Annotated in this window: 48 protein-coding genes and 1 pseudogene (1 of these 49 running past the window's edge); 34 read left to right on the plus strand and 15 right to left on the minus strand. The window is 44.1% G+C overall.

Going from position 1 to position 57,671, the window contains the following annotated elements; all coding sequences use genetic code 11:
• The first annotated feature begins 235 nt into the window (after positions 1-235).
• Positions 236-466: a hypothetical protein gene (locus ACKTR2_RS03725; protein ID WP_407882676.1), complete on the plus strand. Its 231-nt coding sequence runs from the start codon at positions 236-238 to the stop codon at positions 464-466.
• Between the two features lie 504 nt (positions 467-970).
• Positions 971-2,008, plus strand: coding sequence for a lipoate--protein ligase (locus ACKTR2_RS03730; RefSeq protein ID WP_407882677.1), 1,038 nt, complete (start codon positions 971-973; stop codon positions 2,006-2,008).
• Here ACKTR2_RS03730 and ACKTR2_RS03735 read toward each other — a convergent pair.
• The 3 genes from ACKTR2_RS03735 to ACKTR2_RS03745 form a co-directional block, all read right to left on the minus strand.
• Entirely contained in the window at positions 2,005-2,661 is a 657-nt protein-coding gene (locus ACKTR2_RS03735; protein ID WP_407882678.1) for a hypothetical protein, read from the minus strand. The genes ACKTR2_RS03730 and ACKTR2_RS03735 overlap by 4 nt on opposite strands.
• A gap of 186 nt (positions 2,662-2,847) precedes the next feature.
• A complete protein-coding gene (locus tag ACKTR2_RS03740; protein ID WP_407882679.1) occupies positions 2,848-4,413 on the minus strand; it encodes an FGGY-family carbohydrate kinase in 1,566 nt (521 codons plus the stop codon).
• 88 nt (positions 4,414-4,501) lie between these two features.
• A complete protein-coding gene (locus tag ACKTR2_RS03745; protein ID WP_407882680.1) occupies positions 4,502-5,278 on the minus strand; it encodes an SDR family oxidoreductase in 777 nt (258 codons plus the stop codon).
• Between the two features lie 214 nt (positions 5,279-5,492).
• Here ACKTR2_RS03745 and ACKTR2_RS03750 point away from each other — a divergent pair, with 214 nt between their 5' ends.
• The 4 genes from ACKTR2_RS03750 to ACKTR2_RS03765 all read left to right on the plus strand — a co-directional run bounded on the left by ACKTR2_RS03750 (position 5,493) and on the right by ACKTR2_RS03765 (position 9,956).
• Positions 5,493-6,614 (plus strand): ROK family transcriptional regulator, encoded by a 1,122-nt coding sequence (locus ACKTR2_RS03750; protein ID WP_407882681.1) that lies wholly within the window; start codon positions 5,493-5,495, stop codon positions 6,612-6,614.
• 406 nt (positions 6,615-7,020) lie between these two features.
• Positions 7,021-8,499 carry a glycoside-pentoside-hexuronide (GPH):cation symporter gene (locus tag ACKTR2_RS03755; RefSeq protein ID WP_407882682.1) on the plus strand — a complete coding sequence of 493 codons (1,479 nt, stop codon included), beginning with the start codon at positions 7,021-7,023 and terminating at the stop codon, positions 8,497-8,499.
• Positions 8,489-8,725 carry a hypothetical protein gene (locus tag ACKTR2_RS03760; protein ID WP_407882683.1) on the plus strand — a complete coding sequence of 79 codons (237 nt, stop codon included), beginning with the start codon at positions 8,489-8,491 and terminating at the stop codon, positions 8,723-8,725. Before ACKTR2_RS03755 ends, ACKTR2_RS03760 begins: the two co-directional genes overlap by 11 nt.
• Positions 8,726-9,152: 427 nt before the next feature.
• Positions 9,153-9,956, plus strand: a complete 804-nt coding sequence (locus ACKTR2_RS03765) for a MetQ/NlpA family ABC transporter substrate-binding protein (RefSeq protein ID WP_407882684.1) — start codon at positions 9,153-9,155, stop codon at positions 9,954-9,956.
• A 220-nt stretch (positions 9,957-10,176) separates the two neighbouring features.
• Here the strand turns inward: ACKTR2_RS03765 and ACKTR2_RS03770 are convergent, their stop codons facing one another.
• Positions 10,177-11,163 carry a LacI family DNA-binding transcriptional regulator gene (locus ACKTR2_RS03770; protein WP_407882685.1) on the minus strand — a complete coding sequence of 329 codons (987 nt, stop codon included), beginning with the start codon at positions 11,161-11,163 and terminating at the stop codon, positions 10,177-10,179.
• A 350-nt stretch (positions 11,164-11,513) separates the two neighbouring features.
• Between ACKTR2_RS03770 and ACKTR2_RS03775 the strand changes: the two genes are divergently transcribed.
• The 5 genes from ACKTR2_RS03775 to hxlB are packed head-to-tail and all read left to right on the plus strand — an operon-like array spanning position 11,514 to position 15,710.
• Positions 11,514-12,266 carry a sugar phosphate isomerase/epimerase family protein gene (locus tag ACKTR2_RS03775; protein ID WP_407882686.1) on the plus strand — a complete coding sequence of 251 codons (753 nt, stop codon included), beginning with the start codon at positions 11,514-11,516 and terminating at the stop codon, positions 12,264-12,266.
• Positions 12,266-13,558, plus strand: a complete 1,293-nt coding sequence (locus ACKTR2_RS03780; RefSeq protein WP_407882687.1) for a gluconate:proton symporter — start codon at positions 12,266-12,268, stop codon at positions 13,556-13,558. Before ACKTR2_RS03775 ends, ACKTR2_RS03780 begins: the two co-directional genes overlap by 1 nt.
• Before the next feature lie 27 nt (positions 13,559-13,585).
• Complete coding sequence (locus ACKTR2_RS03785) at positions 13,586-14,551, plus strand: sugar kinase (RefSeq protein ID WP_407882688.1); 966 nt, start codon at positions 13,586-13,588, stop codon at positions 14,549-14,551.
• The gene (locus tag ACKTR2_RS03790) at positions 14,548-15,171 is read left to right on the plus strand and encodes an orotidine 5'-phosphate decarboxylase / HUMPS family protein (RefSeq protein ID WP_407882689.1); all 624 of its coding nucleotides are present in this window, start codon (positions 14,548-14,550) and stop codon (positions 15,169-15,171) included. The genes ACKTR2_RS03785 and ACKTR2_RS03790 overlap by 4 nt, the downstream gene beginning before the upstream one ends.
• A complete protein-coding gene (gene hxlB / locus ACKTR2_RS03795; RefSeq protein ID WP_407882690.1) occupies positions 15,168-15,710 on the plus strand; it encodes a 6-phospho-3-hexuloisomerase in 543 nt (180 codons plus the stop codon). The genes ACKTR2_RS03790 and hxlB overlap by 4 nt, the downstream gene beginning before the upstream one ends.
• A gap of 103 nt (positions 15,711-15,813) precedes the next feature.
• Here the strand turns inward: hxlB and ACKTR2_RS03800 are convergent, their stop codons facing one another.
• Positions 15,814-17,055, minus strand: a complete 1,242-nt coding sequence (locus ACKTR2_RS03800; RefSeq protein ID WP_407882691.1) for an MFS transporter — start codon at positions 17,053-17,055, stop codon at positions 15,814-15,816.
• 466 nt (positions 17,056-17,521) lie between these two features.
• Here ACKTR2_RS03800 and pyrF point away from each other — a divergent pair, with 466 nt between their 5' ends.
• From pyrF to carB, 9 genes are all read left to right on the plus strand, one after another.
• Positions 17,522-18,238, plus strand: a complete 717-nt coding sequence (pyrF, locus tag ACKTR2_RS03805; protein ID WP_407882692.1) for an orotidine-5'-phosphate decarboxylase — start codon at positions 17,522-17,524, stop codon at positions 18,236-18,238.
• Positions 18,231-18,896: an orotate phosphoribosyltransferase gene (pyrE, locus tag ACKTR2_RS03810; RefSeq protein WP_407882693.1), complete on the plus strand. Its 666-nt coding sequence runs from the start codon at positions 18,231-18,233 to the stop codon at positions 18,894-18,896. The genes pyrF and pyrE overlap by 8 nt, the downstream gene beginning before the upstream one ends.
• Before the next feature lie 3 nt (positions 18,897-18,899).
• Positions 18,900-19,796, plus strand: coding sequence for a dihydroorotate dehydrogenase (locus ACKTR2_RS03815; RefSeq protein WP_407882694.1), 897 nt, complete (start codon positions 18,900-18,902; stop codon positions 19,794-19,796).
• A 137-nt stretch (positions 19,797-19,933) separates the two neighbouring features.
• Complete coding sequence (locus ACKTR2_RS03820; protein WP_407882695.1) at positions 19,934-21,052, plus strand: exonuclease SbcCD subunit D; 1,119 nt, start codon at positions 19,934-19,936, stop codon at positions 21,050-21,052.
• 2 nt (positions 21,053-21,054) lie between these two features.
• Entirely contained in the window at positions 21,055-24,186 is a 3,132-nt protein-coding gene (locus ACKTR2_RS03825) for an AAA family ATPase (RefSeq protein WP_407882696.1), read from the plus strand.
• Between the two features lie 673 nt (positions 24,187-24,859).
• Positions 24,860-25,759 (plus strand): aspartate carbamoyltransferase catalytic subunit, encoded by a 900-nt coding sequence (locus tag ACKTR2_RS03830; RefSeq protein WP_407882697.1) that lies wholly within the window; start codon positions 24,860-24,862, stop codon positions 25,757-25,759.
• A 1-nt stretch (position 25,760) separates the two neighbouring features.
• Positions 25,761-27,035, plus strand: a complete 1,275-nt coding sequence (locus tag ACKTR2_RS03835; RefSeq protein WP_407882698.1) for a dihydroorotase — start codon at positions 25,761-25,763, stop codon at positions 27,033-27,035.
• Between the two features lie 6 nt (positions 27,036-27,041).
• Complete coding sequence (locus tag ACKTR2_RS03840; RefSeq protein ID WP_407882699.1) at positions 27,042-28,130, plus strand: carbamoyl phosphate synthase small subunit; 1,089 nt, start codon at positions 27,042-27,044, stop codon at positions 28,128-28,130.
• The gene (gene carB / locus ACKTR2_RS03845; protein ID WP_407882700.1) at positions 28,123-31,287 is read left to right on the plus strand and encodes a carbamoyl-phosphate synthase large subunit; all 3,165 of its coding nucleotides are present in this window, start codon (positions 28,123-28,125) and stop codon (positions 31,285-31,287) included. The genes ACKTR2_RS03840 and carB overlap by 8 nt, the downstream gene beginning before the upstream one ends.
• A gap of 118 nt (positions 31,288-31,405) precedes the next feature.
• Here carB and ACKTR2_RS03850 read toward each other — a convergent pair whose 3' ends face one another.
• From ACKTR2_RS03850 to ACKTR2_RS03860, 3 genes are all read right to left on the minus strand, one after another.
• Positions 31,406-31,933, minus strand: coding sequence for a PadR family transcriptional regulator (locus ACKTR2_RS03850; protein ID WP_407882701.1), 528 nt, complete (start codon positions 31,931-31,933; stop codon positions 31,406-31,408).
• A 46-nt stretch (positions 31,934-31,979) separates the two neighbouring features.
• Complete coding sequence (locus ACKTR2_RS03855; RefSeq protein WP_407882703.1) at positions 31,980-33,722, minus strand: MFS transporter; 1,743 nt, start codon at positions 33,720-33,722, stop codon at positions 31,980-31,982.
• Between the two features lie 486 nt (positions 33,723-34,208).
• Positions 34,209-34,370 (minus strand): hypothetical protein, encoded by a 162-nt coding sequence (locus ACKTR2_RS03860; protein ID WP_407882705.1) that lies wholly within the window; start codon positions 34,368-34,370, stop codon positions 34,209-34,211.
• Positions 34,371-34,578: 208 nt separating this feature from the next.
• Here ACKTR2_RS03860 and ACKTR2_RS03865 point away from each other — a divergent pair, with 208 nt between their 5' ends.
• The gene (locus tag ACKTR2_RS03865; protein WP_407882707.1) at positions 34,579-35,559 is read left to right on the plus strand and encodes an aldo/keto reductase; all 981 of its coding nucleotides are present in this window, start codon (positions 34,579-34,581) and stop codon (positions 35,557-35,559) included.
• Between the two features lie 246 nt (positions 35,560-35,805).
• On the opposite strand, the gene ACKTR2_RS03870 is transcribed toward ACKTR2_RS03865, so the two are convergent.
• Complete coding sequence (locus tag ACKTR2_RS03870; protein WP_407882709.1) at positions 35,806-36,978, minus strand: iron-containing alcohol dehydrogenase; 1,173 nt, start codon at positions 36,976-36,978, stop codon at positions 35,806-35,808.
• A 419-nt stretch (positions 36,979-37,397) separates the two neighbouring features.
• Between ACKTR2_RS03870 and ACKTR2_RS03875 the strand changes: the two genes are divergently transcribed.
• The 4 genes and pseudogenes from ACKTR2_RS03875 to ACKTR2_RS03890 all read left to right on the plus strand — a co-directional run bounded on the left by ACKTR2_RS03875 (position 37,398) and on the right by ACKTR2_RS03890 (position 41,968).
• Entirely contained in the window at positions 37,398-38,369 is a 972-nt protein-coding gene (locus ACKTR2_RS03875) for an AEC family transporter (RefSeq protein ID WP_407882711.1), read from the plus strand.
• Between the two features lie 379 nt (positions 38,370-38,748).
• Positions 38,749-40,400, plus strand: a pseudogene (locus ACKTR2_RS03880) (peptide ABC transporter substrate-binding protein).
• A 270-nt stretch (positions 40,401-40,670) separates the two neighbouring features.
• The gene (locus tag ACKTR2_RS03885; protein WP_407882713.1) at positions 40,671-41,156 is read left to right on the plus strand and encodes a MarR family winged helix-turn-helix transcriptional regulator; all 486 of its coding nucleotides are present in this window, start codon (positions 40,671-40,673) and stop codon (positions 41,154-41,156) included.
• A 170-nt stretch (positions 41,157-41,326) separates the two neighbouring features.
• Complete coding sequence (locus ACKTR2_RS03890; RefSeq protein ID WP_407882714.1) at positions 41,327-41,968, plus strand: hypothetical protein; 642 nt, start codon at positions 41,327-41,329, stop codon at positions 41,966-41,968.
• 51 nt (positions 41,969-42,019) lie between these two features.
• Here the strand turns inward: ACKTR2_RS03890 and ACKTR2_RS03895 are convergent, their stop codons facing one another.
• Positions 42,020-42,496 carry a glutathione peroxidase gene (locus ACKTR2_RS03895; RefSeq protein ID WP_407882716.1) on the minus strand — a complete coding sequence of 159 codons (477 nt, stop codon included), beginning with the start codon at positions 42,494-42,496 and terminating at the stop codon, positions 42,020-42,022.
• Between the two features lie 91 nt (positions 42,497-42,587).
• Entirely contained in the window at positions 42,588-43,097 is a 510-nt protein-coding gene (locus ACKTR2_RS03900; RefSeq protein ID WP_407882718.1) for a MarR family winged helix-turn-helix transcriptional regulator, read from the minus strand.
• A 241-nt stretch (positions 43,098-43,338) separates the two neighbouring features.
• Between ACKTR2_RS03900 and ACKTR2_RS03905 the strand changes: the two genes are divergently transcribed.
• The 3 genes from ACKTR2_RS03905 to ACKTR2_RS03915 all read left to right on the plus strand — a co-directional run bounded on the left by ACKTR2_RS03905 (position 43,339) and on the right by ACKTR2_RS03915 (position 46,793).
• Positions 43,339-44,364: a hypothetical protein gene (locus ACKTR2_RS03905; protein ID WP_407882720.1), complete on the plus strand. Its 1,026-nt coding sequence runs from the start codon at positions 43,339-43,341 to the stop codon at positions 44,362-44,364.
• A gap of 161 nt (positions 44,365-44,525) precedes the next feature.
• Positions 44,526-45,017: a hypothetical protein gene (locus ACKTR2_RS03910; protein WP_407882722.1), complete on the plus strand. Its 492-nt coding sequence runs from the start codon at positions 44,526-44,528 to the stop codon at positions 45,015-45,017.
• Positions 45,018-45,170: 153 nt separating this feature from the next.
• Entirely contained in the window at positions 45,171-46,793 is a 1,623-nt protein-coding gene (locus ACKTR2_RS03915) for an ABC-F family ATP-binding cassette domain-containing protein (protein WP_407882724.1), read from the plus strand.
• 206 nt (positions 46,794-46,999) lie between these two features.
• On the opposite strand, the gene ACKTR2_RS03920 is transcribed toward ACKTR2_RS03915, so the two are convergent.
• Positions 47,000-47,173, minus strand: a complete 174-nt coding sequence (locus ACKTR2_RS03920) for a hypothetical protein (RefSeq protein ID WP_407882726.1) — start codon at positions 47,171-47,173, stop codon at positions 47,000-47,002.
• Between the two features lie 149 nt (positions 47,174-47,322).
• On the opposite strand from ACKTR2_RS03920, the gene ACKTR2_RS03925 reads away from it, so the two are divergent.
• Together ACKTR2_RS03925 and ACKTR2_RS03930 are read left to right on the plus strand one after the other, a co-directional pair.
• Positions 47,323-47,787 (plus strand): universal stress protein, encoded by a 465-nt coding sequence (locus ACKTR2_RS03925; RefSeq protein ID WP_407882728.1) that lies wholly within the window; start codon positions 47,323-47,325, stop codon positions 47,785-47,787.
• Positions 47,788-47,957: 170 nt separating this feature from the next.
• Positions 47,958-49,358 carry a flavocytochrome c gene (locus ACKTR2_RS03930; protein WP_407882730.1) on the plus strand — a complete coding sequence of 467 codons (1,401 nt, stop codon included), beginning with the start codon at positions 47,958-47,960 and terminating at the stop codon, positions 49,356-49,358.
• A 217-nt stretch (positions 49,359-49,575) separates the two neighbouring features.
• On the opposite strand, the gene ACKTR2_RS03935 is transcribed toward ACKTR2_RS03930, so the two are convergent.
• Together ACKTR2_RS03935 and ACKTR2_RS03940 are read right to left on the minus strand one after the other, a co-directional pair.
• The gene (locus ACKTR2_RS03935; RefSeq protein WP_407882732.1) at positions 49,576-50,637 is read right to left on the minus strand and encodes an FAD:protein FMN transferase; all 1,062 of its coding nucleotides are present in this window, start codon (positions 50,635-50,637) and stop codon (positions 49,576-49,578) included.
• Positions 50,638-50,742: 105 nt separating this feature from the next.
• A complete protein-coding gene (locus ACKTR2_RS03940) occupies positions 50,743-52,803 on the minus strand; it encodes a BglG family transcription antiterminator (RefSeq protein ID WP_407882734.1) in 2,061 nt (686 codons plus the stop codon).
• A gap of 131 nt (positions 52,804-52,934) precedes the next feature.
• Between ACKTR2_RS03940 and ACKTR2_RS03945 the strand changes: the two genes are divergently transcribed.
• The 4 genes from ACKTR2_RS03945 (at position 52,935) to tkt (ending at position 57,134) form a co-directional block, all read left to right on the plus strand.
• Entirely contained in the window at positions 52,935-53,402 is a 468-nt protein-coding gene (locus ACKTR2_RS03945; RefSeq protein ID WP_407882736.1) for a PTS sugar transporter subunit IIA, read from the plus strand.
• Entirely contained in the window at positions 53,399-53,704 is a 306-nt protein-coding gene (locus ACKTR2_RS03950; RefSeq protein WP_407882738.1) for a PTS sugar transporter subunit IIB, read from the plus strand. The genes ACKTR2_RS03945 and ACKTR2_RS03950 overlap by 4 nt, the downstream gene beginning before the upstream one ends.
• Before the next feature lie 15 nt (positions 53,705-53,719).
• Entirely contained in the window at positions 53,720-55,081 is a 1,362-nt protein-coding gene (locus ACKTR2_RS03955; protein WP_407882740.1) for a PTS ascorbate transporter subunit IIC, read from the plus strand.
• A gap of 67 nt (positions 55,082-55,148) precedes the next feature.
• The gene (gene tkt, locus ACKTR2_RS03960; protein WP_407882741.1) at positions 55,149-57,134 is read left to right on the plus strand and encodes a transketolase; all 1,986 of its coding nucleotides are present in this window, start codon (positions 55,149-55,151) and stop codon (positions 57,132-57,134) included.
• Positions 57,135-57,271: 137 nt separating this feature from the next.
• Here the strand turns inward: tkt and ACKTR2_RS03965 are convergent, their stop codons facing one another.
• Positions 57,272-57,671: the 3' portion of an amino acid ABC transporter permease gene (locus ACKTR2_RS03965; protein ID WP_407882743.1), read on the minus strand. It continues 296 nt past the right edge of the window; 400 of the gene's 696 nt are visible here — the last part of the coding sequence; its start codon lies beyond the right edge, outside the window; it ends in the stop codon at positions 57,272-57,274.

Here is a 57,671-nt window from a genome sequence, read left to right on the forward strand (position 1 = left end):
TTGCTGCGGTTAAAATTTACTACTCATTAGTTGCCCTGAGTGTCGAGCTCCACCAGCCTGATCCTTGTGCCTAGCCTGTTGCCAGCAATTGGTAAAGCCCACCAATCACTGCCAACTTGCTAGTGCTCAGGCTCAAAACGGCTGACTGCGCTCTGAGTTCTTTTGTCATGACAAGGTAAACGATGTTAGTATATCTTCAAAGAGAATGATGTCATCAAACACACAGGGGGTTATCATGACGCTTTCAGATCAACAAAAAACAATCATTCGCGATGCGTTATTAAATATTGACGATCCATATTATCACAATACATTTCAGGATGCGGTCGATGAGGATGAATGGTTCCGGTTGAATGAAGGGTTTATTCAACAAGATTTACAACAGTATTTACCGGTAGGATTATCAACCGAAGATCCGGCAGTTTGGCGTGTGATTCGTGCCTTTTTGAAGCAATATCCGGCTTAGATCAAATTGATCGTTCAGATTTTTTCGTAGTTGATTTCGTTTAGTTGTCCGGCTAAAAAATTAGCGATGATAGCAAAGCATTGTTCAAGCTGTTGCCGCTCAGCTTGATGGATGGGTTGTCAGGATTGGACAGTAAAAACTGACTGCCATTTTGGTAACGGTTATTTGCCCATTTAGAGATGACATGACTATGGGGACATCAAGAGCCTGTTTTTAAACCACGCGATGGGCTGATAGGGTTCACCCAGCGAAGAGCAAGGTTAAATTTGACCATTCGCTGATCTTGCTCCTAGATGCCAATGTTTTACTGGGTAATGGTCATTGCAGTGGGGGACGCCGACGATAAACCGTGGTTTAAAAAATGCCAAAGCTGTAGTTCGTTTGCTAACATATTTTGTTCCTTATGATCATCGTGTGACATCAATTAAATGCGGGATGTTCACGGATTGGCTTACAATAAAGGTGATGGTTAGTGGAAATTGTCAACGAAGGTGAGGGTGGGCCATGAAGTTAATCGATTTGACGTATCAAGGTAAAGCTGTAACTAGTGCCGCAGATGTCGAGGCAATTACTTCTTATTTAGCACAGCAAAATCCTTTTAGTGAAGATACGTTGCTGTTAGCGACTAATCGCCCGGTGGTGGTCATTGGTCGCCTGCAGGACGCTTACACGGAAGTGAATTTAACCGCTTTGCGCGATGCCGGTGTCGAACTGATCCGACGTTCATCAGGTGGCGGGGCCGTCTATATGGACGAAGGTAGTTTTGTGTATACTTTTAATATTGTGGAGGTGGCTAGTATGGGCTTTAGATTGAATTTTGCCCATTATGCACAGCCACTCATTCAAACATTAACCGACCTTGGCTTACCAAATGTGGCGTTAACCGGCCGAAACGATGTGACGATCGCTGAACGAAAAGTGTCCGGGATGGCTGGTTTTCAAATCGGACAACGTTTCGGTGTTGGTGGCACGATTATTTTCAAAGCTAATCCGACAATGGCGAGTCAATTGTTGACGCCATTGCGTTCAAAGTTTGAATCAAAAGGTTTTCATTCAGTAGCGAGCCGGATCACCGACATTAAGTCGTTATTACCGGCTACTCAACAGGATTTAAGTGCGGATGGCTTTCGGCAACGGTTCCTCGCACAAGTGTTTCACGTGAAACTCGGCGATCCAATCCCAACTATTAGTTTTACTGATGAACAGTGGGCACAGATTATGGCGATTAAAGCTGAACGGTACGGCAACGATTTATGGAACTATGGGCGGCAACCGCACTTTAGCAATTATGTGCGCCATCATTATGATCAGGGAACCGTCGCCATTAATTTCGAGGTAGAACAGGAACGGCTTACACAGGCGATGATTTTTGGCGATTTTTTCACTGAAGTGGCAGATTTATCGACGGCCGAGGGTCAATTAGTGGGGACGAAGATGACGTTTAACGATTTAGCACAAACGTTTGATACAACTGCGATTAAGCAAGTCTTTCCGTGGATGAGTGGAGAACAGTTCGCTCATCTGGTGTTGGCAAAAGATTAACTAGCTAGTGCCATCAACGATTTAAGCCAACTTTTGCTCTCTGCATCGGCATCAACTGGGATGCTAAACGGCGTCCCAGCAAACAGCGCTGCCACTTGTGACCAATTCACCTGATCATCAGCTAGTAAGCTGGTGGTTAATTGTTCGATTTGTGCTTGAGTCACATTTGCCAGGCGGTGTTGGTCACCATTAAATAGCAATAATAAGTTATTAACGGCCAATTGTTGAGCTAATTGTTGGTGCCATTGAGGCTCCGTGAGTAATTGGGACACTCGACGGCGATCGCTTAGCGGTACAGCGGGGAGCTCCTTTTGGATGAATGATTGAAAATGCGACCATTGCTGATCTAACACCAAGTAGAATTGCCAAGGAACATCGCGGTTAAATTGGGCTAAGGTTGCTTTGGCTGCCACCGTTAGATTCCAAGGTAAGGTTGATTGTTGAGCAGCTTGTTCAAGCCAGGTGCGTAAGAAATGCAGCATCGTCTGTTCGATGACGTCTGGCTGGTGCTGAGTTAAGTGCCAACGCACCGTCAGAAAGTCACTCAGTTGGGTATCGGGAATTGTACGACTATTTTGTTTGGTAAGGCGCTGGTTTAAATGACGTAATCGCTTTTGCCGACTACTTTTTGCGTAGTGACCTTGTTTAACCACTGCTTGTCTGACCTCCTGAAAGAAGTGTAGTTATTAGCTTTATTAAACCACTAAAAGAACGAACACACCCGTTATCGGTGAAAGTTTACCGATAACGGGTGTGTTTTTAAGCTGGATTGATTAAAATTTATGTCTTAACTAGGTCAACTAGGAATGTGTGCGAAAGCTATTTGACCTAGACAACAACTAATTAACCGATTGTGGTTTCAGCAAAGCATCTGTTTCAGTCGTGATCTCAGTCAGCGTGTGCATGTCGCCTTCGAGATCTTGATACAGCTTGCGATACAATTCATAATATTTATTGTAAGCTTCGTGACGTTTAGGGTCTGGTTCAACCTTGGGGCCAAGAACTTGCCATTTTTGCACGTCATCGACGGTTAGGGTATCCGTGCCTAGACCAGCCAACATAACATCGCCTAAGTTGGCTTCAGCATCTTCAATGGGGGTGCGAACCGCGTAGCCAGTGATATCGGCAAACATCTGGACCCACCGTTTGGAATTAGTTACGCCACCTGCAATGACGATATAGTCACCTAGATCGCGACCGGTACTTTCAATACTGTGACGTAAGGCATAGCAAACGGCTTCTTGGAAAGCATGATATAAGTGAGCTTTGGTATGAACAAGTGAGAGACCAAAGATTAATCCCTTAGCATCCGAATTCCATACAGGTGCGCGTTCACCCATGAAGTAAGGGAGAACGATTAAACCATCGCTACCGACGGAAATGTCTTTTGAAAGCTCATCCAATGCGACATAGGCGTTTACACCACCGGCTGCTTGATCTTGGACTTCTTTTTCACCTAAATTGTCGCGGAACCACTTCGTAATAGCACCAGCGGTTGCTGAACCGGAGAAGTTATAGACGAGATGCTTGGAATCATAAGGATACGGCCAAACGATCAGTCCTTGACCTTTAATCGGTGTTTCACTCACTAGCGCAGCGTTCATTGAAGAACCAATCGCGGCCACGTAACGACCAGGTTCGAAGACGCCCATGCCAATGTTAGCGGCCCCAACATCAACACCACCGGGAACGATTGGTGTGCCAGGTTTTAAGCCCAGATCAGCAGCTGCTTCAGCAGTGAGACCACCGACGATGGTGGTTGAGTCAACGATTGAATCAGGCATCATGCTGGCGGGAATTCCCATGGCATCCAACATTTCTTGTGACCAAGTGTTGGTATTAATGTCATACAACCCACCTAGATTACCGGCGGCCGAATGGTCGATTGAAATTTGACCGGTTAATTCATAAATTGCGTAGTTATTCGGCGGCAAGAATAAACGAATTTTTTGCCAATTTTCTGGTTCGTGATTCTTAATCCAGAGAATTTTTGTGTAGCCGTAGTAAGGGTCGGCAACATCATTACCGGTGATTTCTGTTAAACGTTCTGGGCTAATGTGTGACTTTACCCAGTCTGTTTCGGCTTGCGCACGACGATCCATCCAGATTAGATCCGGACGAACGGGTTTCATATGCTCGTCAAGTGGCACACCGGAGCCCCCATACAAACCGCTAATCCCAATGCCTTTGATATCTTCAGGGTTTAACTTAGCTGCCTTAACGACGGCGCGGATCGAATCCTTTACTCCTTTAACCCAAACATCAGGCCATTGTTCAGCCCAAAGTGGTTTAGGAGTTAAGACATCGTATTCTTCCAAATCTTGTGCAATCAAGTGGCCTTCCGTATCCATTAAGATACTTTTAGTCCCTGAGGTTCCAATATCAGTCCCAATTAAATAATTCATGGGTTGACGTCCTTTCTGACTGTTAAGGATAGACAGAGGCGGATTATTGCAGCCGCAATAACTCGCCTCAGTAACGATTAACTTAGGTTTACCAAGCAGTGAAGGCACCGTCAACCAGATAGTCATCCCCAGTTGAGAAGCTGCTAGTGTCGCCAGCTAGATAAACGGCAATTCCTTGCAATTCATCTGGACGACCTAAACGACCTAATGGTGCCCAGTCATTCCACGTCTTGATTAGTGGCTTGAGATCAGGTGAACTCAAGGTTAGATCAGTTCCCATGTAACCAGGACTGATGGTGTTAACCCGCACGCCTTTTTTAGCCCATTCAATGGCGAGTGATTTAGACATTTGAATAACACCCGCTTTAGTTGCGTTGTAAGAGACTTGTGGTTGTGGACGGTTAACAATGTGTGCTGACATTGAAGCCGTATTAACAATTGAGCCTTTACCTTGCTTAATCATGTAGCGACCAGCAGCTGTTGAGCAAAGGAAGACAGCATTTAAGTTCAAGTTAACGACTTTTAACCAGTCTTGATACGACATTTCTTCGGCAGGAATATTTAAACACATCCCGGCGTTGTTAAAGGCCGCGTCTAAACCGCCTAATTGTGAAACAACCGTGTCAACCATGCCCTGAACTTCATCAGGGTCCGTGACGTCGGCTTTCACCGCAATTGCTTTACGGCCAGTTGCATCAGCAATTTCAGTCGCTGTTGCTTGCGCCTTGTCACCGTTGATATCAACAATAGCGACATCAGCACCTGCTTCAGCTAACCCAGTTGCCATGGCTTTACCTAGGCCTTGAGCGCCACCGGTAACATAAATTTTCTTATCGGTGAGTGCCATACGATCTAAAATACCCATGTTTATCCTCCTAAGGTAAACGATTTTAAAAGTAACATTGGACTAATTGGATATTTAATTCAAATAGTTTTGCAAAATCGCTTTATTTAATACACCAACAATGTAAAACGTGAGCGAGAAGATGTCAACACTTTTTTGAAACCGTTTTCTAAAATTGCTTTTATTTTTTCATAATGGTAGTTTTTGAGTAGTGAAAATGGAGTGAGGGGACAATATGACAGATGCCATTACCACTGGCACACCGCATTCAGCGGCCATGTACCAGCTGATTTACAACTCAAAAAAAATATCTAAACAAGAAATTGCTCAACAAATGCAACTTAGCTTACCGACAGTGACACAGACCTTACATCAATTACTAGCTGATGAGTTGATCGTAACTGATGGAAAGTTTTCTTCACAGGTTGGCCGCCGGGCGGTAGTTTATTCACCAAATCGCGATCGTCGCTTTGCCATCGGTTTGGAAATTTTTTCCGATCACGCAACGCTATCGCTATTGAATGTGATGTTTGAAAACTTAGGGACGGCTCGGTTAACGATTGATTTTACGACTGATGACACTTACTTCACGAAGTTAGCGCAATGGCTCCATCAATTTTTGCTGGAGCAAAAAATTGATCAGGACAAGGTGATTGGTGTTGGCATTGGCATTCAAGGCTTGATTTCCCCAGATGGAAAAACAGTCCTGTATGGAAAAATTCTAGATTGCACTGGATTAACCAGCGCACGGTTTGAAACGGCGTTTGGATTACCAGTTACTTTGTATCATGATGCCGATTGTGTCGCGATGGCAGAACAGACCTTGTCTAAGGATCATCGCGATGCGGTGTATCTATCGATTGGTGAACACCTTGGCACTGCGATTATGATTGATGATGACATTTATACTGGTCAAAATGGTCGTAGCGGAACGATGGAGCATATTACCTTAAATTCTCAGACAGGTAAGCAATGTTACTGTGGACGAAAAGGGTGTTTAGAAACTTATAGCGCGTTGAGTGCGCTGCTACAACCAGGCGAAGTTATCGATCAATTTATGCAACAAGTTGCGGCCGGAGAACCAGCTGCTAGTGTTCGTTGGCAACAATATTTGGATGACCTAGCCGAAGTTATTAATAATCTGCACATGTTTGTAGATAATCGCATTGTCCTTGCTGGCGACTTAGTTCAGTACCTTGATGACGCTGTATTAACGACTGTGAATCAGCGAATTCGTCAAATCACGGCATTTCCTGAGGATCGTGATTATGTCCAATTAGGAACGGTCAGGAATCGGCCGGTCTCGACAGGAGCTGCTATTCCCTTGATAAAGGCCGCGCTTCAAACAATTCAATAAAAAATTAAGACGGCTAGTTGCCGTCTTTTTTGTTGGCATTAATACACAATCAAGTTGCCAGGTGTTTAATGAGAAACACAGAATCGTTACTAATGTCACAAAGTTGACTTATTTTTATATTTTTTCCTCATTGCGTCGATTTGGTTTGGGAGATATTTGTCGAATATATTAGATATTATCCGTATAAGCCAAGCAAATTTAGTTGTTGCTCAATAATGAGCTAGACAACGAATTTACCGCAGATGGTTGCAAAATGAAATCGGTTACATTTATAATGTGGCAGAAAAGAAATACAATTTTATAAAACTACTTTGTTTAAATTGATGGGCTAAGCAGTTTGTTTTGTAACTAATATGACATAGGTCATGCTGTGGATGGTTGACCTGTGTTCCAGGAGGGACTTCTTTTGAAAAAGTTTGTGTCTTATGCGGTCGGCGCATTTGGTCATGATGCGTTTTATAACACACTAAGCATTTATTTCATGATGTTTGTGACGAGTCAATTATTTACGAATAAGGGTGATGCAGCGATGGTCGGAATTGTGACGACGCTGATTGTCTGTATCCGGATTGGTGAAATTATGTTTGATCCGATTATCGGTGGGGTCGTCGACAATACCCAGACCCGCTTTGGTAAATTCAAGCCATGGATCTTGTTGGGATCAGTCATTGCCTCTATTGGTTTAATCTTAATCTTTTCTGATTATGGTGGCTTAGCGACCAGTAATCCGATGTTTTACTTAGTTTTATTTGGAATCACATTCTTAATTTTGGATATTTTTTATTCCTTCAGTGATATTGCGTTTTGGTCAATGTTACCAGCGCTAAGTATTGAAAGTAAGGAACGGACGCGCTTTGGTACCGCTGGTCGATTTGGTTCAACCCTTGGTGCACAAGGAGTGATTGTTATCATCACACCAACCATTGCCCTATTTTCAAAACTTTTTTCTGGTGCGAAGAATGGTCAACAGACACAAGCTGGTTGGCTTGGTTACGCGATTGTGGTTGCACTTTTATGTGCCGGTGGCGCCTTGTTGACAGTGTTGAATACCAATGAACAACACAATTTGATTCGTGCCAATGTTAAACACACGAAGTTTACTGAAGTTTTCAAAGTAATCGGACGTAACGACCAATTATTGTGGATCGCATTGTCATATTTTTTGTTCGCGTTTAGTTACGTGGTGACTAACTCACTGATTATGTATTACTTCCGCTATCGTTTGGGCGACGTCACAGCCTATACATGGGTTGGGGTGATTACGTGTATCTTAGGCGTCATTTCCGTCGCACTTTTCCCAAGCTTAGAATTAGCGATTCACCGTAAAGCAATTTATATCGGCGGCATTGGGATGATGTTGATCGGCTATATGCTCTTTGTTTTCGCCGGAGCAAACTTACCCCTAGTGTTAACGGCTGTTGCCTTATTATTCTTCCCGTATCCACTCATCTTCTTGGCAACCTTGATGGCGATTACCGATAGTGTGGAATATGGGCAGTTGAAGAGTGGCTCACGCAATGAGTCGGTGACATTATCTGTACGACCGTTAATTGATAAGCTAGCTGGCGCCTTTTCAAACGGGGTCGTTGGGATTGTGGCCGTCGTGGTTGGTATGACCGGTAATGCTAAGCCAAGTGATATCAGTGCAGCTGGCGTCCAACGCTTCAACACGTTTATGTTTTATGTTCCGATGATCTTGCTTGTTCTTGCGGCAGTTATTTTCTTCTTCAAAGTTAAGTTAAATGAATCAGAACATGAAAAAGTAATGCGTCAGTTGGAAGCACGGCTGCAAAAGGATCAGCAGGAAACAACAACTTCTGAAGTTATGACCGACGAATTAAACGCTCAATCAACGATTGAAGGAGCACCAGAGCATGTACAGTGATCACGATAAAATCCATGTTGACCCAACTAAATCCGCTTTAGCAGTGCTGGGTGGAAACGCCAAGCAGACCGATGAATCAAATCAACGTTATTTAAAGCGGCAATTAACCGTTTACCTAGAAGCATTGCTACTGGTTCAACAATTTAATGAGTTAGAAACGACCCGTTTTGAGTTGGCCCAATCAGACCAAATTGCCCGAATTTTAGAACGGGTAATGATAAACTAAATTAAAATTTTCAAGTTATTCTCATTGACTTTTAATTATAAACGTCGTATATTATGTCTATTCGAATAGTAAAACGATCTGATCAGGAGAGTAGTTGAATTTGTCAGTATTTAGCGAGCCTCAGACGTGGTGAAATGAGGAGACTGACGTTCAATGAAGATGGCCTGTGATCGGCACGATTGAGCATTGGTGAAATTGTGATGGGTGGCGACCTTTAATTCGCACACCGGCTGGTTTAGCGGTTAGTGAGCATTGGAGTGTGAATTTCAGTGAAATGAGAATGGTAACGTGCGGTAGCGCTTCTTAAAGAGATTTCTTTAAGAAGCGTTTTTTGTCGTTGAACCACTTGGCCGGTTGTCTAGGCTAAGGTTCGATGCCACTGGGCTTAGGCCATTTTTCAAGATGTGATCAAGGGAGGATATTCATTATGAAGAAGAAATGGAAATTATTGAGTTTCATCAGTGTGTTGGGAATTCTATTGTTTACCTTGGCCGGGTGTGGCGCTAACCAGGCTAAAACAGTCAAAGTCGGAGTGGTCGGTGATGAGGATGCGTCCATCTGGAAAGATGTCGCTAAGACGCTGGCCAAAAAAGACCACATTACCTTGAAGGTGGTTAATTTTACCGACTATACGCAGCCTAACGCCGCTCTAAGCGACCATAGTATCGATATCAATGCGTTTCAAAGCTATAATTTCCAGCGTCAATGGAATCAAGCCCACAAAACGAACATTGTGGCCATTGGCAACACTTACTTTCAGCCGTTAGCGTTGTATTCATCGAAAGCAAAGAAATTGGCTGATTTAAAACAAGGTGCACAGATCGCGATTCCGAATGATGCGGCCAATGAGGAGCGTGCTTTAATTTTATTACAGCGCGCTGGACTAATTAAATTAAATAAGACGAATTTGGCAACGCCTAAGAATATCATCAAGAACCGCTTGAAACTTAAGATTACAACGGTGGATGCTGCGCAAACCGCGCGATCATTAACAAGTGTAGACGCTGCCGTTGTAAACGGAAATTACGCATCGGCGGCAAAATTGTCACTGAAGCAGGCACTTTACGCAGAGCATTTAAAGACGGGTGGGCAGTACATCAACGTTGTTTCAGCCTTGAAGAAGGATAAAAATAACGCCACATATAAGAAAATCGTTAAAGCTTATCAGACAGAAGCGACTAAGAAGAACATCCAGAAGTACTACAAGGGTAATACCCTGCCTGCTTGGTAAACAAGAATCTGGAATTTAAATCTTTTTATCATTAAAGACGATCTTTAGGATAAATGGTAGGTTTTAATAAGACCAAAAAGTCCTTGGCAACTTTGAATCCCTCATGTGAATTCAAAGTTGCCAAGGACTTTTAAAATTATTTATTTTGTTTCACGTGAAACTATTTTACTGAAAGAATGGGCGGAACCAGTCGTTGGATTGCTTGTGATAGTGATTTAATTTATTTTAAATGCGCCGGAATTACTAATTTCCCTTGTGGATGATCATCCTTACCGGTCAGGGTGTTGACTAACACTTCTGCGGCACTGGCACCCATTAAATAGGGATTCTGTGAAATGAGTTTGAGACGTGGTTCAATATCTTTGGCCGTTGCCGTGTCAGAAAAGGCAGTGGCAGTGGCGTGTTCATTATCGAGATATCCTTGAAAAATGAGGCTCGGGATAAATTCTAACAACCAACGTTCTTTGAGGGCAAAGACCAGCGTTTTTTCAGTAGAATTGGTGATTAATTCAACGAGTTTTTGATGTACTTGGGTATGATTGTAAGATTCTTCCGATACTTCTAGCACATCGACGTTAGCGGCTACTGACTTTATACCTGCGTAACGTTCCCGTCGAGTAGACGCTTGACCAATTTTAGAAGTTAGGACAACAACGTGGGTGTAGCCACGTGAATAAAAATAACGAGTCGCTTTCTGGGCCACGTCAAAATTATCGGTGACGACCTGTGTCCATGGCGAGCGTTCCAATTCTCGGTCCACGATGACGACAGGAATGTTGCGGCGCATTAGATTTTGAACTTGAACCACGTCATTAGTGAACGGTTGAAGAATTAGGCCATCGTACGTGTGCTCATTCACAGTTTTAATTAAGTCGACTTCTCGTTGCCGATTTGAGTCAGTGTCAAACAACACACCAGTGTAGTGGTTAGCTTCAAGAATATCGCTAATACCCTTGAACAACTCTGTCGAGAAATAGTCATCAATATTGGCGACCACCACGGCGACCATACTACTCGAGTGAGTGATCATTTGGCGGGCGGCAGAATTCGGCACATAGTTTAGTTGGTTAATCGCATCTTGGATATGGCTAGCCGTCGCTTTGGACATGCGGTCTAAATTGCCGTTTAAGAACCGCGAGACGGTCGCAATTGACACATTTGCCAGTGCGGCAACGTTTTTCATGGTTGCGGCTTTTTTTTGCGCCATTCGTGTCACCTCATAAGGTTAGTTTTCTTAACTATAGTGGACAAGGCGTGCACTTGGCAACGGTTGCCCTAAAGTTATTTTTTTCGTTAGTTTGTGAAATTTTAGCTTTCAGACGGAAGGTAAATGAAAGCGATGTATTTCAGCTGTTTTGGAAAACGTTTACCAAAATTCTAGTCAATTCAGCGACATAATTCACGAAGTACGCTCTAAAACACGCAATTTAAAGCTTGCGTTTATTTGGGAAAGCGTTTACCATAGCTTTCGAAAGTGTTGGCAAACGTTTACCAAGCTTTAGCTGGCTGACGCCATCTTTGGATCACTAATCACAATTATTTTGGAGGGAATCGAACATGACAGTCATTTTAAATACGTGGGTGTTTGAACAAGACGTCAAACGCGGTGTTTCACAGGTTGATCTAGTTGATCGTGTTGCGAAACTGGGCGCGGATGGCATTGAGGTTCGACGAGAATACTTTACTGATTTAGCTACAGAACTACCACAGGTTGGCGAAAAGGCCAAGGCTCATGGACTTATCGTCAATCTTAGTGTGCCTGATCAATTGTTTTTGGATGATGGCACCGTTAATCCTAAACTACCGGGATACTTTGCTGAAGGGCAAACGATGGGGATTTCGAAAATCAAATTTAATACCGGTCATTTTGACCGCTTCACAGGCGATTTAGCAATGGCCTTTGCTGAGTTGCCACTCGACCAGATCGAACTAAACGTTGAAAATGATCAGACGCCAGTATCAGGTACTGTATCAGCCATTACGACATTTCTGACCGCTGCTCATGAAGCTGGGTTGACTAGCCTTGGATATGTATACGACTTGGGTAACTGGGCGTTTACTCACGGAGACGCAACGGCGAGTGCAGAAGCCTTAGCGCCATTTATCCATTATATTCATTTGAAAAATACGGCCGAAGCTGATGGCAGCTTAGTGACGACTGACGATTTAGATACTGGACTTTACGACTGGCGAGCACTTTTGAAAATCATGCCAAGTAACGTTCCATTTGCCCTAGAATTTCCCATGAAATCAGATGAAGCAATTAAACAGCAATTAGCATTATTACGAACTGAGGTAGGTGAGAGCTGATGACATCAACAATTATTGCCATTTTATTATTGGTCACCTTTGGTGGATTTATTTATTACATCCTAAAGGGCGGCAACTTAATGATCGGGTTCTTCGTGATGGCCATCTTATGGTCTGTCATTGGCTTGGTCCCGTTCAATACCGCCATTCAGAAGGTCTTTGCTGAACCAGCATTAAAGTACGGTCCAACAATTATCTATATTGTCTTTGGTTCTTGGTTTGGGCGTGTCTTGGTGGATAGTGGCATTGCGCCAGCCATTTCCCAAGAGACGAACAAAGTTGGTAAGAAACGTCCCTTGTTAGCGGCGATTCTTGTGATTCTGGTAACCGCCTTTATCTTCGTTAGTGCGTACGGGGTTGGTTCTGTGATTGCGATCGGGGTTATTTTGTTACCAATTATGTTATCGGTTGGGATGCCAAGAGATATTGCTTTGTCAGCATTTTCGTTGGCCATCGGTGCACCGATGTACATTAACGTGGTCCTTTTTAATCAGATCAAAGCCTTTTTCCCTAAAGCAGAATATGGTGGTAAATACCTCGTCTTCGGGTGTATCGCCGCTGCCATTCAGTTAATCGCCGTGGTGATTTTCCTGATTTGGAACCGTAAGAAGATTAATCCTAGTCAAGCAGAAGCCAATTTGCGAGCCATCGGGGCGGAGAATAACGATGCTGCTGAAGTCAAATCTGTTCCCAAACTAGCCTTTGTGATCCCGATCATCCCTGTGTTGATGAACATGTTGTTCAAGTGGGATGCCATTCCGGCCTTAACTTTGTCGACGTTATTAGCAATTTTTATCACCGGGAATGCCAAGTCATACAAAAAATTCGTCAGCTTTTTGGATAGTTCAATTAAACAAGCAATCGGCGATATTGCTGGTTTAATCATGTTCTTGATGTCATTAATCATGTTTAGTGGCGCGGCCTCAATTAACGCCGTTCGCTTCAAGCCACTGTTTGAGGCCATTTTGCCCAGCAACCACTTGATTTTGGCGTTAGCGTTGGGTGTTTTAGCACCATTGGCGTTGTTTAGAGGACCATTACATGTCTGGGGTGCTGGTGCAGCAACCGCAGCGGTGCTGTCAGGAACCGGATTGTTTAACGATGCCTTTCTATTACCGTTATTGTACGTACCAACATTAATGGCGGTTTCGACGGATATTACCCAATCATGGAATGTTTGGGGCCTAGATTACATGAAGGTTCAGTCAAAGGATTTCCTCAAACACGGGATTCCGATTATGTGGGTCGTTTCAATTATTAATGAATTGCTCGTCTTTTATTTCTTTGGCTAAGTGAAAATGATAAGGAGTTAACAACACATGAGTGATGTGATTACAATTGGCGAACCCGTTGTGACGTTTGCCTCAACTGATATGGACGCCTCATTAGCAGATACAATCAATTACAAGAAGATCTTGGGTGGCGCTGAATTGAATGTTGCCATCGGAGTTAAACGTCTCGGTCATTCGGTGGATTATATTTCTCAGGTTGGGACTGATCCAATGGGCGATTATGTGATTAAGACGATTTCTGATCATCAGGTCGGGGCCCGCTATATTTCTCAAGATCCCAATCATTGGACGGGTCATCAGCTCAAACAATTGGTCTCAAAAGGAGATCCCAAGACCTTTAACTACCGAACAAATTCGGCAGCAGCCAACCTTGAAGATGCTGTGATTGATGATGTCGATTTGAGTGATGTGAAAATCGCCCATATGTCAGGTATTTTTCCTGCTTTGTCATTAACTTCACGCCAATCGTTTCGACGGTTAATGGATCGATTGGTGGCTAAAGACATTCTCATTACGTTTGATCCTAATTTGCGGCCATCCTTATGGGAAGACCAAGAGACGATGATCAAAACGATCAATGAGCTCGCTGGATCAGCTAATATCGTGCTTCCTGGTGTTGAAGAAGGTAAGATATTAATGGGCAGCGATGACCCGGAAGCAATTGCTGATTTTTTCTTAAAGGGTGCACGCACTCAGACAGTGATTGTGAAAGTCGGGGCAAACGGAGCCTTTGTCAAGACGGTTGAAGGTGAAAGCTACACGATTGATGGATTTAAGGTGGATCATGTGGTCGATACGGTTGGTGCTGGCGATGGTTTTGCACTCGGTGTCATTACGGCCTTATTGGACGGCAAGCCAATGAAGTCTGCTATTTTACGCGGGAATGCTGTTGGCGCACTTCAGGTGCAAACACCCGGCGATAATGATGGTTATCCTGATCCAGCAGGATTAGCCTCTTTTTATGCCAAGGAAGGAGTTAATGAAGACGAATGAAATTACAAGCTGCGATTGATCGGGTATCACTAGATCAAGCGGTCTATTTGGCCCATGCATTAGATGGCGTAGTCGATATCGTTGAATTAGGCACATCGATTCCAAAGGACTTTGGTTTAAAGACATTAAATGAACGTGGTGTGGCATTGACGCAATCGGAATTGTTGATTGATCTGAAGACGATTGATGAAGGTGTTTATGAGTTTACTAAGGGATTTGAGCTACCGGCAGACATTTTAACTGTTATGGCGAGTGCATCGATTGACACGATTGAGCAGGTGTACGCGTTATCCGAAAAGTTAGGTCGACAGACCTTTATCGATTTACTCGAGGTTTCCGATGACCAGATCGCACGGTTGACTCACCTTAACCACGCCATTTTTGGCCTGCATCACTCAAAGGATACGGGGGGCAACTTTGATGCAGTGGCGTCAGTGGCACAATTCCACGCCGCTTTTCCCAATGTCGAACATATTGCCGTGGCTGGCGGTATTAATGTAAGTCAGGCCGCCAAGCTGGCTGAACAAGGAATTGTTGAAATCGCGATTGTTGGTGGCAAAATTGCCGGTGCCGATGATCCAGTAGCTGCCGCTAAAGAATTTATGGAGGTGATCAAATGACATTAATTGAACCAGTTATGAAAGAAATTAATGAAGTGATGAGTCTAGTTGATGAGACGCAAATTGACCAAGCTGAAAAGCTGATTACGAAGGATGAACGCATCTTTGTCCTAGGTGCCGGCCGGTCAGGGTTGATGGCTAAAGGCTTTGCGATGCGCTTGATGCACATTGGCTACACTGTTTACGCGATCGGAGAAACCATTACGCCATCAATTCAGCCTGGCGATGTGCTAGTGTCTGTTTCAGGTTCAGGTAAGACGAGTAGCATTGTCGAATTAACTGAAAAGGCTAAGGCGGATGGGGTCACGATTGTTGGGGTGACGAGCCGTGCTGATTCTCCGTTGGGTGAATTAGCTGATGCGACAATCGTTGTTCCAGGTGCGACCAAAGCGGGCGATGGTGTTAAATCGATTCAACTATTGAGCACGCTATTTGACCAAAGTGTGCACATTACGCTTGATGTGCTTTGCCTTAAGTTGAGCCAACGCGATCATGTGTCAAACGGATCCGCTGCTAATACGCACAGCAATATGGAATAAAGTTTTGAAAAACGGCAATCAGTAAGAAACAGGGCCCTCTCAATTTGAGAAGGCCCTGTTTTCTAATGAAATGATTTGGTAGAGTCTTGTTTCACGTGAAACCTTAATCTTCTGCTACCGCCCTGCCTTGTTTGAAATGACGAAGCGCTGGAATGGTTAACATAACGGCTAAGCTCACGAGGTACATGCCCGCTAAGCACATCATGACCACACTGACGGAGAAGTGTTCCATTAACACACCAATTGCTAACGATGAGAAGCCACCGATGGCCCGACCGATATTTACAATCACGTTATTAGCGGTGGAACGCACATCGGTTGGGTAGAGGCGGCTAATCACGGCACCATAGCCGCCGAACATGCCATTTGAAAAGAAACCAATCAGGGCGCCGGCTAGCAGCATGGTCGAAATATTAGTTGCCAGTGTAAAAATATAGACAGATAGCGCTGCACCGGTTAAAAAGAGGCCAAAAGCAATTTGAGGACCAAAGTGATCCAAAATTTGACCGAATGTCATCATACCAATAATCATGCCGCCGATCGTCGCTAACATCCAAATGGAAGAGCCAGCTACGGAAACATGCAACTGTTTTTGCATAATTGCCGGTAGCCAATTCATTAAGCCAAAGTAGCCGGCGATTTGAACCACTGACATTACGGTTAAAGCAATAGTTTGATAAGCGATGCGTGGTGAGTTGAACAATGGCGCGATTGTGAAGTGGGCCGTCGACTTAGTTTGATGGGCTTGAATGAAGGCTGGCGTTTCATGCACATGCCGCCGCACAAAGTAAGTTAACCCAACAGGAATTAAGCCGATTAAGAAGAGGGCGTGCCAGCCTAAACGTGGCAAGATGATCGCGGCTAAAATTGCCGCGAACACAGCTCCAATCTGCCCACCAATCGCGGCCACAGAAGTTTTCCGACCAATTTGGTTGCTGGCGAAGCGTTCTGAAATTAATGCGATCCCGACGCCATATTCGCCGCCGGCACCGATACCAGTTAGGAAACGACATAGATAGATTAGGTTGATTGAGTTGGCAAATGCCATTGCCGTCGTCGCGAAGGCAAAAATAAAGATCGTATATGAGAAGGTTTTCACCCTGCCATAACGATCACCAATTAATCCGAATATGAGACCACCCACTAACATGCCCACATTAGTGATGGAAGAAATCAAGCCAGCTTGACCTGCTGATAAATGCAGGTCAGTGATGATGGAACTAAGGGCAAAGGAGAGTAACATCACATCCATGTTTTCTAAGGCAAAGCCAGCACTAGTGGATGCTAAGGTCCAGCGTTGCTGATTTGATGTTGCAGCTGTTGATTCAAGCGAAATTTGACTCATGGTTGTACCCTCCAAAATGAATGCTCACAGGCATTCGTTATTTTTCTTGTCGTTTATCATGCCACGTAGAAACCACAATTGCAATCATAAATTGATAAATCAACGTGGCTTAAATCCGAACAAAAAATGAAAGGCGGGTTATAAACTAACTTGTTTAACCAGTTTGGCACCAAATTAAGGCCGCAATTAATCAATCGGATAAGCTTTTTCGTTGTGATCAAAATAATTAGCGTTGACAGAACCCAAAACTTCAGTATGATTAAATCAATCAAATACATGCCGCTTTAATTCAATCCTGTGAGTTTGAAAAGCTAGCTTGATCATCATCCATGATTATGACACCAATGGGAGACTGAACGGTTAGCCGGGCAGAAGACCATTGGCTTTTTTTGTCGAGCAAAACAAACCATAATCAGTTTGCTTCAACCTGAGGTCTTGTGTCCAAGCGGCGGAAATGAGGGCAGTGTTGGAATCAGTCATAGTAGCACTAGATGTCACAAATCTGGTGGCAGCAAAGCAAATCATACAGCAGTTGGATTCACAAGATAAGCCGACCATCAAGGTGGGAATGGAATTGTTTTATGCAGCTGGTGTTGAGGTGATTACTTGGTTGCAGCAACAGGGATATCCAATTTTTTTGGATCTTAAACTGCACGATATTCCCAATACCGTGGAAAAAGCTGCGTTTCAATTGGGAAAACTCAATGTTCAATATCTGACGGTGCACGCTCTCGGCGGACAGACAATGATGACCGCCGCCGTTAATGGTTTAGCTGCCGGTGCTAGGCAGGCCGGCATAGAGCCTCCCAAGTTATTAGCGGTGACGGAGTTGACCTCGATTTCGCCAGCAATGTTGGTCAATGAACAACATGTTAGCTTGTCAATGGACAAACAAGTGGTGAGTCTAGCTCAGCTAGCTGCCAAGAGCGGTGCAGCCGGGGTAATCTGCTCACCTCAGGAAGTTGTCGCTTTACGAATGGCACTGCCGGCCAGCTTTTTGCTCGTAACCCCAGGGATTCGGCCGGCTGGCTCAGCAACTGGTGATCAACAGCGGGTGATGACTCCGGCACAAGCTGCTCAAGCTGGTAGCAGTGCGATCGTAGTGGGCCGACCAATCACCCAAGCATCAAATCCCGCATTTGCTTATCGACAAATTGTAAAGGAGTGGACCAGTCATGAATGAATCATTGCAAGCTCAGATTATCAGTGAACTACTCAAAATAAACGCAGTTAGTGTAACACCGACGAAGCCATATCGTTATGCGAGTGGAATGTTGTCGCCCATTTATACTGATTTACGAATGACAATTAGTGCACCACGGCTGCGTCACCACATTGTAGCAGGGCTAGTCATGATGATTCAAAAACATTATCCAACGGTTACAGCGATTGGTGGAGTGGCGACCGCTGGCATTCCGCATGCCGCTTGGGTGGCCGATGTGCTCAATTTACCCCTCGTCTACATTCGTGCAAAGGCCAAGGACCATGGCGCTGGTAAGCAAATTGAAGGAACATTAACGGCGGATGATCAAGTTGTCTTGATTGACGATTTGATTTCAACTGGTGGTAGTGTTTTGAAGACGGTAGCGCCTGTTGAAGCTACTGGCGCCAAAGTCCTTGGCGTGGCGGCTATTTTTAGTTACGCTCTTCCTGATGCGACAACCAATTTTGCTAAGCAACAATTGCCATTGGCACCAGTAATTACCTACCCACAACTATTGAAGTATCTGCAGCAACAAACTGTTTTATCGGCGACAGCCCTAGCCTCTGCCAAAGCTTGGCATCAGGATCCATGGCATTGGCAACCTGCTGTTAATGCAATTCAAGCGGAGGAAGACTAACTCATGTTGCAAACGGGAATTAAATTAGCGGGTGTTTCATTACGTAATCCAGTTATGGCAGCCAGCGGTACGGCTGGTTATGGCGAAGAAATGAGTCAGCATTTTGACCTAAATGCACTTGGCGCCTTAGTCATTAAATCAACGACCCGTGCACCACGAACGGGTAATCCGTGGCCAACCACCGCTCAAACATCGGCTGGTTGGCTCAATGCAGTTGGGTTAAAGAATCCTGGTATTGACGTTGTCATACGCGAAAAGCTTCCGTGGTTAGCCACTAACTATCCAAATTTGCCAATCGTCGGCAGCGTGGCTGGCGCTGATATTGCGGAGTATGTTGATGTTGCGAAACAGCTGGCGAGTGCGGTGAATGTCGCATTTATCGAAGTGAATATTTCTTGTCCAAATGTCGCTAATGAGGGAATGGCCTTTGGTACTGATCCACAAACTGTCCGTGAGTTGACCCAGCGTGTTGTGCAAGCAGTCGCCAAACCGGTGTTTGTCAAATTGACGCCTAATGTGACAGACATTGTCGCAATTGCTCAAGCGGCAGCTGCTGGCGGAGCAGCTGGATTAGTGATGATTAATACACTAATGGGAATGGAAATTGATTTAGCCACCCAAAAGCCCCATTTGGCGTATGGTACAGGTGGTTTGTCTGGCCAAGCCATTCATCCGCTGGCGATGCGGATGATTCACCAAGTCCATGAAGTCCTGGATTTGCCAATTGTCGGAGTCGGGGGTGTGATGAATGGTAAGGATGCGGTTGAAATGATGCTAGCAGGGGCCAGTGCGGTGCAGGTTGGCGCGGCCACCTTTGGTGATCCATTGGCCTGTGTCAAAATCGCTGAAGAGATTCCGACGGTGTTGGCACAGTATCAGCTTACTTGGCCCAAAAATTAATTAAGCGAATCATAGAAAGGTCGACGCAAATTTTTATGTGTCGGCTTTTTTTGGTCAGCTGGCGAGCCGTTTTTTCTGAAAAACATGGTGTAAACTTAGATCCAATAGTGATCCTAATGCTTAGACGAGGTTGAAAGATGAAATTTTTACACACGGCGGATTGGCACATTGGCAAAAAGTTACATGGGTTTGATCTGATGGAAGAGCAGGCGGACGCCTATCAGCAGATTTTAACGATCGCCAAGGACCAAGCAGTAGATGCGATTGTGATTGCTGGCGATTTATATGATCGAGCACTGCCAAGCGAAGCTAACGTTGCAGAATTAAATCGGATGCTGGTTGATCTGAATTTGCACCATCAGCTGCCACTATTAGCAATCAGTGGCAATCACGATAGTGCGACACGACTACACGTGGGCAGTGAGTGGTACGCCAATACGCAGTACTATTTAAATACGGAGTTGGCTGGTGCTTTTACCCCAGTCGAGTTAGAGGACACGCAATTTTTCTTGTTGCCATATTTTGAACCCTGGCAGGCGCGCAACTACTTTGGCGATGACCAGATTCGAACGGTTGAACAAGCCATGCGTTTGATCGTCAAAAAGCAAGTCGCCGCTTTTGATACCAGTAAGAAGCACGTACTGGTGGCGCACTTTTTTGCGGCGGGCAGTAGTCAAACGGACTCTGAAACGCGCGTCATCGTGGGTGGCTTGAACGCAGTGCCATTAGATATTTTGGCACCCTTTGACTATGTTGCCTTAGGGCACTTGCATAACCATCACGCGTTAAACCAACCGAAAATTCGGTACAGTGGCTCACCAGTGAAATTTTCATTGTCAGAAGCTGGTGAACAAAAAGGAGTTTGGCTTGTTGATACTGACAAATCCGAACCAATCTACATCCCCATCAAGCCATTTCGGGAGGTGGTAACATTGACGGATTCATTTGCTCATTTGACTGATGATACGTATTACAACACTTTAGATCGTGATGCTTATTATGGCATCACGTTAACGGACCGAGCAATTATTCCAGATGTTATGAATCAACTACGAGCTGTTTATCCACATATTGTTAGTTTAGAGCGATTAAATGGGCATGAAGATTTGCCGACTGTCGTTACCATTGATCCAGAACTTGACCCGTTGACGTTATTCGAGCATTTTTTTGAGCAGGTTAATGACACGAAATTAAATGAGCAGCAATTGACGTGGGCCAAAGCTAGCCTAAGCGCTGCCCAAGATGGGGAGGAATAAAGATGCGACCCTTACAACTCCATTTAGTTAATTTTGGCCCGTACCGCGATCAAGTTATCGACTTTGAAGATTTCAATGAAGTTCCACTCTTTCTCATTAGTGGGAAAACCGGAAGTGGTAAGACGACGATTTTTGATGCGATGTGTTTTGCCTTATTCGGTCAGTCTTCTGGCGGTGATCGCGATCCGGAAGCGATGCGATCCGATTTTGCTGCGGATAGTGAACCGACATCTGTCACCTTAATCTTTGAACATCACCGGCAACAGTATGTGATTACGCGGTCACCGAAGCAAACCTTAGCTAAAAAACGGGGCACTGGCACGACAACCCAAAATGCGAGTGTTGATCTAACTGTCACAGACCGCAACGGTAAAGAACAAAGCTGGACTAAGAAAAATACAGTTGAAGCCAAATTATATGATCTTTTACATTTAACACCAGCGCAGTTTACCCAAATTGTCTTATTGCCGCAGGGACAATTTCGCCAATTTTTAGCAGCTAACAGTAATGAAAAACAAGCTTTATTAGCTGATTTATTTGGCACAAATCTATACGCGCGGTGGGCTAATCAGTTAAACGACCGTTTACGGGAAATGAAACAGGCCGCTAGTGAGCAGAGCACAAAATTGGCCACTATGACACAGATGATTGAATGGGTCACCGAATCAGCACCAGCAAAGGACGTGCCCGTCCAAGATGTTTTGACGGCATTAACGAGGCAGGCTGAGCAGATGACTCCGGAGGTGCAGCAACGAAAAGCTGCCTTAGAGCTGAGTCAATCGCAGCTTGCCAAAACCATGGCAACGCTGAAAGCAGCTGAAAGTCTGCAAACGTTAATGACGGCACGTGAGCGTGCTAGTCAGCACCAGGCAAACTTAGCCAAGCGGGCACCGACGATGGCCGATCTAGCAAATCGAATCGCCCAGATTGATTGGGCGAAAACGCTGGTTCCATTGCAAAATAAACGACGGGAAACAGCCCAACTCGTCGAACAGACGCGACAACGATTAGCGACCACCAATGCTGATTTGACGGCAAGCACGACGAAATTAACTGAAGCCACCACAAAGTTAGCTGAGATGAAAGCGCGTCAAGGCGAAGAACAAGCGCGGCAACAGGAACTGACGCAATTAGTTTCAGTCCGCCCACTATACGAGCAAGTTCGATCGTTAAGCGACCAAGTAAAGGTACAACAAGTTTTAACTGATGAAACGACAACCTCAATCACCAAACGACAGCGTCAGTTAACCGAAGCACAACAACAGGTCATGCGATTATCACAATCGCTGACCCAACTTAACGATCAAGAAAACGAATTAACGACGGTGCAAGCCAAACGGCAGCAGGTTACAATGTGGCAGCAACAAGGGACCACACTTGAACAACACCAACAAGCGGTGACTGCTCAACAACAGCATCTTGATGAATTACGTCAGCGTTTGGCACATGCCAAGCAGGAACAAACCGAAGCGGAAGTGGCTTATCAAAACGCTGACCATGCTTGGACAGTCACTCAAATCAAACGGCTGAGTGCGAAGCTAGTTCCTGGTGAGCCGTGTCCAGTGTGTGGGGCTACCGACCATCCTAAAGTGGCCGTTTTAACGGAAACTGCGATTACTGAAGCTGAGGTGAAACAGGCCGAACAGCAACGGCAAGTGGCTTTATCGGCAGTGGCTAGTTTAGCGGCCGAGCTTGAAACACAGACAGGTCACTGGCAGCAAGCTCAAGCTGAGCTGCAGACAACAACGCAACGGTGGCTAGCTGATGTTGCGGCTAATCAGGCAGTTTCAAGTCAGATGACAGTTGATCAAGCAGTCGCTTGGTTGAAGCAGCAACTTGACCAATTAACCCAAGCACAGGCTCAATTAAGCCAGGCACTCGCGCAGAAAGGGCAAACAGAGACCGCCTTGACCAACGAAAAGCAACTGGTTGAACAGTTACAGTCTGGTTTGACTGAGCTGCAGGAAAAAGTACAAACTCAAGCCCAACAGCTGGTTCGCTTACAGGCTCAGTTGAGTGATCGAAAACAATCGCTCCCTGAACGATTTGCTGATTTATCGGCCCTTGACCAGCATCTGACCCAACTTGAAGCGGCTAGTTCAGCCTTTTTGAAGAATCAACAAGCATTACAAGAAGCTGAGAATAGTGCGCAACAGGCTGTGACGCGTTTACAGGCCAATCAGGATTCGCTGACGGTTGATTTGAATTCGCAAGCAAATGAGAAAGCCATGGCCGCAGAAGCCTTCGAACAGGCATTGGTTAGTGAAGATGAAGGGATGACTAAAACTAAGTTTGCCGCTTTGGCGGAAGCAATTCCAACCTTGGTCACCTTAAAGCAGCAGTATCAAGCCTATTTAGATGAGCAAACTTCGGTTAAAAGTCAGTTGGCGACGTTGGCTCAGCAAATTGGTGACCAAAGCTTACCTGACCTCGCACAATTAGCTGAGACCCAACGCCGTCAAACCGAGCAACGTGATGAGGCGCAGAAGGCTTACTATGAATATGAACAGGTCGTCAAACAAAATCAGCAAGTGGCAGACCAAATCACCCAGACATTAACTGAGCATCAGGCCGCCCAACAGCAATTGGCCGACATGACACAGTTGGCTAATACTGCCAACGGGAAGGGCGATTTGAAGCTGAGCTTAGAGCGGTATATCTTACAGACTTATCTGCAAAAAGTGCTACAAGTAGCCAACGGTCGCTTAGGTCGTTTGACAGGTGGCCGCTATCAATTTCGGTTAGATCCTAATGCTGGCTCTCATGCGACTGATACAGGGCTGGAGATTGATGTTTTTGATGACCAAGCCGGCAAGGTTCGCAGTGTTCATACATTGTCCGGCGGTGAGAGTTTTATCGCGGCATTATCGTTGGCCTTAGCCCTTGGAGAAGTGATCCAACGTGAGTCTGGCGGGATTGCGATGGAGGCACTGTTTGTGGATGAAGGGTTCGGATCGCTGGATGAAGAAGCTCTACAGATGGCCATGGAAGCGTTACAGAGCATCGAAGGTCAGAACCGAATGATTGGGATCATCAGTCATGTCACCGAATTACAAGAACAAATTCCGGACCAGTTGAAAGTGATTGCCCTTGCCAATGGACAGAGTCGCATTGACTATCAACACGAACTATAGTCGTGCTATTTCCTGGGAAATAATTATTAATGGCCATTTCGTCGACTATCATTGAATCCCTTCACGATGTTAATTAATGCCTCAGGCACAGTTTCGATACAAAAATGAACGCAGCCAGGGATCCAAAAGTGTGCTAAACAGTTAATGCCGAGAATAACTGTGTGCTTTGATAGTGCCCGTTCAGGCTGACGCCAATTTTAATCTTTAACACCTCCTCATTTATGCTGAGTTTACCGCTTTAATGAGTTGGTGGAAGTAAATTGAACCGGGCTTATTGGTTACTCGACCGCGTAAAGTCTCGGATGACGGAGACGTTAAGGGGTGGTTGGATGATAAACACGAATTAAAGGTTTTATATTTAAGATATAATTCGTATTTATATACATTTTCCAGCTCATTTAAAAATAATGTTCGTTGGAGTTCGCTTTTTGATGATTAATTGTTAAAAATGGCTTGTTTTCTGTCAACTAAGTGATACACTTACTTCAATCAAATTGACCTTTAATTAAGTCCGAGAGACTTAAAAGGCGCATGCGCAGAGGGATTGGTCCAGCAAAAATGTTGAGACCGTTCAACTGAACTTAATTGTTAAAGCAAATGCCTTTAGAGAATTCTCGGAATTTTCTGAAGGCATTTTATTGTGGCACTGATTTTGGTCAAAAGGAGTGCGAGGATGGATCACTTAACAAATCTCAATGACTTAACAGATGAGCAACTAACTCGATTAATTCAACTCGCTTTGGATTATCAGACAGGGGCCTGTCCAGTTCCACGGGAACCACATTATGTAGCAAACTTATTTTTCGAAAATTCCACGCGAACACAAACCAGCTTTCAGATGGCAGAACTTCGTTTAGGCTGGCAGCGTATCTTAGTCAATCCAGCAACTAGTTCAACGGCAAAAGGGGAAAGCTTTTCGGACACGCTGAAGACTTTGGGAGCCATTGGTGTTGAAGTGGCCGTTATCCGTCATGCTCAGACAGAGTGGTACCAACCGTTGCTGGTGGAACAGTCTCCATTGTTGCCGAAACTAATCAACGCCGGCGATGGTTCCGGTCAACATCCCTCGCAAAGCCTGCTGGATTTGATGACGATTCAACAAGAATTCGGGCATATTCGAGGACTTAAGGTGCGAATTGTCGGTGACTTAGCGCATTCGCGAGTTGCTCGTTCCAATGCGGAGATCTTGCAACGGCTTGGCGCAAGTGTCACCTTCAGTGGCCCGTTAGCATGGTACACCAGCGACTTCGACCAATTTGGGCAGTTTGTTGACCTGGATGATCGGTTAGCTGATGTCGATATTGTCATGCTATTGCGGGTGCAACATGAACGGATGACGACCTTAAGCAACGAGCACTTTGATCAGGCGGATTATCATCGTCAATTTGGGTTAACAACTGCTCGTTATGATCGTTTAAAGGATCGAGCGATCATCATGCATCCCGCTCCCGTTAATCGCGGCGTTGAAATGACTAGTGACTTAGTTGAAGCCCCCAAATCACGTATTTTTAAACAGATGACAAACGGTGTCTTTGCACGAATGGCCATGCTAACAATGCTGATGGAGGATTAACATGACACGACTACTAATTAAGCATGCTCAGATGGTCGAACAGCCAGAGCAATTAATCGATGTCTTAATTGAAGATGAACAGATCGCGGCTATTGGTTCGTCACTGGCAGTATCTGGAGTCGAAGTTATCGATGCACGTGGGGCACTGATTATGCCTGGTTTGGTTGATGTTCATGTCCATTTCCGTGACCCAGGACAAACGGACAAGGAAACCATTACCACTGGTTCTAAGGCAGCGGCACGCGGCGGTTTTACGACGGTGTTAGCAATGCCCAATGTGCAGCCAGTACCAAATACGGCAGCGACACTCCACGAGATGGTAATTCACAATCATGAAAAAGGGCTGGTTCACATTGAACAATACGCAGCGGTTTCGGCTGAACTAACCGATCAGTCCATTAACGATTTGGTTGGCCTAGCGCAGACTGGTGCGGTCGCCTTTTCAAATGATGGTAAAGGTGTTCAATCTGCAGCCACGATGTTAGCAGCTATGAAAGCAGCAGTGAAAGCTAATCGTGTGATATCAGCTCATCTTGAAGATAACGACTTAATGGGCCATGGCGTCGTTGATCAATCCGTTGCTGATCAATTGCAGGTTGCTGGGATTGACCCCTTGGCCGAAACGAGTCAACTAGCTAGGGATTTGGTGTTAGCGCAAGCGACTGGTGCCCATTATCACGTGGCACATTTGTCAACTAAGAACGGCGTTGAACTCGTGCGGTTAGCTAAACTACACGGGGTTCACGTCACTGCGGAAGTGACACCACATCATTTGCTACTAGACACGACTGCGATTCACACTCGAAAAGATGTGAACTTGAAAATGAATCCGCCATTACGCACGCCAACTGATCGCGCAGCCGTAGTGGCGGGATTATTGGATGGCACCATCGACATGGTAGCGACAGATCATGCTCCCCATACGGTGGCGGATAAAGCAGGCGATATGGTGTCGGCAGCATTTGGCATCACTGGATTAGAAACGTGCTTTCCGTTGCTATATACCCATTTGGTGCGTCCCGGCATTGCAACATTAGCTCAAGTCCAACGTTGGTTAAATCAAGCACCAGCAAAGGCTTTTAAGTTATCGGCACCGACAACGATTAGGGTGGGACAAAAAGCTGATTTGGCCCTATTTGATTTAGAACATGCCCACACCATTCAAGCAGATGAGTTCGCGTCTAAAAGTGTGAATACACCTTTTATTGGCGAAAAAGTTTACGGCATGACAGTGGCAACTATTGTCGATGGACAGCTCGTTTATCGAGCAGATTAGGAGGACATGATGCGGCGGCATTTGATTTTGGAGAATGGGTCAGTTTATACGGGAACCGCTTTTGGGGCGACGACCAGTGTTGCCGGTGAATTGGTGTTTAATACTGGGATGACTGGGTATCAAGAATCAATCACCGATCCGTCCTATATTGGGCAGATATTGGTCTTTACCTATCCGTTGATTGGCAATTATGGCATCTGCGCTGAGGATAACGAGGCACCTACGCCGAGCGCTAGTGCGGTGATTGTCCATGAAATTGCTCGCCGCCCTAGTAATTGGCGCATGTCAACGACTTTACCAGCTTGGGCAGCGGAATATGGTTTGCCAGGGTTAACAGATATTGATACGCGGGCTTTAACTAAAGAATTACGGGACCATGGCAGTATGAAAGCCATGTTGGTAGATGAAGTTACACCGGCGATTAAAAGCCAGTTACAATCATTGTCTTTACCGAGGAATCAAGTCGCCTCTCACCAACCAGTTTTATCACCAAATCAGTCGACAGTAACCACTGATCTGACGATTGCAGTGATTGATTTTGGCGCGAAAGCATCTATTGTAGATGCGCTTGTTCGTCGTGGCGTGAAAGTAACGGTTTATCCACCAGATGTTACAGCCGAACAGGTATTAGCTGAGAGGCCAGATGGCGTTTTATTGTCCAATGGGCCAGGCGACCCTGCCTCAATGTTAGCGAGTCTGCCATTGATCCGTCGTCTGCAGGCCCAATTGCCACTGATGGGCATTTGCTTAGGTCATCAGTTGTTTGCCTTAGCCAATGGTGCAAAGACATACAAAATGAAATTTGGGCATCGTGGCTTCAATCATGCGGTTAAACGTTTAACTGACGGACAGCTGGCATTTACGGCACAAAATCATGGTTATGCGGTGGCGCAAGCGTCACTGGCTGGAACTGATCTGGTTGTTACACATGAAGAGATTAACGATCACACGATTGAAGGGTTGCGATTAAAAAATCGACCGGCGTTCTCGGTGCAATTTCATCCCGATGCCACACCTGGTCCTCACGATGCTAGCGCATTATTTGATGACTTTCTTGCCAGCGTAGTCACAGAAAAGGAGCAATTACATGCCTAAACGGACAGACTTGCACAAAATTCTCGTCATCGGTTCCGGTCCAATTGTGATTGGTCAAGCGGCAGAATTCGACTATTCCGGCACGCAGGCGACCATGGCCTTACGTGAGGAAGGTTACGAGGTGGTATTAGTTAATTCTAATCCAGCGACAATTATGACTGATCAGGAGGTCGCTGATCGAGTGTACATCGAACCATTAACGGCTGAATTTTTAACGCGTATTTTACGACGTGAACGCCCTGATGCGATTTTACCCACACTCGGTGGGCAGACGGGCTTGAATTTAGCCAAAGAGCTGTCAGAATCCGGAATTTTAGCAGAATTAAACATCGAATTATTAGGCACACCGTTGTCAGCAATTGAAGCAGCAGAAGATCGGGAACAATTTAAGGCTTTGATGAAAAAATTGGGTGAACCTGTCCCAGAATCAACGATTGCGACGACTGTTGCAGCGGCGGTGCATTTTGCTAACGAAATCGGCTATCCGGTGATTGTGCGACCTGCTTACACCTTGGGTGGTACAGGTGGCGGAATTGCCCAGACGGAAGCACAATTACGCGAAATTACGACTAATGGGTTGAGTTTATCGCCAGTGACACAGGTGTTAATTGAGCGTTCAATCGCCGGTTTTAAAGAAATCGAGTTTGAAGTGATGCGCGATGCACAAGATACGGCGTTGATTGTTGCCTCAATGGAAAATATCGATCCGGTGGGCATTCATACCGGTGATTCGCTGGTCGTCGCTCCAGTCCAAACATTATCTGACCGTGATTATCAAATGATGCGTGATGCCGCTTTGAAGATTATCCGTGCGTTAAACATCGAAGGTGGTGTCAATATTCAAATGGCGTTGGATCCCAATAGTTTTCACTACGATATCATTGAAGTGAATCCACGGGTTTCTCGCTCGTCGGCCCTAGCTTCGAAGGCCACTGGGTACCCGATTGCTAAGATGGCGGCTAAAATCGCTGTTGGGCTGACACTAGCCGAAGTAACTAATCCAGTAACTGGTAGTACGACGGCTGCGTTTGAACCGGCGTTGGATTACGTCGTAGTTAAAATCCCTCGTTGGCCGTTTGATAAATTTCCAACAGCGGACCGACATCTTGGCACCCAGATGAAGGCAACTGGCGAAGTGATGGCCATTGGGCGGAATCTAGAAGAGGCACTGAATAAAGCAATTCGCTCATTAGAATTAGGCGCGACTCCTGATTATGTTTCAGTTAGCAGCGATGATTTATTGCAAGGTCTGATGCCGGCGCGCGATGATCGTTTATTCCAATTATTGGAATTATTACGACGCGGTCAAACGATTGAAACGTTGCATGAGCAAACGGGTATTGATGTCTTTTTCTTGGATAAGTTAGCCCACTTGATCGATTTAGAAATCGCATTGCAGCAACATCCCAATGATTTAACCATCCTAAAAGAGGCTAAACAAAATGGCGTCTCTGACAACAGTATTGCTCGTTTGTGGCAGAAGACAGCTTTGGCGGTGCGCCAACAACGATTGTCAGCAGGTATTAAACCAGTTTATAAGATGGTTGATACAGCTGCTGGCGAATTTGTTTCACAAACGCCGTATTATTATGGGACTTATGAGCAAATCAATGAAGCAAATGTTTCTACCAAACCCTCCGTATTAGTGCTCGGTTCAGGTCCAATTCGGATTGGCCAGGGGGTGGAGTTTGACTATGCGACCGTCCATGCGGTCAAAGCTTTACAAGCCGCTGGTTATGAAGCAATTGTCATGAACTCCAATCCAGAAACAGTTTCAACGGATTTTTCTGTCTCAGATAAGCTTTACTTTGAGCCCCTGACGGTTGAAGATGTGCTAAATGTGATTGATTTGGAACGACCGGTGGGTGTAATTGTTCAGTTTGGCGGACAGACAGCCATTAATCTTGCGGCGCCGCTAGCCGAGCAGGGGGTTAATATCTTGGGCACTAGCGTTACCGATTTAAATCGAGCAGAAGATCGGGAAGACTTCGACCAAGTGATTAAGCAACTGGCCTTGCCGCAACCATTGGGGCAAACAGCGACCACGGTGACGGGGGCACTGCAAGCCGCCGCTCAGATCAGGTATCCCGTCTTAGTCCGTCCGTCATATGTGCTTGGTGGTCGCGCCATGGAAATTGTCACAAATGCCAATGAACTCACGGATTACATGGGCCGGGCAGTCAAGGTGTCTCGGGATCACCCGGTCTTAATTGACTCGTATCTGACCGGCTCAGAAGCGGAACTAGACGTGCTAGCTGACGGTGAAACGGTCGTTATTCCTGGTATTATGGAACACATTGAGCGAGCTGGTGTACATTCGGGCGACTCGATGGCTGTTTACCCAGCACAACAGTTGAGTCCAGTAGTGCAAGTGGCGATGGCAGATGCTGCTATTGCACTAGCTAAAGCGTTACACATTCGTGGGGTGATGAATGTTCAGTTTGTGATTCACCAAAATTGCGCTTACGTCATCGAAGTGAATCCTCGGGCATCGAGAACCGTACCGTTTATCTCTAAAGTCACGCACACTCCGATTGCTCAGTTAGCAACGCGAGTGATGATGGGTGAACGGTTAGCAGAAATGGGCTTTACGACGGGGGTATTACCCGAAGCAAAACAAGTATTTGTGAAAGCGCCGGTTTTCTCATTCACGAAGCTGCCAGCGGTTGATTCATTATTGGGACCAGAAATGAAATCAACTGGTGAAGTTATGGGGGCGGATACCACTTTTGACAAAGCTTTGTATAAAGCCTTTGAAGCGGCAAAAATTCATATTCCAACGATGGGTAAGATTTTATTTACAGTGGCGGATCCGGATAAACCGGCGGCGATTGAATTAGCGCAACGTTTTAACGAGTTGGGGTACGAACTGGTCGCCACTGCGGGAACTGCCCAGGCACTCACCGACGCTGGGCTAACGATCCAGTGCCTCGGTAAAGTAGCTGACTCGACAGATAATCCCGTGACTGCTTTACACCACGGCGATTTACAAATGGTGATTAATACCACTCAGCCTAGTCAACGCACGCAATTGGATGGTCAACAAATTCGCCAAGCCGCAATCGAAAATGCGGTCCCGCTATTCACGGCTTTAGACACAGTGGCAGCATTGTTGACGGTATTGGAGTCGCGGAGTTTTGGGCTAAAGGCAATGTGAGCGAAATGTTTCATGTGAAACAAGCCCTCAAAAGAAAAGGATAATCACAAAAGCAATCCTGGCCGACTGGGGGTTATCAGCTGACTAGGATTGCTTTTGTGATTTAGTGGATTTTACCTTATTTATCGGTATGCCTTGCTAACCAATCAGTACAAAAATCAATTTTTGCTTGATTAGCATGAAGACCATATTCGTAAGCAAACTGCTCGCCAGTTGATAATTCATAATTACTGGGCAAGTATTCCGCTAAACGATCTTGTAGTTGCTGATTTTCAACCTTTTCACGTTTTATTTCTTGTTCTACTAACTTGACCAGCTGGGAATCAGTGAGATTATCACCGAACATGAGTCGTGCTAAAAAATCTGACTTACGGATGTCGGGTTCGACAGGTGAAGTTAAATAAGCCTGAAATTCGGCTCGACCTGTTTGGGTAATTGAGAAAACTTTTTTATCAGGTTTCCCAGTTTGTTCGATGACTGCTTTAGTAACCTTGTCTTCTTTTTCAAGACCACGTAGAACCGGGTAAACCATACCAGCTGAACTATCGAAGAAAAATGCAAAGCTAGTCTTGAATAGTTGGGTAATGTCATAACCAGTCATAGGGTGCCGGTTGAGCATACCTAAAACAATTTGACGACTTTTCATGTTGAAATTACTCCTCAATTGATTGGATTTAGTTTAGCACAAAAATTCAATCGGCGGCGTTGTGAGATCGGTGTAACAATCTAAGGTAATTTCGACGGCGATAAAAGAGTAAGCAAACTGGTACGGACAAAAGCGTTAATGGAAGGAACCATTGATAGAGTTTTAAAAAAGCAGTTGTTATATGTGATTTAGTTAAAGTAGTAATCTGGTGCGTTGTTTGATTAACTTGCCCGTTATCGTGGGCGACAGTTGCCTTAACCTGACTGGTGACAGTACGACTAATCTTTTGCTTAACCGTTGGTTGAAGTTGGCTTGGCAACTGATTTACTTTGTCTTTATTCCAAGCAAGCTGAGTTTCCTTTTGAATTAAGTGCTGTGTTTGTGCAGGTGTAATACCACTACCATGTTGACGAGTCGTTTTTACATGGTCACTAGAAATTCGTGAATGTGCTGTCGTTAAAATTGCTGTCTTCACGGTGCTTGGCAAACTGGTTTTACCCACAGTAGTCTGGACTTGATACCAAGCGGCTGTCTTCGCGTTACTAATATTACTCGTTAGTAGTGAGATAAAAATTGCCACCGCTAAAATATTCCCAATTTGTCGTAAGACACCCATCACACTTTGCGAAGCAGTTAGTTTTTCGCCCTCAAAATCTGAGGCTGCTAAGACGGTAATCGGGCCAATAACTAACCCGTAGCCAATACCTAAACAAGCTAAACCGATAAATGTTTGCCAATAATGATCTGGGTCCATAAACCCTAAAACGCTATAACTAATTGACATGCTAACGAAACCTAGCAAAATGATGATTCTTGGCCCAAGAGTTTCGACCAAAGTTCCCGAAATTGGTGAAACTATAAAGATGGCCAACGATGCGGGGGTGATCAATAACGCTGCAGTTAGCTCCGACTTGCCCTGTACTTGAGTAAAGAAGGTTGGCATAACCACCATAACGGCTACCATGATTAAACCAGCGAGAATGACGGTCACTGCGGCGCCAGAAAATTGTCGATCTTTAAACAGATCTAATCGAATCATGGGTGATGTGACATGATGTTCAACGAAAATAAAGCTAATTAAGCATCCGATTGTTAAGACAAATAAGCTAATGACAGTTTTGCTAGACCAACCCCAAGTTGGACCTTGGGTTAAAGCCATTGTCAGTGACAATAAAGTAATGATGAGCAATAGCATGCCACCATAATCAACCTTTGCATTGATCCGTGGTTCTTTTTGAATCGGTAGTTGAATTAGAACACCAATTAAAGCTAGGGCAACTAATGGTAAATTGACGTAAAATACCCAGCGCCAGCCGAGAAATTGAGTTACTATGCCACCAATCGTGGGACCTAATGTAGCAGCTAATCCTTGAGTTAAACCGACCGATAATAGTGCCAAGCGGCGTTGTGCTTGTGGGGTAGTCGCGATCGCAATTGTCATACTTGTTGGAAAGATAATTGCCGCGCCGACGCTTTGAACGCCTCGACCAATAATGAGCATCCTAGGTACATCCGCTTGTCCTGAAACAAAAGAACCTATAGCAAAAATAATTAAACCACCTAGATAAACTTTGTTGCGACCTAATAAATCTGCAGCCCGAGCTAAGGGGATGGTAAGCGCTGCAAAAGTAATGGTGTAAATATTAAGAGCCCAAGATAACTGACTGAGTGGCACATTCATATGGTTTTGAATGGCCGGTAAAGCGATATTCATTACTGTTGTATCTAACATACATAGGAATGTACCGATACACATGGTTAAAAGGAGTAGCCAATTGGTTTGTTTCATTCTAAAACGCCTCAATTCATATTAACAATTATAGTATAAAAGACGCTTCATACTATAATTGTTAATATAGAGGGTGTCAATCATCTTTTTGAAGATCATTTCATTAAAGTTAACCGGATCTAAGACGAAAATAGATGTCTTTTGATTTGGCATAACGTTGGAAACATTAAAAGATCTAGGCCTTAATGTTAATTCATTTCTGATGGTTGCCATTTAGGACCATTATTTAAAGTGTTTTAAATTAAGCGATTCATGGCGAGCTGATAGATTTTCGGATAGTTCTTGAATACTCAGCCAATCAGTAACGGGGTGATCATATCGAAATCCTAGATTAGGCAACTTAATAGCTTAACTTAAGGAGCGAGATTGCATCACTCACGTTTCGATAAAAATCCCTTGAGCTAATACAGGCACAACAGCCTTAATTGCTCAAGGGATAAAATGGAATTTATACTAGATCATTTAAAATATCTTCAGGTCCTGATATTAAACTGAACGGGAAGTCTTAAAAAGAATTGTGACACAAGTTGCCATGAAGAAGGTGGTGGCAACCGGAATAAAAGTTGCGTTTTGAGCCAAGAAGAGAATTAGTTCCAGAATTGCGATAATCCAGACCAATGCCAGGATGAATTTTTTGATTTTACCCATAATAGTCTCCATTTCTTATATATTAATATTATTAAACTTATTCATAAAACACAAGTCGGGTTGCTTTAACAGTTCATAGTTACCTCAAAGTGCGTACTTGTTGGTAATAAATTAACTTGTTAGGATGGACAAGGTTACCAATAAAGACGAGATTACTTTTGAGACATAGCATTAACGATAGAAGCAGGAATTATAAAAGGAGCTTTTGATGAAATATCGTACATTAGGAAAGACAGGATTTAAAATTAGTGATGTTTCGTTAGGTACGTGGCAACTGGGCGGTAAGTGGGGCGCCCCTTTTGATGAACAGGATGCCCAAGCAACGCTAGCGGCGGCTTATGATGCCGGGGTTAATTTTTTTGATACGGCGGATATTTATCAAGAGGGACTTAGTGAAAAGGCCATTGGGACCTTTTTAAAGGGGAAGACGGACAAAGTGTACGTTTCAACCAAAATTGGCCGTAAGCTTGACCCCCATGTGGCAGCTGGCTATACACCGGCCAATATTGATGCCTTCGTCGATGCAAGTTTACAAAACATGCAGGTAGACGCCCTCGATAATGTGTTGCTGCACTGTCCGCCGACAGCAGTCTATTACAATCCGGAGGTTTGGTTCGAACTGGATCGTCTCAAAAAAATCGGTAAAATCCGCAATTATGGTGTCAGTGTCGAGAAGACTGAAGAAGCGATCAAAGCATTAGATTATGACATCTCGACTGTTGAAATTATTTTCAACATGTTTCGATTAAAGCCGGCAAATTTATTCTTCAAGTTAGCACAAGCTAAAAATGTTGGTATTTTAGCCCGGGTGCCACTGGCCTCTGGATTATTGTCCGGGAAATATTCGGCCGAAACGAAATTTGGTGCTGAAGATCATCGTTCCTATAATCGCGATGGATCCGCCTTTGATAAGGGTGAAACATTCTCTGGTGTCGATTATCTGACTGGCGTTAAAGCTGCCAATGAGCTCAAGCAACGTTTGGGGACGGAGCAGTTAGCTCAAACGGCATTGCGGTGGATTCTGATGTTCGATGCGGTAACAACCGTGATTCCCGGTGCTTCCAACCCAGGCCAAATTGCGCGTAATGTTAGCGCATCGGATGTACCAGCATTAACGGATGAACAGATGGCCATCGTTCGTGATGTTTATAACCGGCTGATTAAGAATCCGGTTGAGTATCTGTGGTAATGTGTAAATGAATCAGCGACAAGCAAAAATCCGCTAAGCAGACCTCTTGAACGAGGTGCTTAGCGGATTTTTGTGGCTCTTCAGGACCATCGGCACTTAATTAACGACCACAAATTGGCCAACTGCAATCGGCAGTAGTAGTTTGTTTTGAACTGATTTTCTACCTGATATGTTCTTAGATTCAAAAAGATCGGCCCTGCAAAATTGCATGAGCCGATCTTTTGAGTGATTTTTGGGTTTCAAGCCTTATTCTGCATCATAAGCAGCTTGGAAGATCTTGATAATGTCTTCTTTGGTCCCTTTACGAGGGTTGGAGAAGGCGTTACCGTCTTTCAAAGCATTTTCAGCCATCAATTCAAAGTCTTCAGGCTTAGCACCGATTTCTTTGATCGACTTTGGAATACCAACATCTTGTGACATTTGCTTCATGGCTTTGATGGATAATTCAGCGGCGTCACGAGTGGACAGACCTTCTGTGTTTTCACCCATAATTTCAGCTAATTCAGCAAACCGCTCTGGGTCAGCGATGATGTTGTATTGTTCAACATATGGCAATAATAGGGCACAGCAGACACCATGCGGCGCGTCGTATTGACCACCGAGTTGGTGCGCCATGGCATGAACGTAACCTAGGTTGGCATTATTGAAGGCCATACCGGCGAGCATTTCTGCTTCAACCATCTTGGTCCGAGCCTCAAGGTTATGACCGTTAGCAACAGCTTCACGTAAGGAAGTTTCAATCAACTTGATCGCTTCAATACATTGTGAGTCCGTGATCGGGTTGTGATCTACTGAAACATATGGCTCGATTGCTTGTACGAAAGCATCCATTCCCGTGGCAGCTGTTAAGCCTTTTGGCACGTCCAACATCAAACTTGGATCGTTGAAAGAAACCAATGGAATGTTCCGCCAAGAAACAACAACGAACTTCAAGTGTGTTTCTTCATTAGTGATCACCGCGTGACGCGTCAATTCTGAACCAGTGCCAGCCGTCGTATTGACAGCAATCAGTGGTGGCAACGCGTTATCGAGTGTTTCGATACCAGCTAACTTAGTGATGTCGTCACCGTTCGTTAAGATAATTCCGGCACCTTTACCTGTATCGTGAGCAGAGCCACCACCGACCGTAATAATAGAGTCGGCACCTGATTCTTCGTATAACTTCTTCACTTCCTGAATATTGCGAATCTTTGGATTAGGTTCAACGCCGTTATAAATAATGTAGTCAACACCAGCGGCTTTCAAGGAGGTCAGTGTTTGTTCAACGGCGCCATCTTTTAAACCTTCCAGAAATTTATCGGTAACCACAACGGGCTTTTTCATACCCAACATCTTGGCACGTTCACCAATCTTACTAATCACGCCAGGGCCAAAGAAGTTGACACTTGGCATCAAAAAATCATAACTGCGTTCAGCCATAACTGAAGAACCTTCTTTCCAAAATTGTGCGAACACTAACTAACTCATTCACAAGTAAACTATAACTTCAATACTTACAATTATCAATAGTGTTTTTGAACATTCACAAAGTCTGCTGTATCAATGTATATGAACCGTTACAGTCGCCTGACTTTTATAAAAGCGCTTTCATACATAATTAACATTTTTCACAAAATCGCCGTTTAGTGAGCCATCTTAAACATTGACCTGCTAAAGTTTGCTAGTTGTTAAAGCTATTATGGAAAAATTGATGTTTATCAAATTGCTTCTTTTATTTTTTAAAAAATAGGGAGCTTGATTTGAAGTATTTAAAGCGTTTTCGTGTTAGCATGTTCAAGTCAAGTAATTGTGAACTCACAAGGCCGACAAAATTTATATAGAAACGAAAGTGATTAAAAATGGCAGTATTTTGGACGTCGATTCAGAGTGTTTTATCAATTGTATTAATGATTGCGGTCGGTTATTGGGCGCAAGGACGTGGCTGGTTTGATGACAAGTTTTCTGGTGCGTTATCAAAGATAATTATGAACATCGGGTTACCGGCTTCCATCTTTATGGCGATGCTTGAACGTTTTAAACCGGCACAATTGGCCACACTTTCCACTGGCTTGCTCTACGTTATTTTAGCGGTTGTCATTGGCTATTTATTGGCTTGGTTCTTAACGCGGTTATTCCGAGTACCCAAGGGACGACGGGGTTTAATGATGACGGCGATGAACGGGGCAAATACGGTCTTTATTGGATTACCCTTGAATGTGGCCTTATTCGGTCAACCCTCGGTACCGTACCTTTTGGTTTATTATATTGTGAATACGGTCGTAATCTGGACTGTTGGGGTGTGGATTATCGCCGCTGATGATCCAACCACTAGTGGTGAAAAAGCCCAATTTGATTGGCATCACTTATTGCCGGTGCCACTATGGGGCTTCATCGTCGCGTTGCCATTTATCTTTTTCTGGCCACAAGCGGCGACTAGTTTACCAAGTTTTATTACTACTACATTAACAGCCATTGGTGGACTGGTGACACCACTATCCTTGATCTACATCGGCATTATGTTGCGTAATTTTGGTTTGAAAAATATGTCATTTGATGGTCATGTTATTTTGACGCTACTTGGTCGGTTCGTGTTATCACCAATTATTATGGCGCTCATCATCTTTGTTGGGTTACATGCCGGAGTTCCAATGGTCGGCGTATTTCAAAAGACTTTGATTATTCAATCTGCAACGCCCGCATTGGCAGTATTGCCTATTCTAGCTAATACTTATCACAGTGACGTTAAATTTGCGACTAACATTGTCGTTGCGACTTCAACACTATTTATTATCGTGGTACCAGTCATTATGGGGATTATTAACTTAGTGTAGGTCAAGCAATTTACGTTGAAATGCCAGATGAAAATTTAATTGACGAATAATGAGTAATCGGGTACGCTATGCACATATTAATTTTAAAGCGGTTTAATTTTTGAAAGGAGTGTTTAATCATGATGTCATTGTCACAATTCTGTTGTTGTTACACCCGTCTATCAAGCCAAACGATACTAATCGCGGCAAAACAGGCCTGTTAACACGATGGAATTTTTCAATGATTAACGATGATTAAATGACTTTCATCGGCAAATTCAGTGAAAAATTGTGTAACGGCTTTTGCCCGCGTGTGGGCAAAGGCCGTTTTTTTGTTGTCTTCATTTTAATGACTAGCGCCCACACTTGAATTTCAAGAACGTTTAGAGGGGAAAATAAGATGAAAAGGCAGTCATTTAAGACACGTATGCTTTTGATAGTAACCAGCCTCGGTTTATTGACGATTGTGTTAGCCGCCTGTGGTCAAAAGAAGACTAGCGCTAGTGATCAGCAAACCTTGCGATTGTCGGCACAGGCACCATTAGACACGATTGATTTAGCGAAGGCGACAGGTTACGGTCAAACTGGAAATATTTACGAAAGTTTCTATCGATTAGGCAAACAAGGGAAACTCACACCAGGATTAGCAAAATCGGTTCAAGTAAGTTCGGATGGTAAAACGTACACATTTCACCTGCGTCCTGGTTTGAAGTGGAGTAATGGGGATGCTTTAATAGCAAAAGATTTCGTTTATTCATGGCGGCGAACCTTAACACCGGCGACAAAATCACAATATGCTTATTTGTTTAATGGGATAAAAAATGCTACTGCCGTTAATCAAGGGCGCCTCTCACCAAAAAGCTGGGCATTAGCGCGCCAAATTCTCGAACCGTGGTTGTGCAACTTGACCGACCGATCGCATATTTCAAATTGTTGATGGCATATCCGCTATTTGCGCCGCAGAATCAACGGGTTATTGATAAATATGGTAAAAAGTACGCGACCAAGGCACAGTACATGGTTTATAGCGGGCCATTTAAACTGGTTAACTGGAACGGTACTGGTAATCACTGGCAGTTTGTTAAAAACGATCAATACTGGGATAAAAAAGTTGTTAAGCTACATAAGATTACCTATCAGGTGCTGGGCAATCCGACCACTGGTGTTGAAATTTTTCAACAAAAGAAGCTGAGTTTAACGTTGTTGTCGAATCAACAGGTCAAGAATTATCAGAACAGTTCATTATTCAAAGAGTACCCATACTCCTTAATCAACTATTTGAAGTGGAATTTTCATGACCCGGATGAAACTAATAATAAAGTCACGAATAATCAAAATATTCGTCAAGCTGTTGCGTTAGCCATTAACCGACCACAATTGACGGAGAAGGTCTTAGGTGACGGGTCACGGGTACCAACTGGTTTTGTCCCGGGAGGATTAGCTCATGATCCGAAAAATGGGCGAGACTTTGCTGATGAACAAGCAGTCCCGGACACAGTGACTTATAATCCGAGCCTGGCTAGAAGAAAGTTTGCAGCTGGATTGAAAGAAATTGGTGAGAAGCAAGTCCATTTGACCCTCCTCGCTGCTGATGACGATGCATCGAGCACCGTGGTGACCCAATACTTAAAGAGTCAGTTAGAAAAAACGTTACCAAACTTCACGCTAAATATCCGATCTATTCCAGGAAAAGCCGCAAACCAACAAGGGCAAAAAGGTGATTTTGACATAAGTCTATCCAGTTGGGGTGGCGATTTTAATGATCCCATCACCTTCCTCCAAATTCCCCAAAGTAACACGGCTTATAACTATGGTAAATGGTCGGATAAAACGTACGACGAGCTCATTAGTCGAGCGGAAGGAGCTGATGCGAATACTCCAGAACGACGTTGGCAAGATTTAGTGAGTGCAAGTCAACGACTCAATGAAGTACAGAGTTTTACCCCACTGTATCAAGCCAATTATGCTTATCTTCAGCAAAAGGATGTGCATGGTATCATTCATAATACGGCAGGAACTCAGTGGAACTACAAGTATACGTACATTAAATAACGAATTAAGAGGGAGCATAAGTCGGTAAGCGCTGTCAGCCGATTGGGGTCCCTTTTTTTGACATTTAAGGTTGGAATTGAGGGGATCTGTTTACTTTTGTTCGGTCTGAAAACCCTTTAATAACAACGCGTGACGGAATTTTACAACTTGTTCCTTAGAACCATTTCAGATTAGTCAGAAGACTGGCTTTTTAGTGGATGAATGTGCTAACGTATAGCTATTACAGTAGTACTCAGTAAATTGTACTCAAGTAAATATGGAGGCACGAAAATGGCATCGAATCCAGAAGTCAAGCCACGCTTAATTGATGAACAACTCTGCGTGGCAGTTTATAACGCAAATAAATTATTCAACCACTTTTATATTGAAACGTTAAAACCGTATAATTTAACCTTTCCCCAGTACATCGCGCTCTGCGCTTTGTGGGAACATGATAAGCTCACGGTGAATGAAATTGGTTCCCGCTTGAACCTTGATAGTGGTACTTTAACGCCACTATTACGGCGGTTGGAACAAAACGGTTGGGTAAAACGGACCCGTTCAAAGATTGACGAACGGCAAGTGATCGTCCGCCTAACACCAATGGCTAAATCAAAGCGTGATGAAGTTTATTCACAAGTTACTGATTGTCAGAGTTTGCTGGGGTTTGATGATCAAACCTATGTTAGCTCTCGTACGGCAATGTTTGACTTAGCGGATCGCTTGAAGTCAATTGATCCTAAAGATTTAGCAGCAGAGAACGAGACTAAAGACTAACTCGCTTGTGCCGAGGCTGCATTGGTTCACAGCATCACCACCGGAAGTTTTGTTTGAGCGTGTTTCACGTGAAACACTTACAAGATGATGAATGTTATAAGGACTATTTCAACGTTAATAAAACGCCATGTGTTACATTTGCCTCATCAAGAGTGTGAGGAGATGGCAACATGGCGTTTTTATTTGATTGGTCAAAGATGGAAACCGAAGAATATACTCACGATGTCACCCAAGGCTCAGTCGTTCAATTGGGCGAACGAAATTATATTATGTTATCAGGAACTGGTGATGAGCATAGTGAAACGTTCATGACGCAAGCTAAAGCGATGTTAGCACTAGGTCAGTACTTAACAGAGGCACCACAACATCACATCGAAATTAATGATTTCCGTAACTATGTTCATTATCCGCTAAATGTTAGCTGGGTAGGCAACATTGGCGAACCTCATAGAGACTATCAGATGTTGATGAAGCACCCCAACTTCATGCCGGCAACGGCTGTTGAACAGGCTATTGGTCAATTAGCCCAAAGTGATCCAGTGGTGGGACAGATTAAATATGGTCGGTTTGAGGAAGGTCTCGAGGCACAAATTGGTCATGTTGGTCTGACTGACGCAGCCACCGTGCAACAATTAAAGGCTTTTGTTGCGGAGAGTCCATTTGCAATCGATAATACAGAAGGTGCCCATCGAGAACTCTATTTAAATGATATCAGCACCTTGCCAAATACGCAGTGGCAAACGATTTTACGTCAACGAGTGACGCCGGTCGACCAACGGGCTGCGGAACAGTTCCCAATTGCAATGAATTAGTCTTCATGACTAGTCGACAAATAAAGCGATTTCCTCAAAGAGGGAATCGCTTTATTTGTTGGTTTCTAATGCGTTGATAATACTGTCTTCGATATTTTCTGGTGTCGTGGTCGGAGCAAAGCGTTTAATGAGGTGACCATCTCGACCAATTAGAAATTTTGTGTAGTTCCATTTGATTCGACCATGACCAGAAGCCTGCTTTAAATAAACGAATAAAGGATCAGTTTGCTCACCATTGACTTGGATCTTTTGGGTCATTGGAAACGTGACCCCATAGTGTACTTGGCAAAAATCGTTGATGTCAGAATCGTTCGCTAGCTCTTGATGAAATTGATTTGAAGGGAGACCGAGTACGACTAATCCCTGGTCTTGATAATTTTGGTATAGCTTTTCCAAACCTTTTAGTTGCGGAGCTAGCCCACATTTGCTTGCTGTATTCACGATTAAAACGACATTGCCACGATAGGCTGAAAGTTTAAGTGGTTGGCCACTTAATTCGGTTTCTTTAAAATCATAAATTGTCGTCATCATGAACCTCCTGTAATGCTTAGTACCCCCATTATGGGGAATTAATCGGTAAGATGCGAACATTTAGATTGTGACTCGACGACGAAAGCAATTAAGCTCTTTCGCTGGATAGATTGACGTTAGCCATCGCTGATAGGACCTCAACCGCTATCTGAAGTTGATCTTCACCAAATTGAGCCAAAACAGTCTGGTAACGTTGTCGTTCTGCTTCATGCATTCGTGTATGCAGCGGTGCAATCAAGTGACCACGCGCCGTGATCCTGATTGAAACGGCTTTTTGGTTATCGGCCGGATGAAATCGGTCAATTAGCCCTGCCGCCTCTAGACGTTTGATGTATCTAGATAGTAGACCCTGAGAAAAATCAATCTGGGTGACTAAGACCTGATAGGCCAGTGTTTGATCAGGGGCCTGGTCAATATAACCCAGCAGTTGCATTTCTGAATGATTGAGGTGCAAATGTTCAAGCTCCGTAATTGTCGCCGTTGGTAATTGGTCTTTAAATTCATTCATGGCAGTTTGCCAGAAATGTTCTTTGAACTGATCTTGTGTTTGATTCAAAATATGAATCGATTGGCGTAATTGTTGAAAATAATCTGTCATGCGTAAAATCTCCTTAATGGAACAAGGTAGCTTGGTGGGTTATGGGACATTTTAATAATAAATTACTAGTAATTTATATGCAACTAAGCTGTCAAGCTGGTGGCATGGTGCAACTATGATGCGCAGTCGCTGACTTCATTTTAGTAAGCGCTTACAAAAAGACTAGGAAAAACAAATTTGTGATGATAAAATGAACTCGTATTAAATTTGAAATTGTTTTCACAAATGGGGGGATTTCATTATGGCAAAGCTAGGTATGAAAGTGGCAACTTTAGCAGCGGCGGTAACAATGGGTAGTTCTCTGTTTTTGATTCCAACGACGGGAGCTAATGCGGACGATAGCGAGCAGGTTGTCTTAAAACAACTTGACGGATCGCCACATAACAATGAATCATTTGCTGTGACGACGGTGGCTATGAAAGGCAATAAAATTTTAGCCGCCAAAATTGATGAATTTCAGTTTGTGAAGAAAGGTAGTAAAGGTTTTACCGGTGTGCCGAATAGTAATAGCGACTTCGGCAAGGATTATAAGAGTGGGCAAATGTTAATTTCAAAGAATGCTAACGATGCGGCCTATTCTGATCTGATGAAGAAGAACGCTAAAGCGACCAAGTCTCGCGCTGATTCAATGACAGCCATTGAAAATTATGTTAAAGGCAAAACGGCTAGTCAGTTGCTAAGTGCTACCAAGAAAAATAAAGCCATGCAAAAGAAAGTAATCTCAGGGGCCACACTGGCCAGCACGAATGGCTATGTTAAAGCAATTGCTAATGCGGCCAAGAAGGGGTACACCACTAAAGGGACCACGGTAGATGATGATAATGTTGTTTTGAAGCAAATGGACACGGCGCCGCATGGAAAACAGGCATTTGCTGTCACTACTGTGGCGATGAGTGGCGACAAGATTGCCGCAACGAGCATTGACGAATTCCAATTCGTTAAAAAGGGCAGCAAAGACTTTACTGGTGTACCGAATAGTAACGCGAAGTTTGGTAAAGAAGGTTACAAGAGTGGTCAGATGCTTATTTCCAAGCAAGCCAATGATAAGGGCTACTCGGCACTGATGAAGAAAGAAGCTAAATCAACGCAATCACGGATGAAGTCAATTAAGGCGATCGATCAATTTGCTGCGGGTAAAACAGCGAGTGATTTAACCAACACGGTCAACGACAGCAAAGGTAAAAAAACGGATGTTGTGTCTGGAGCAACCCTAGTTGACACCAACAATTACCTTACCTCGATCGTCCAAACAGCCAACCAGCAATAGTTAACGCGGTCTGCTAAAAATTAAATTTTCACTAGCGAAGGCTCGCAAAATTATGGTACATTTAAACCCTAATAAGCGTGCGTATAATGGTTCAGCACAAGGATTTCTCTCTCCTTGTGCTGAATTTTTTTGCTTAAAATTTAAAGAATGAGGTCTGTATTTTGGAATTTCAACAACGGTTACCACACAGTTTTAAAGAAACAGTCTTATTTATGTTAGTGATTTCAGTTCTATCGGTAAATATCATCGCACCACTCATCACCGGACTAGAGATTGGATTTTCAATGAGCCATTGGTTGGGAGTCCTCCAACAAATTCCACTATTGTGGCTATTTGTCATTGCCTTAGTCTTCTTAACAGATAAACCGAGTGGGCAGCTGGCAAATTTGATTTTGGAACCTGGCACATCATTTAAGGCGACGATGCTAATTCGGGCTATGTGCCAAGTATTCTTGATGTCACTAGTCCTAACCGTTCTCGGTACATGGATTGGAACACGACAGATCACGATGGCCCCGATTAATCACTTCTTTCAAATCTGGCCGCGTAATTTCACAATTGCATTTATTGTCGAAGGCTTTATTGCGCAACCCATAGCTAGAAGCGTAATGGCATTCTATCACCGCCAAAGCGACGCGACTGATGAAGCTTAATGAAGCTGAGGTTAACCATGCTTCGCTCTCGGCCATGCTGGTGACGTAAAGCCAAAAGTATGATAGGCTAAGACGACAAGTGAACATCAGTTAGAAAACCAACCGTGCAGTGGTTTAGGCGCGGCTGGTTTTTAGTAAAGAGACGAGGTAGTTATGTTAACAGTTAACGACGTCAGTATGCAGTTTGGTACCCATAAACTCTATAGTGATATTAATTTAAAATTCACCCCTGGCAATTGTTATGGTGTGATTGGGGCAAACGGTGCCGGAAAATCCACCTTCCTAAAGATAATTGAAGGTGAGCTCAAGCCAACAACCGGGACCGTCAGCCTTGGGCCTAATGAACGAATGAGCAGTTTAAACCAAAACCATTTTGCATTTGAGGATGAAACGGTGATGAACACCGTTATTCGTGGTCACCAACGGTTATATGAGATCATGAGCGAAAAAGATGCGTTGTATGCGAAAGCTGATTTTAGCGATGAGGATGGGATGCAGGCGGCAGAATTAGAAGCAGAGTTTGCTGAATTGGATGGATGGAATGCGGAGGTCGAGGCTAATCAGTTGCTGCAGGCACTCGGGATTAACGAGGCCATGCATCAACAAAAAATGAGCGAACTGACTGAATCACAGAAGGTTAAGGTGCTCCTAGGCCAAGCGCTATTCGGTAATCCTGATATTCTATTGTTAGACGAACCAACAAATGGTCTGGATGTTCAGTCGATCGGTTGGTTAGAAAACTTTTTAGCAGACTATCAGAATACGGTGATCGTGGTTTCGCATGACCGACACTTTTTAAATCAAGTATGCACACACATGTGTGATGTGGATTTTGGCAAAATTACGTTGTTCGTTGGAAACTACGATTTTTGGATGGAAAGTAGCGCCTTAGCAACGAAGCTGCGAAATAGCGCCAACCAGAAAAAAGAAGAGCAGATTAAAGAATTACAAGATTTCATTGCTCGCTTCAGTGCAAATGCTTCGAAGTCTAAACAGGCAACTTCGCGGAAGAAGCAACTTGATAAGATTACACTAGACGATCTCAAACCGTCGTCGCGAAAATATCCCTTTATCCAATTTACGCCAGACCGGGAGATTGGTAATGATTTGCTTCGAGTGGATGGCGTGTCAAAGACTATCGACGGGGTGAAAGTTCTCGATCAAATTACGTTTACCCTTCGTCCAAATGAAAAAACGGCGCTACTAAGTCGTTCAGATTTGGCTACGACGACATTGATGCAGATTATTTCCGGGGAAATATTGCCGGATACGGGGACGGTGACCTGGGGACAGACAACCACAAGGACGTATTTGCCCAAGGACATCAATAGTGAATTTGCAGACAGCCATCTAACAATTTTAGATTGGTTGCGTCAATATGCGCCAAAGGGTGAGGATGACAATACCTTTCTTCGCGGTTTCCTAGGCAAAATGTTATTCTCTGGCGAAGATGTATTGCGGGAAGTTAATGTCCTGTCTGGTGGCGAAAAGGTTCGGGCAATGCTATCAAAAATGATGTTGAGCCGAGCCAATGTTCTGTTGATGGACGATCCCACTAACCATTTAGATTTGGAATCCATTACCGCCTTGAATGACAGTCTCATTGCTTTCAAAGGTGCGGTGGTGTTCACTTCCCATGACCATGAATTTATTTCAACAATCGCCGATCATTTAATTGAAGTCAGTGACCGAGGAATTGTTGAGCGCGCCGAAACAAATTATGACGAATTTTTAAATCATGAATTTGTTCAAAAACAAGTAAGCGAACTGTATTAGTCATGCAATTAGATGTTTTAAAAACCACCGTCGCATTTTTATCGCTGCGGTGGTTTTTTTAGGTACCAATATTCCAGCGAACATCGAACTGATCTTCGACAACTCCGAATGAGCCACCGCATTCTTTGATCGTGAAAACAATGATGACGTGGCCGCGCGTTGCGAACTGACTGAATCGTTCGTTGGCTGCTTCGATAGCATTAAAGCTAAGGCTCATTGAGACAGTTAGTTTGTCCAGGTTGAACTTCTGGTGCGCCTGGAATGACATCCAAGGCTGAGATTTTGAAATGTTCATTTACCGGTAAAGCACTGTGAATAACTAGATCTGTGTTTTTGGCATTGGATTGACTATGAAACGCCAAGTAAGGTGAAAAATCCATCGTAAAATCGTCCTCACCTTTTATTTAAAATTGCTTCCACTATCGTATATTTAGTTAAAACTAACTCAACGAATGGAAGATTTGGTATCCATTTGGAAAATCAAGTATATTGATGGTGGAAACGGATACAAAGATGATTGGAGGAAACGATGATGACTTTTAAACCACAACAAATTTTAGTTCCTTTGGATGGCTCCGAAAATTCTGAACAAGCATTGGCAGTCGCTGTCGACATCGCCCAGCAATTTGACAGCCGCCTGCACTTAATCCGGGTCTACAATCCGGCATTCGCATCAGCTGCAGTCGACGTGAGTGAAGCCGTTAAAGGGTTTGATAACAATATGATTATGGAAGGTAAACGTTATCTAGAGGCCAAGGTCGTTCAGTTATCAGAAAAAGGCGTCAGCAATGTGGAAAATCATTTGGTTCAAGGCAACGTTAAAAAAACGATTGCGATTGATTATCCACAAGCACATCAAATTGATCTGATTGTGATTGGGGCAACTGGATTAGATACTTTCAGTCAAGCTGTCTTAGGGTCAGTTACTGGGTATGTCGTCAATCGAGCCACGGCAAATGTGATGGTGGTTAAAAAAGAGCCGACAACCGAGTAAGAGCGTTGTTGAGGTCGTGAGTTATAAATAAAAGTAATTGTTTCACAACCATTTGACTATAGTCGGGGTCACTCAGTATGATGTGGGGTGTGAACGGCAAGTCACCGTCAATTACAATAAGTGAATTAAAGCACAAAGATGCTGAAGCAAAAGTGAAAAGGGGTAATCTCATGGCCGAAAAATTTCAGTTTCAACCAAGCAGTATTGACACATTGCAATCACATTATGATGTGGTGATCATCGGTTCTGGTAGCACTGGCTTGGTTAGCGCTTTACAGGCGCACGAACTGGGATTAAAGCCCGTCATTTTAGAGAAAATGCCTAAAATTGGCGGCAACACAACGCGGGCTTCGTCCGGAATGAATGCAGCGGAGACAAACGTTCAATTACATCATGGGGTTGTCGATAGTTATGAAGAATTTTATGACGAGACGCTCAAGGGCGGCGGCAATCTCAATGATCCAGATCTACTCCAGTATTTCAGTACACATGCTGCCCTCGCCATTGATTGGTTAGCTGATCATGGAATTCGGCTTGAGGATATTACCATTACTGGGGGGATGAGTAAGATGCGGACCCATCGCCCCGCAAGCATGGCCCCGATTGGTGGATTTCTCGTGACTGAGTTGCTCAAGCAAGTTCAGGATCAGCAATTACCACTCTTTACTGAAGTGACAGTGACTCATTTGAATAAAGATGAGACTGACACTGTCAACGCGGTGACGGTTACCTTACCAGATGGCGAGCAAACGCAGATTAATGCAGGTGCCGTTATTTTGGCCACGGGCGGGTTTGGTGCAAATGAGGCAATGATCGAAACTTACCGTCCGGATCTAAAAGGTTACAAGACAACGAACCAACCCGGTGCAACTGGTGATGGCTTGAAGTTGGCCCAGGCGGCGGGAGCCGCACTAGTGCAGATGGATCAAATTCAGGTGCATCCCACCGTCCAGCAAGATAACCCACATGCTTTCTTGATTGGTGAAGCTGTTCGTGGGGAAGGTGCGATCTTAGTTAACGCAGCGGGGCAACGTTTTGTCAACGAATTAGATACACGAAAAGTCGTTTCTGATGCCATTACTGCATTGCCAGCACATAGTGCCTATTTGATCTTTGACCAAGGCATTCGGGACCGAGTAAAGGCCATTGAATTTTACGATAGTATTGGTTTAGTGGTCACTGGTGATAGTTTGACCGAATTAGCTCAATCATTAAAAATGCCAAGTGAGCAGTTGGCCGATACAGTGGCAACTTGGAATGCAGCTGTGGATGAAAACGGGGACACCCAGTGGTCACGAACGACGGGGATGGATCGACAAATCACCGAAGGACCATTCTTTGCGATTCACATTGCGCCAGCGGTTCACTATACGATGGGTGGCGTAAGAGCGAACCACAAGACGCAAGTCCTTAATGAGAATGGTCAAGTCATCCACGGGTTATTTGCCGGTGGGGAAGTTGTTGGTGGTCTTCATGGAAACAACCGGATTGGCGGAAATTCGATTGCTGAGACGGTAATCTTTGGTCGTCAAGCTGGTCAACAAGTGTTCGAATACATCAAACAGTCATAAAATACAAAATTAAAAAAGCGGAATATAAATCGGTAAGTGATGAGATAAAAACGAGCTTTGCATGATGATAATCTAGTCATCATGCAAAGCTCGTTTTTAAGTGGCGCCACTTGATTTATGTTCCGCGTTTTAGTTATTTAGTTTGAAAGTGGAATTTAGATTGTGGTTTTATATCTCAAACACGACTGTTTATCTGTCAGCGCTAATGAGCATCCGATTAGTTGCCCATAGTGTAGCCAGTGCTGGCATCAAGCTTAAACCGTTTCTTCAGGCCATCAGTTACATAAATTTTCTTTTCGTTCGTGATGAAAATGGCTTGAATGTCCTTTTTCTGATTCATATACGCTAAACCATCTTTAAGCCCTTTATCAAAAGCGGCGTTTGATAAAGCATCCCCATCGATGGATTTCTTTGAAACAATAGTCACACTGGCTAAATTGTTTTCATAAGGGTAACCAGTTTTGGCATCAAAAAGATAAATATATTTATGCCCACCAGACATTAAATATTGTTCGTAGGTTCCGGCCGTCACGACCGACATGTCGCTTTCTTTAATGGTGCCAACCGCATCGCCACGAGGCTTAACCGGGTTTTGAATGCCAACTGTCCACGGCTTATTGTGACCTTCAGGCGAGTGACCCATGACAATAATATTGCCACCAAGGTTGATGATGGCGGAAGTGACCCCGTTTTTCTTGAAGACTTTTTTGACTTGATCAGCGATATACCCTTTCGCGATCCCGCCAAAGTCGAGGCGCATCCCTTTTTTCGTTAAGTAAACGGTCTGTTCCTTATCGTTAAGTTGAACATCATGATAATCAACGAGTGGTAAAGCAGCGTCAATCTCTGATTGCGCTGGGACCCGCGCACCAGGTAGACCAATTTTCCATAAATTGGTAACGGCACCGATCGCCATGTCAAAACTACCTTCAGAATTCTCGGAAACGGATAGAGCCTTTTTAACCATCGGATAGAAGTCATCGGGAACCCGAACCGGTTTGATTCCGGCATTGTCGTTAATTTTATCTAATTGCGAACCGCCCCGGGTTAATGTTGATTCATCATCCATATGGTGAATTTCTTTAAAGCCTTTATTGATCACATCTTTTTTACCCTTATCGTAGATTGATAGGGTACAAATCGTCCCCATGATCATTTCACTTTTCTCGTACGGATTTTTAACCATCGGCTTAGCCTTGGCTTTGGGCTTCGCCGTACAACCAGCCAATGTCACGGCTAGAACGACTAAAAGGCTACCCCAAATTAGCGATTTTTTCATGTATGTAAACTCCTTTAAGGCCTCTAAACGGGCGGGTGGTGACTTGTGAGAACCGTTACATTTTACTCCAAAAAGCAGATGTTGTGTGTAAAAGTCTGCAACCGATTACATCTGGGCGACTTCGAGCAAATGACTTATTTCAGCCACTGAGTGAGTCGCTTTAATTGCCTTAACCCAAGCCACGTCTTGAATTTTCTGAAGCAGCTGTGAAAGCGCGGCCAGATGTGATGTTGCATCAACTGGTGCTAGACCAATGATTATCTGAATCTTTTTTGCAGGGGTATGACCTTCAATTTGAATCGTCATTGGATGCTGACAGAGCAGTAGACTCATTCCTAAATCGTTGACACCATCATTCTGTGTGGCATGAGCTAACATAATGCCATCACCTAGTACCATATAAGGCCCGTTTTTTTTGGTTAGATTAATCACTTGCTCTAAATAATGGGTATGGATAAGGCCATCATGTAGTAAGGGACTAAGCGCAATTTTGACACCCTGCTGCCAAGACAAAACATCAGTTGAATATTTAATGTGGGCTGTTGGCAGAAGGCGCTGCAGACTGCTTAATGTTTCATCAGTTTCAGCTTGGTGTGGATGTTTGGATTGATTAAGATAACCATGCAGTGCGCCTGTTAGGCCATCAAAGTCTTCGATTCGCGCGTAGTTACTGATGATATCGAGTAAAGCATTTATTCGGGCTTCATTAAAGTTGATATCTGATAAATGAGCGTTGACTAGAGCCTTACCGATCGTTTCCCAATCGCGGTGGTTCGGCAGCGGAGATACGGTTACTACCGGAATTTCTAGAGGGACGGTCAATTTGATGGTACTAATAATGAGTTTGATATGATCCAAGTCGTGATTTTTAAATTGCAAAACACTGAGTGGTTGTGAGAAGGCAATGTTTGGAAATCGTTGGGTTAACTGCTGTTGTAGAATATACGAGGTACCAATACCGCTTGAACAGACCACTAAAACATCCGTTTGAACAGTTTGCTCATTTTCAATTGATCGAAGTTCACCACCAAAATAGAGCGCAATTAAGGCGATTTCATCATCACTAAGTTGGCCATTAATAAATTTTTCAAATGGGCGAATTGCATATTTGGTGAAAGAAAATAGTTCTTGGTACCCTTCGGTGATTTGCTCTAAGTTCGGGTGATGATAAGGAATCATAAATTTAGACCGATAAAAAGCTGATAATAGATGAGTGGATAAGGTTAACTCAAGCTTATCAGGGGAAATGCTGGCGCTGGAGGCAGCATTGAATCGGTCGATTATCTCACGTGCAATCGGGAAAATTCTTTGTATTAGGCCGTCAGTTTTATTCACGCGATAAAATTGACTCGTGTTAATAATGCGACCGAGAAAATAAGCCTCGCTATAGTTTTGGATATCATTAGCGGCAAGAAAGTTAATGGACCAGTCGATTGATGAGGAATCAACGGTAGTTCTTCTCGACGGTGAATCTGGTAGTTGATTTTGTGGATCCTTGATGCGATCTAAAAACCACAGAATAAACTCATCGAGTGTGGATAAAGCATCATCGGTGAAATAGTTGCCGGTAATTTTTTCTAATTTATGAATTTTTGTATTAATTGCAATTAATCGCGATGGATTAATATCAATTTGGCTGTATAGAATGGAGCTTCGATCATTCAATGCTTCTAAAACCCAATTTCGCTGGGTGATTTCCGAACCAGAAAGAAACTTGCCAGTGGTACCTTGGACAATTTCTAAGCGATGGGCTGCTAAGGTTTGTCTAACCTGCTTTAGGTCAGAGATAACTGTGTGTTTTGAGACATTAAAGCGTGCCGCCAAGTGAGTTAACGAGAGTGCTTGGTGATTAACCAGCTCCCAAATAATTAGTTGGCAGCGTTGATATTTAGATAGTTGGTCAATCGTTGCTTGAGCATTTGAAAAGTGCTCAAGCAACGATTTTTTGGTCTCGCTTTGAATGTAATACCCGGCTCCTAGAATATTGGTGATAGGTTCTAAATCATCTGCAATCAGTGCCTCATTAACGCGTTTCAGAACGTAAAAGACACCTCTTCGTGAGAGATTCAATTGCACCTTTAAATCATCAATTGTGGCATAGTCGCTTTGCTCGATAAGAAAGTTCAAAAGGTCATTGCCGTGTTTAATTTTTGTGTAGTTAATCATTTCACGATATCCCCAAGCAAATGTTACATGTGTAGTGAACAAATTGCACTATCAATAGTGTAAGTATTGCACTTGTTGGCGTTTTCATCAATGATACGATAAGTGCACCATCAATTATTGGAGGCGAAGGAATGCTCAGCGATTTATTAAATCGAGAGACAATTCAGTTGATTTCTGGAGAAGCATTAACCTGGCAGGAGACTATTAGATTGGCTGCGAAGCCGTTGGTTGATAACGATAGTGTCACGACTCAATACGTCGATGCCATGATCAAGGTTGTTGATGAAGAGGGCCCTTACATTAACATCGGCGATCATGTGGCGTTGGCCCATACTCGGCCTGAAAATGGGTCGAATAGAATTTCTTTGGCACTACTGAAAACAACGGAGCCGGTTGATTTGGTTAATAAGGAGCATCCGGTAACCCTCTGGTTTGTCTTATCGGCAGTGGATAACCAGAGTCATTTGCAAGTTATTCGACAATTGATGATGTTATTAACAAATGAGACAGCACTTAATGCTTTGAAAACAGCCACGTCGGTTGATGATTTGATCAAGATCATTTCAGCCATCGATAACACAACGGAGGAATCAAAATGAAAATTCTAGCAGTGTGCCAAAGCGGTCTTGGTAGCAGCTTTATGGTTCAAATGAACGTCCAGCAAATTTTAAAAGATGAAAAGGTCGATGTAGATGCAAACAACATTACCGTTGATCATTCAGATGTAGGTAGTGCCACTGCCGACGCTGCCGATTACTTTTTTGTTGAATCCACATTGGCTGATGCTTTGAGTAGTATTCCAGAAGACCGTGTTGTTTTGCTGAAGAGTTTAATCGATAAAAAAGAAACAACAGATCACGTCAATGATGTGTTGGATCGTAACCAGATTCAACATGATTAGTGGGGAAAATTAATTATGAAAAGTGTACTGAACTTATTCGTCTCCATCGCGACGCAGCCAGCAATTCTGGTGGCATTGATTGCGATGCTAGGCTTGTTATTACAAAAGAAAAAAACAACAGAAGTGGTTCAAGGAACAATCAAAACCTTTGCGGGATTCTTAGTTCTGACTGGCGGTGCTGGCATCTTAAGTGCTTCTTTGACACCATTTGCTAAAATGTTTCAGTTTGCACTCCACGTTCAAGGGGTCGTACCAAGTAATGAAGCCGTAGTGGCCATTGCGTTAGTGAAATACGGTTCAACAACGGCGTTAATTATGTTGGTTGGCATGATCGTAAATATTTTACTTGCCAGGTTTACACGCTTTAAGTACATTTTTTTAACGGGGCAGGCAATGCTGTACATGTCTTGTCTGACAGCTGTAATTTTAGTAAGTGCCAAGTTAGGTACTGGTTGGCAAACGATTTTACTGGGCGGCATCTTTGAAGGAACGTTATTAACAGTCACGCGGGCCTTATGTCAACCATTCATGCGGAAAATTACCGGCGGTGATCAAGTTGCCATGGGGCACACTGGGAACATTGGGTATGCAACGGCTGGCCTGATGGGACAGTGGTTTGGTAATAAAGAAAAAAGTACCGAAGACATCGAGATGCCTAAAGGATTAAGCTTTTTACGTGACTCGACAGTATCGATTACTTTGTTAATGGGTGTTGTTTATTTGGCATTGGCCATCATCACCGGGCCCCATTTTGTCGAAACAAAGCTGAGTGCAGGAACTAATTATTTAGTTTACTCACTCGTTCAGGCCGGAACATTTGCAGCGGGCTTTGTGGTTGTACTGCAAGGGGTTCGAATGATTTTAGCTGAAATCGTGCCAGCTTTCCAGGGAATAGCGCAACGACTGGTTCCAAATTCAAAACCAGCTTTGGATGTGCCAATTATTTTCCCATACGCGCCTAATGCTGTGTTAATTGGGTTCTTTACCAGCTTTATTGTTGGGACAATCAGCATGTTTATCATGATCGCATTACACACCACAGTGATTATCCCCGGTGTGGTCGGTCACTTCTTCTGTGGTGCCGCAGCGGCAATATACGGCAACGCAACTGGTGGCCGTCGAGGTGCGATTATCGGAGCATCAGTGAATAGTCTGATCATTAGCTGGTTGCCACTCTTTATTCTACCGGTGTTGGGCACACTGAAATTGGCAGCGTCCACATTCGCCGATACAGATTATTTAGTACCAGGGATCTTGCTTGGTAATCTTGGTAATCTTGGTACAGTTGCGATTGTCGTTGGGATTCTTGGCTTCCTGGCAGTCGTGCTAGTGCTTAGCGCAATCTTAAACGGCCGTGATAAATCCACTGCCAAATAGTCACTCGCGTTATTGACCCGGTCAAGTCCCTCTTGCCGGGCCATTTTTGAAAGGAAGAGAGTTAATCATGACTTTTACTGATTCAGATCAAGATGCAGTCAATGCAATTCGTTTTTTAAGTGTTGATATGATTGAAAAAGCGAATAGTGGACATCCAGGACTACCGATCGACGCTGCACCAATGGCCTATGTTCTGTGGGAAAAATTAATGAATTTTAATCCGCATGACCCTAAATGGATAAATCGTGATCGCTTTGTTTTAAGCGCCGGACATGGTTCAGCCTTACTTTATAGTTTGCTTCACTTAAATGGTTTTGGGGTCGAAATTTCTGACTTGCAGCAATTTCGTCAACTTGGCTCGGTTACACCTGGACACCCTGAAGTGACGGAAACGTCAGGAATTGATGCAACGACGGGTCCACTTGGGCAAGGATTGGGTATGGCTGTTGGGATGGCGATGGCCGAAAAACACTTAGCAGCGATGGTTAACCGTCCTGGTTATAACGTGATTGACCATTACACCTATGCCATCGTTGGTGACGGGGATCTCATGGAGGGAATTAGTCATGAGGCGATCAATTTAGCTGGGAATAAAAGCTTAAATAAATTGATTGTATTGTATGATTCTAATGACATTTCTCTCGATGGCCCGTTAGCGTTAAGCGCGACTGATAGCGTTCGTGATCGTTTTAAAGCGGCCCAGTGGGATTACGAAGAGGTGCTTGATGGTAACGATTTGGCGGCAATTAGCCAAGCCTTGATCCATGCAAAGCAAAACGACCGGCCAACGTTAATCGAAGTCAAAACAGTTATTGGTTATGGGACACCCGAAGCCGGCACCAATAAGGTTCATGGTGCAGCACTCGGTGAGGCTAATTTGACCCAAATGCGTCATTTTTATGATTGGTCTTTCCAGCCGTTTGAAATTTCAGATTCAATTTATCAAACTTATCACGATGCAATGCCCGATAAACTGGCACAGTACAATGCTTGGCAAACAATGTTCACCGATTTCACCAACAGATTTCCTGACCAAGCGCAGCGGCTAACAGTGAATACGTTAGACATGGCTGGAGTTACGGTTGACGATCAGAAGTATGCGACACCAACAGCGACGCGAGTGATCAACGCAGATTTGATCCAACAGATCGCCAAACACAATGAAAACTTTTGGGGTGGCGCTGCTGATCTTTCCTCCTCAAACAAGACATTTTTAAGCGACGTTGGGGACTTTACAGCACTGTCACCACAAGGACGCAATATTTTCTTTGGTGTCCGGGAGTTCGGGATGGCCGCTGCGCTTAACGGGATCATGTTACATGGTGGCAGTCGCGTATTCGGTAGCACCTTTTTCGTCTTTAGTGACTATTTGAAGGCCGCGATTCGATTAGCTGCCATTCAAAAATTGCCGACTACATTTATTTTTACCCACGATTCATTAGCAGTTGGGGAAGATGGACCAACACACGAACCGGTTGAACAACTGGCGGCTTTGCGAAGCATTCCAAATGTGAATGTATTCCGGCCTGCAGATGCCTCGGAGACGTTGGGGGCATGGCAAACGATCAGTAAAACTAATGACCGGCCTAACGTTCTCGTTTTGACGCGGCAGAAACTACCTCAATTGAGCTGTGCTAGTGTGGCTAATGTCGAAAAAGGGGCATACGTTATTTCCCCAGCAAAAAGTCAGACACCTGATGGTATTTTAATCGCCACAGGATCTGAAGTTAGTTTGGCAATTGAAGCACAAGCGCAGTTGCGAGATCGATCCTATGATTTGGCAGTTGTCTCCATGCCAAGTATGGAGCGATTCCGAGCCCAATCTGTTGAATACCGAGAAAGCGTGTTGCCACCAGATGTATCTCGTCGGATCTCCATTGAAATGGGCAGCGCCTTTGGCTGGGGTGAATTCACGGGTCTGCATGGCACCAACATTAGTGTCAATGAATTTGGCATGAGTGGCAAAGGACCTGAGGTGGTTAAACAATATGGGTTCACCGTTTCAACGATTGTTCAAACGTTTGAACGATTATGGCGAGAAACAGAAAATTAACAAGTGAATTTGGTTTAAGACAAATAAACGCGGGATATAAGTTGATAAGTGACCAGCATTAAGCTGCCATCGCTTGGCTTACGTCCTGCGTTTATTTAGATTGGCAATACGATATATATCGTATTGGGCGCCAACATTTAATTGTTTGTCGATACTGCCAAACGTTTTTCTAGCCATGCTTGACCTGCTGTGAGTCCAGAGCAACAGGCCCAATAAATGAGCGCGACTAATAAATAGACGGTCATGTAATCAAACTGTTTGCCGCCTTCAATCTTAGCGCGCATGAACATTTCCGAAACAGTGACCATGGCAGCCAGTGAGGTGCCTTTAAACATGTCTAAAAGGATGTTTCCTAGTGCAGGAATGGCGATCCGAAAGGCCTGAGGTAAGATAACGTAGCGAATCGCCTTGGTGTAAGAGAAGCCTAATGAATAACTAGCTGACCACTGACCAGCGGCAACACCCATAAAGGCCGACCGGAAAACTTCGGAAACGAATGCAGCGGCGTTTAAAATGAAAGCAATTGCGGCCGCTACG

Origin of the sequence: Furfurilactobacillus curtus (genome assembly GCF_045862785.1) — a bacterium.
Taxonomy (GTDB): Bacteria; Bacillota; Bacilli; order Lactobacillales; family Lactobacillaceae; genus Furfurilactobacillus; species Furfurilactobacillus curtus.

Coding starts and splice junctions, on each gene's coding strand:
- ACKTR2_RS03725 (WP_407882676.1), top strand. CDS start 236: ATGACGCTTTCAGATCAACAAAAAACAATCATTCGCGATGCGTTATTA.
- ACKTR2_RS03730 (WP_407882677.1), top strand. CDS start 971: ATGAAGTTAATCGATTTGACGTATCAAGGTAAAGCTGTAACTAGTGCC.
- ACKTR2_RS03740 (WP_407882679.1), bottom strand. CDS start 4,413: ATGAATTATTTAATTGGGACTGATATTGGAACCTCAGGGACTAAAAGT.
- ACKTR2_RS03745 (WP_407882680.1), bottom strand. CDS start 5,278: ATGGGTATTTTAGATCGTATGGCACTCACCGATAAGAAAATTTATGTT.
- ACKTR2_RS03750 (WP_407882681.1), top strand. CDS start 5,493: ATGACAGATGCCATTACCACTGGCACACCGCATTCAGCGGCCATGTAC.
- ACKTR2_RS03760 (WP_407882683.1), top strand. CDS start 8,489: ATGTACAGTGATCACGATAAAATCCATGTTGACCCAACTAAATCCGCT.
- ACKTR2_RS03765 (WP_407882684.1), top strand. CDS start 9,153: ATGAAGAAGAAATGGAAATTATTGAGTTTCATCAGTGTGTTGGGAATT.
- ACKTR2_RS03770 (WP_407882685.1), bottom strand. CDS start 11,163: ATGGCGCAAAAAAAAGCCGCAACCATGAAAAACGTTGCCGCACTGGCA.
- ACKTR2_RS03775 (WP_407882686.1), top strand. CDS start 11,514: ATGACAGTCATTTTAAATACGTGGGTGTTTGAACAAGACGTCAAACGC.
- ACKTR2_RS03780 (WP_407882687.1), top strand. CDS start 12,266: ATGACATCAACAATTATTGCCATTTTATTATTGGTCACCTTTGGTGGA.
- ACKTR2_RS03785 (WP_407882688.1), top strand. CDS start 13,586: ATGAGTGATGTGATTACAATTGGCGAACCCGTTGTGACGTTTGCCTCA.
- ACKTR2_RS03790 (WP_407882689.1), top strand. CDS start 14,548: ATGAAATTACAAGCTGCGATTGATCGGGTATCACTAGATCAAGCGGTC.
- hxlB (WP_407882690.1), top strand. CDS start 15,168: ATGACATTAATTGAACCAGTTATGAAAGAAATTAATGAAGTGATGAGT.
- ACKTR2_RS03800 (WP_407882691.1), bottom strand. CDS start 17,055: ATGAGTCAAATTTCGCTTGAATCAACAGCTGCAACATCAAATCAGCAA.
- pyrE (WP_407882693.1), top strand. CDS start 18,231: ATGAATGAATCATTGCAAGCTCAGATTATCAGTGAACTACTCAAAATA.
- ACKTR2_RS03815 (WP_407882694.1), top strand. CDS start 18,900: ATGTTGCAAACGGGAATTAAATTAGCGGGTGTTTCATTACGTAATCCA.
- ACKTR2_RS03820 (WP_407882695.1), top strand. CDS start 19,934: ATGAAATTTTTACACACGGCGGATTGGCACATTGGCAAAAAGTTACAT.
- ACKTR2_RS03825 (WP_407882696.1), top strand. CDS start 21,055: ATGCGACCCTTACAACTCCATTTAGTTAATTTTGGCCCGTACCGCGAT.
- ACKTR2_RS03830 (WP_407882697.1), top strand. CDS start 24,860: ATGGATCACTTAACAAATCTCAATGACTTAACAGATGAGCAACTAACT.
- ACKTR2_RS03835 (WP_407882698.1), top strand. CDS start 25,761: ATGACACGACTACTAATTAAGCATGCTCAGATGGTCGAACAGCCAGAG.
- ACKTR2_RS03840 (WP_407882699.1), top strand. CDS start 27,042: ATGATGCGGCGGCATTTGATTTTGGAGAATGGGTCAGTTTATACGGGA.
- carB (WP_407882700.1), top strand. CDS start 28,123: ATGCCTAAACGGACAGACTTGCACAAAATTCTCGTCATCGGTTCCGGT.
- ACKTR2_RS03850 (WP_407882701.1), bottom strand. CDS start 31,933: ATGAAAAGTCGTCAAATTGTTTTAGGTATGCTCAACCGGCACCCTATG.
- ACKTR2_RS03855 (WP_407882703.1), bottom strand. CDS start 33,722: ATGAAACAAACCAATTGGCTACTCCTTTTAACCATGTGTATCGGTACA.
- ACKTR2_RS03860 (WP_407882705.1), bottom strand. CDS start 34,370: ATGGGTAAAATCAAAAAATTCATCCTGGCATTGGTCTGGATTATCGCA.
- ACKTR2_RS03865 (WP_407882707.1), top strand. CDS start 34,579: ATGAAATATCGTACATTAGGAAAGACAGGATTTAAAATTAGTGATGTT.
- ACKTR2_RS03870 (WP_407882709.1), bottom strand. CDS start 36,978: ATGGCTGAACGCAGTTATGATTTTTTGATGCCAAGTGTCAACTTCTTT.
- ACKTR2_RS03875 (WP_407882711.1), top strand. CDS start 37,398: ATGGCAGTATTTTGGACGTCGATTCAGAGTGTTTTATCAATTGTATTA.
- ACKTR2_RS03885 (WP_407882713.1), top strand. CDS start 40,671: ATGGCATCGAATCCAGAAGTCAAGCCACGCTTAATTGATGAACAACTC.
- ACKTR2_RS03890 (WP_407882714.1), top strand. CDS start 41,327: ATGGCGTTTTTATTTGATTGGTCAAAGATGGAAACCGAAGAATATACT.
- ACKTR2_RS03895 (WP_407882716.1), bottom strand. CDS start 42,496: ATGACGACAATTTATGATTTTAAAGAAACCGAATTAAGTGGCCAACCA.
- ACKTR2_RS03900 (WP_407882718.1), bottom strand. CDS start 43,097: ATGACAGATTATTTTCAACAATTACGCCAATCGATTCATATTTTGAAT.
- ACKTR2_RS03905 (WP_407882720.1), top strand. CDS start 43,339: ATGGCAAAGCTAGGTATGAAAGTGGCAACTTTAGCAGCGGCGGTAACA.
- ACKTR2_RS03915 (WP_407882724.1), top strand. CDS start 45,171: ATGTTAACAGTTAACGACGTCAGTATGCAGTTTGGTACCCATAAACTC.
- ACKTR2_RS03920 (WP_407882726.1), bottom strand. CDS start 47,173: ATGGATTTTTCACCTTACTTGGCGTTTCATAGTCAATCCAATGCCAAA.
- ACKTR2_RS03925 (WP_407882728.1), top strand. CDS start 47,323: ATGATGACTTTTAAACCACAACAAATTTTAGTTCCTTTGGATGGCTCC.
- ACKTR2_RS03930 (WP_407882730.1), top strand. CDS start 47,958: ATGGCCGAAAAATTTCAGTTTCAACCAAGCAGTATTGACACATTGCAA.
- ACKTR2_RS03935 (WP_407882732.1), bottom strand. CDS start 50,637: ATGAAAAAATCGCTAATTTGGGGTAGCCTTTTAGTCGTTCTAGCCGTG.
- ACKTR2_RS03940 (WP_407882734.1), bottom strand. CDS start 52,803: ATGATTAACTACACAAAAATTAAACACGGCAATGACCTTTTGAACTTT.
- ACKTR2_RS03945 (WP_407882736.1), top strand. CDS start 52,935: ATGCTCAGCGATTTATTAAATCGAGAGACAATTCAGTTGATTTCTGGA.
- ACKTR2_RS03950 (WP_407882738.1), top strand. CDS start 53,399: ATGAAAATTCTAGCAGTGTGCCAAAGCGGTCTTGGTAGCAGCTTTATG.
- ACKTR2_RS03955 (WP_407882740.1), top strand. CDS start 53,720: ATGAAAAGTGTACTGAACTTATTCGTCTCCATCGCGACGCAGCCAGCA.
- tkt (WP_407882741.1), top strand. CDS start 55,149: ATGACTTTTACTGATTCAGATCAAGATGCAGTCAATGCAATTCGTTTT.